Here is a 57,356-nt window from a genome sequence, read left to right on the forward strand (position 1 = left end):
CTTCGTCTACTACATGGAGGACGTCCTCGACCTCTACCACGAACCATACGACGAGAACCGTCCAGTCATCTGCTTCGACGAATCCAGCAAAGCACTCCGTGGCCACGAGAGCGACCCGCTCCCGGCGGAGTGATTAGCGCAATGGATGAATACGCATCACAGGCTCCAGCTCAAAGCGCTTCTCACCACGAGTGGATTTCCCGATTAAACAAGCCTCCGAGCGTCGCTGAGAACTAGATCGCCACGTTCCTTCTGGATATTCAGGTGTTGCAGTGACCACTCACACCGGGAGCGGTCGCACGCGTCGGTCACCGGTACAAACGCAACGGGAAAGAACGGATTCACCTCGCCACCGAACCACTAACTGGCTGGGTGAACGTCGAGATCACTGAGCGGCGACGTACCACCGAATTCATCGATCGGATGGTCGAACTCGCAGACGACCACTACCCGGATGCCGACTGCATCCGGGTGGTGGTCGATCAGCTCAACACGCACAATCCTGCCGGCTTCTATCGATTCTTCCCGCCAGATCAAGCCCAGGCGTACCTTGACCGGTTTGAGTTCCACTACACTCCCAAGAAGGGCAGTTGGTTGAACATGGCTGAGATCGAGCTGGGCGTCCTCAAACGCCAGTGTCTCGACCGCCGCATCTATCACGCAGCGACCCTCCGGTCGGAGGTCGCTGCGTGGCAGGAGCATCGGAACGCGGTTGACCGACTCATCGATTGGCAGTTCACCACCGACGACGCACGAATCAAGCTACGGCGACTCTACCCGGTTGAAATTGACGAGGACCAGCAAGTTCAGAGTTGAAGCTTCAGTCAGCCTGTTCGCCGGGCGTTTGGCCCGATTCGAGCGGTGTTCTGAGATAACCAGGCCGGGAGAGGGCAATCACCCGAAATCCGGCCTCACTCAGACCGCGTCCAACACTCAGTCCCTGCATGTATCCGCCGGGACACCCATGCAGCACGATAATCGGATATCCCTTGCCACGCCAACCGATTTCGACAGGTCCGCGTGACGTTGAGGTGATTCTGCTAGCGTCAGTCTTCACATCCCGGCCTTGTTGTTGTGACATCGTATTAACCCGTTCGACACGTTCCACGATTATATACATACGGTGCGCGGGGGGTAGATCACAATTCATGAGACGACTCCGGCCCCCTCGCACGAACCTGTCTCGCGACTATCGAAGCTAAGGACAGAAAGACCTGTACAGCGACGAAAGAAAGATGGTATCCGGTATTCATATCTATTTATGACTGGGCTGATCGGAACCCGCAGTGGCCTGTTTAGAGTGGATACTGTTCCGTTCGAGGGGAGTGAACGAATCATCGACTGCGGTCGAGTTAGTCAGATCTGTGACTCTGACGAAGTTTCTGGGACTCTCGTCGCGGCTGAGGAAGGCCTGTACCGGTTGACTGATACGGGCCAGACCTGGGAGGCAATGGGTGTGCCGGAAACCAATGTCTGGGCAGTATTCGTCGCATCCAGTGGCCAGATCTATGCCGGGACTGACCCTGCTCGACTTTTCCGGTCGAGCGATGGTGGGGACACCTGGATAGAATTGGAAGGTCTCCGCCATCAGACCACTACGGACATATGGCGGTCAGCATTTACTGACACGGCACATGTCCGGACAGTGACCGGTCATCCTGACACACCCGATAGACTATTCGCTGGTATTGAGGTGGGGGGTCTCTACCGGAGTGAAGACGGCGGTGACCGGTGGTCCAAGTGTGAAATCCGTGACGAAGCGGGTGTCGTACAGGATGACATCCATGAAATCAGATGCCTCACACCTGACGAATACATCGTCGCCTGCGGCCGACTCTCTCTTCACGACCCGAACCACGCCGCGGCCGAGGGCGGACTCTATCACACTACGGACGCCGGGACCACGTGGCAGCGTCTCGATCGGGATATCGGTCCATCATATTACCGAAGCCTGTTCCTGCACGACGACGAGTTGTTGACGTGTGGGTCGACCACGGTCCCGCCCGAATGGTCGGGCATGTTGGATGCGGACGCAACGATGTTCGCCTCGACTGATACCGGGAACACGTTCAATCCGGTTCCATATCCAGGCGGACCAGACGAGATGATCCTGGCCTACACCTCGGACGAAAGTCACGTGTACGCTGGAACAGGTGTCGGCGACAACGGACGGATTCTCCGTCGAACGTCCGACCAAACCTGGGAGACTGTAGGTCACGTACCCGATGACGTGTTGTCCCTCACCGTGTACTGATCCACCGCAAGTTGGATTCTGTCGGAAGAGAAGGCCGCTGGCAGGGCGCGTCACGAGCCATTCCGGCGAAAAGACTATCTAACCAATTAGCGAACATGATGCTGTAGAGAACTGGTGAAACAACCGAGTTTATAACAGATGACAGAAGATTCTGGTTCGGACGAAGCAGCGATTGGACAGGTGCTGATGACTGTCGCGGAGGCGTTCCGCGAACTCGACGCGAGCGGTCTAGAGAAGGTGTACGCAGACGACGCCGATTGGATGAACGCGTTCGGAACCACACAACACGGTCGTGATGCAATCGTCCAGTATCACGAACAGCTGTTCGATGACCCGCATTTCTCCCAGGGAGAAGTGGTCGGCGAACCTGAAGCATCAATTCGATCCGTCAGCGATGACGTCGCTGTAGCCAAAACGTATGTCGAGCGTAAGGGACAAGAAACCCAATCGGGCGATGAGCTACCGCGCCGGCACAATCACTCGCACAAGGTCCTCGCCCGTCAGGACGATGGATGGGTGATTGTCTCTGAAATGTACATGGACGAACGACAGAGCCAGCCACTCAGCGAGCAATAATCAGGCAACTCAGAGAAAACAAAAAAAAAACCAATAGATTTTCATAAAATCCATCTGGGTTTCGGGACTCTTCTTGGAACTGAATTGCACGAGAATTTCGTGGAGATTGAACATACTAACGAGTTCTGCGCTTTCTTTCACTGGCGACCGCATGCATCTGGTTAGCAGCCGTGTTCGTCCCATCACCCACACTCACGATCATCCTGTTCGGACTATCATGGATACCATCAGGGATCAACAGTGTACTCACAGCGACGCTGAAGTTGTTTTTGCATGGGAGTACTGGCTTTTGCCTTGGCTTTGAAGAGGATTGTACTAGAGGATTCAGAGGTTTCAGCGCAGGGTTTTGAATGGGTTGTAGACAGGGGTACGACTATACACCATATAGCGGATAGGTGGAACAGGAAAACCCTGGGGAGGTGAGAGATTCGGTGGTGGGTGAAGAGGGGTTGGCTGGGTTATCCCATCCGGTCTAAGGCATCTCGACGCTCCTCAACCGGTGCCTGGTCGTATTTCATCGTGGTCTGTTCGCTTTTGTGTCGTAACTGTTCTTGGGCTGCTCCGAGGTCTTCCTGGTGGGTCATGTAGGTGCCGACGGAGTGCCTGATCGCGTACCAGCTCATTGAACGGTCCACGTTATTATCCGGGGTGCTGTACGGGATCTCTGCGATCTCACAGAGCTGCTCGATCAGGTATTTCAGCGATGAGGTGCCGTACGGGTTTCCAAACCGTGTCAACCATAATGCATCGCTGTCATCGTACTTCTCGTACTGCTTCCGTTCCTCAAGCCACCGGGCCAGGTAGTTCACTGTTTCTTCGCGTAATGCAGGCGTCCAGTTATCCCGATTCTTGGATGAATCTCCTTTCGGGATCCGCAACATCTGATTCTCAATGTCTACCCAGCCGACGACCGCACGCTCGACCTCGCACGGGCGTAACCCGCAGTCAAGCGATACGGCAACCATTGACGGGATCTTCCAGCCGTTCGCGCGCTTCCAGTCCTCCGGCGTTACCTCAGTTTTCGGTTTCTCGAACCGCTGAGCGAGATACGCGATCCACTGGTCGCGTTCCTCCGGTGTGACGTTTTGATAGCCGGGGATGCTGCCGTACTCAAGCGAGGCTTCACGGATCAGGGTTCGCTCGCGCCGGGTCAGGTAGTTCTGAGGCTTGGTCGGCTGGTAGGAGAACGATTTCTCAGCGTCCCAGAGCTCGCCACCGCGCTCGTGCTTCTTCCATTTGAACAGCTTCTTCAACGCCTTCACGCAGTTGGCCTTGTGCGTGTTCGATCCGTCGCTGTAGGCTAAGTGATCTACGTACGCGTCCGCGTGATCCTGCGTGATCTTGGTAGTGTAGCCGTCGCCGGTGTGCTCGGTCCAGACCCAGCGATAGAACTTGTCGAGCCGGTACGCGTCTTTCTCGATCGTGGAGCTGCTGTATCCCTCGGCGGTTTCAGGGTCTTTCCCGATATGGAGCAGCCATTTGATGAGCTGTTCGCGGTGGTCGCGGTAATCAACGCGCTGGCGTTCGTTCAGGAGTTTTTCGGTGGTTGATGGGACTAATCGGACGTCGTCGATGTGTTGATTGGTCATCTGTACCTCCCCGGGTTAGGAATATATAGCTTCTTTCGGCTAGACATTTTTAAAACCCCTGTACAGCGCGGGGGTACCCGATTATGATAACTTAATCGTCCAATATGCGGTGTCATGGTGTTTTGCCAACACCGCGGAAAACGAGGGGTAGAGCCCCCTGAGGAGTGCTCCGTCTGGGATTTGAACCCAGGTCATCGGCTCGAAAGGCCGAAATGATTGGCCGGACTACACCAACGGAGCGAATCAGCACTCCTGGCTTGCCGGGGGCTAGTAAAAAGCGTTCCGTTCCCGCCCGGGAGTGACAGCCGACGACGCACCCTGTGCCAATGACGCCGGCTTCTCAACCCTTTTGCGCCCCCGATGTGACTCCTTCCACATGAAGTACGTCAGATTCCGTGACCCCGCGGGTGCCGTCCGCCGGGGCGAACTCGACGACGGCCGGATCCATTTCGCGAACGACAGCTACGACTTCGAGAGCGAGGCGATCGACGTCCTCGCGCCCTGTGCCCCCTCGAAGATCGTCTGCATCGGCCGGAACTACGCCGACCACGCCGCCGAGATGGGTTCCGATCTCCCCGACCGGCCGCTGCTCTTCCTCAAGGGCCCGAACGCCGTCGCGGGCCACGGCGACGTCGTCGAGCCACCGGCCGGTAAAGAGCGAATCGACTACGAGGCGGAGTTGGGTGTCGTTATCGGAGAGCAGTGTCGCCACGTTCCCGAGAGCGAGGCGATGGACGTCGTGGAGGGCTTTACCTGCGTCGACGACGTCTCGAACCGCGACGACCAGGACGACGAACAGAACTGGATTCGCGGGAAGGCGTTCGACGGCGCGGCCCCGATCGGCCCCGTCGTCGCGACCCCCGAGGAGGTCCCCGAGGACGCGGCGGTCCGCTCGCGGGTCAACGGCGAGCTCCGCCAGGACGGCTCGCTCGAGCAGCTCATCTTCTCGGTGCCCGAACTGATCGCCGAGATCACGACCTACCTCACCCTCGAGCCGGGCGACGTCATCGCCACCGGCACTCCCGAGGGCGTCGGCGCGCTCTCCGACGGCGACGAGGTCGCGATCAAGGTCGAGGGCGTCGGGACCCTCGAGCACTCGGTCCGGCTCCGGTAGGGAACGCTTTTCGCCGCGCCGACCCAGTTCCGACCGTGCCCCTCCGCTGTGGCCCCGTCACCGTCGAACGCCTCGGTCCGACGACCGTCCGGCTCGCGGCCCGAACGGGTGTCGTCGTCTATCTCGATCCGGCGGGCGACGTCGGCGAGCCCCGCGATGGCGACCTCGTCCTCGTCACCGAACGGCCCGATCCCGACGCGATCGCCCGGATCGCCCGCGAGGACGCGCTCGTGGCCATCCCCGAGGGAATCGACCCGAGTGGGCTCGACCGGCCGGTCGAGCGCGTCGCTCCCGGCGAGAGCTTCCTTGTCGGTCCGCTCGACCTCCATACGACGCCCGCCGGCGGAGCTGACGGTCGGGCCACGGGCTGTGGCTACGCGCTGACGATGGACGGCGTGACGGCGTTCTGGCCCGGGCGAACCGCGGTCTTCGACTCCCACCGCACTATGAGCGTCGACCTTCTCCTCGCCCCGGTCGGGCTCGAGGGCGCGATGGACCGCCGCGCGGCGGCCGACCTCGCCGAAACGCTCGACCTTGACCTCGTCGTGCCCGTCGGCTCCGAGTCCGCCGTGGACGTCGAGTCGTTCGTCGTCGACGTCGCGACTCGAGGGATTCCGATCGCCCTGGAGCCGCCGGCTGAGAGCTGAATCAGTTCTCGAGATCGAGCTCGACGAGCGAGAGGCCCCGATCGAGGTGACAGACCTCGTGGGGGGGATCACCCAGGACGGCCCCGATCCGGTGGTCGTCGTCCATCGAGACGCCATCGGGGACGCAGTGTTCGTGGCTCGGACACTCGACGTACGGACAGGGGCCCGCCAGGCTCGCTCTGCTGCCGGCGTAGGCCCCCTTCGAGGGGACGTTCGCCGTCACTGAGACGGGTTCGACCTCGACGGCACGAACCCCGCCGTCGTGGATGGCACACTCGAGCGTCTGGGCGTTCTCGCGGATCCCGGTGATCCGGTAGCGGGTGTCGCTCTCGAGGTTGAGACACTGACTGCGGTACGGACAGCCCGCACAGCCCTCGGCCTCGCCCTCGTAGACGAACTCGGCCCCCGGCTCGGCGAGGCGGGTCCCGATCAGGGTGACGGTCGACATACGTCCACTACCGGCCGGGCGTGGTTAAGGCTCACGTCCCGTGAGTTCGTCGAGCTTCGCGAAGTACTCCTCCCGGGGCACCTGGTAGAGCCCCCGGTAGTCGATCCCGCCGTCGGCGAAGCGACGCGCGACGCCCACGGCGTACGCGAGGGCCTCCTCCCGCCTCTCGAACCTGCCCTCCTCGCCCGTGACCTCCGGTTCGAGGGTGAGGGTGACGTGCCAGTCCGCGCCGGGCGACGTGGGGGCGACGCCGGGCCGGCGATCGCGCCTACCCCGGGTGAGATACAGCGTCGGGAGACAGGCGGCGGGGAACGCCTCGGCGTCGAAGACGTCGGCTCGGTAGACGATCACCGTCCGCTCGTCCTCCTCGCTCCAGACCGTCCAGCCGGGCGGGAGATCGGCGAGGTCGGTGTGGTCGGTCACGACCGCCGGTAGGTTCCCCCGCCGTATAGCCCCGTTGGGGTGCGCGCGAGCGACGGGGCGCCGTAGCGGACGGGTCGCTTAAATACCTGGCGGGGCGTTCGCGGCTCCCGACGAATAGAGTCAACCGACGGAAGTCTGAAAAATACACCTGCTAAATAACTGTCGGGGCTATCTTTAAGTGGTTGGGATCCTCTCTCATTAAATACTATCGGTATCCGTCCGACGGACCGATGCGCCGTCCTCGATGGCTCGTTGCCCAGGTGCCGACCGGTCGACCGGCCCACGACCATGACACGAACGCACACCGCCCGACGCCACCCCGCCCTCCGACGCGCCGAGCCAGGAGGGGCCGGTACGGACCCCACCGACCGAACGGAACCGACTACGGCCAGACCAGTGATACAATGACCGGTGACACCGAAACGCTGGAGACGCTCAGTACCGACTACCAGGAGTCGATGCCCGCGGACCTGCGGGAGACCCACTCCTTCGACTGGTACCTCCAGGAAGCCTACGACGACCCGAAGATCACCCGCAACGCCCACCAGCGGGTCGCGGACATGTTCGACTTCTACGGGACGACCTACGACGAGACCGAGGGGGTCGTCGAGTACCGACTCGCGAGCGAAGACCCCTTGGACGACGGCGAGAACACCTTCTACGGCCGGATCGTCCACCAGTCGATCCACGAGTTCGTCAACAAGGTCAAATCCGGCGCCCGCCGGCTCGGCCCCGAACGCCGGATCAAACTCCTGCTGGGTCCTGTCGGCTCCGGGAAGTCCCACTTCGACCGCCAGGTCCGGCGCTACTTCGAGGACTACACCCTCCGGGACGACGGGAGAATGTACACCTTCCGGTGGACGGACCTCACGGACGTCATCGCCGACCAGGACCCCACCGACGACGTCGTTCGGTCGCCGATGAACCAGGACCCGCTCGTACTCCTTCCCCTAGAGCAGCGCCGGTCGGTGATCGAGGACATAAACGAGCGCCTCGACGCCCCCTACACGATCCGCAACGAGCAGAGCCTGGATCCCGAAAGCGAGTTCTACATGGACAGGCTGCTCGCTCACTACGACGACGACCTCCAGGCAGTATTGGAAAACCACGTCGAGGTCGTCCGACTGGTCGCAGACGAGAACAAGCGCCAGGCCGTCGAGACCTTCGAGCCCAAAGACAAGAAAAACCAGGACGAGACCGAGCTGACGGGCGACGTCAACTACAGCAAGATCGCGGTCTACGGCGAGAGCGATCCTCGAGCCTTCGACTACTCCGGCGCGTTCTGTAACGCGAATCGCGGCATCTTTAGCGGCGAGGAACTGCTCAAGCTCCAGCGGGAGTTCCTCTATGACTTCCTGCACGCCACCCAGGAGGCGACGATCAAGCCCAAGAACAACCCCCGGATCGACATCGACCAGGTGATCGTCGGCCGGACGAACATGCCCGAGTACAAGGACAAGAAGGGCGACGAGAAGATGGAGGCCTTCAACGACAGGACGAAACGGATCGACTTCCCCTACGTCCTGGCCTACGAGGAGGAAGCGCGGATCTACGGGAAGATGCTCGAGAATGCCGACGTCCCCGACATCGACGTCGAGCCCCACACCCTGGAGATGGCCGGCCTCTTCGGGGTCCTGACCCGGATCGAGGAGCCCGACACCGAGACGGTCGACCTGCTCTCGAAGGCCAAGGCGTACAACGGCGAGATCGACGAGGGAGAGGACGTCGACGTCAAGAAGCTCCGCGAGGAAGCCGCCACGAGCGCCGAGATCGGCGAGGGGATGGAGGGGATTTCACCGAGATTCATCGGCGACGAGATCGCCGAGGCGATCATGGACTCGAAACACCGACAGCGGGGCTTTCTCTCGCCGCTTACCGTCTTCAACTTCTTCGAGGAGAACTTAGAGCACCACGGCTCGATTGCCGCGGACGCCTTCGAACGCTACTACCGCTACCTCGAGGTCGTCCGCGAGGAGTACAGAGAGCGCGCGATCGAGGACGTCCGCCACGCACTTGCCTACGACCTAGAGGAGATCCAGCGCCAGGGCGAGAAGTACATGGACCACGTGATGGCCTACATCGACGACGACACCGTCGCCGACGACTTCACGGGGCGCGAACAGGAGCCCGACGAGACGTTCCTCCGAAGCGTCGAGGAGAAACTCGACATCCCCGAGGACCGAAAGGACGACTTCCGCCAGGAGGTCTCCAACTGGGTTTCCCGACGCGCTCGCGGTGGCGAGGCGTTCGATCCCCAGGACAACGAGCGCCTGCGTCGCGCCTTGGAGCGGAAGCTCTGGGAGGACAAGAAACACAACATCAACTTCTCCGCGCTCGTCTCGGCCAACGAGTTCGACGACGACGAGCGCTCGGCCTGGATCGCCGGCCTGATCGACCAGGGTTACAGCGAGGCCGGCGCGAAGGAGGTCCTGGAGTTCGCGGGCGCGGAGGTCGCCAGATCGGAGATCGAGGACTGACGATGAGCGAGGGATCCGAGTACGTTCGTGCGGCAGACCGCGCCCTACGGGAGACCTACGAGGAGCCGATGGCCCTCCCGGAGTACGTCGACCGGCTCGTGGAGAACCCGACGATCGGCGCCCACGCCGCGAAGTACCTGCTCGCGGCGATCGAGGCCGCCGGAACCCGAACGGTCGTCGAGGAGGGCGAGGAGACCCGCCGCTATCGCTTCTTCGACGACCCCCACAACGACGGCGAGCACGCGATCCTGGGCAACACCGAGGTCCTCAACGGGTTCGTCGACGATCTCCGGTCGATCGCCGCCGGCAGAGGAAAGGACGAGAAGATCGTCTGGTTCGAGGGACCCACGGCCACCGGAAAGTCCGAGCTGAAGCGGTGTCTCGTCAACGGGCTCCGGGAGTTCTCGAAGACGCCCGAGGGACGGCGGTACACCGTCGAGTGGAACGTCCAGTCGGCCGGCGCCGACGACCGCGGGCTCTCCTACGGCGGCGACCCGACCGTCGGCGACGACGAACACTGGTACGAGAGCCCGGTCCAGACCCACCCGCTGTCGGTGTTCCCCGAGGAGGTTCGCGAGGACCTCGTAAGCGAGGTCAACGACGGGATAGACGACCACGTTCCCCTCGAGGTCGCCGGCCGGCTCGACCCCTTCTCGCGGGAGGCCTACGAGTTCCTGGAGGAACGCTACCGCAGGCAGGGCCGCGACGAACTGTTCTCGGCGATCGTAGACGAGAGCCACCTGCGGGTGAAAAACTACGTCGTCGACGTCGGCCGGGGCGTTGGCGTCCTCCACAGCGAGGACGAGGGCACGCCCAAAGAGCGACTGGTCGGCTCCTGGATGCACGGAATGCTCCAGGAACTGGACTCGCGGGGTCGAAAGAACCCACAGGCCTTCTCCTACGACGGGGTGCTCTCGCAGGGCAACGGCGTACTCACGATCGTCGAGGACGCCGCCCAGCACGCCGACCTCCTCCGGAAGCTGTTGAACGTCCCCGACGAGCGGTCGGTGAAGTTGGACAAGGGGATCGGAATGGATCTGGACACACAGTTGGTGATCATCTCGAACCCCGACCTCGAGGCCCAACTCAACCAGCACGCCGACAGAAACGGGATGGACCCGCTGAAGGCGCTCAAACGCCGGCTGGACAAACACGACTTTGGCTACCTCACCAACCTCTCGCTGGAGACCGAACTCGTCCGCCGGGAGCTGACCGGCCAGACCGAGATCTGGGAGGTCGCCGGCGACGAGGAGCGAACGGAGCGGATCCGCGAGGCCGTGACGGTCTCGGTCAAAGACGGTGCAGGCGAGGTGCGACGGCGGGAGTTCGCACCCCACGCGATCGAGGCCGCGGCCCTCTTTGCCGTCGTCTCCCGCCTCGACGAGGAGGACCTCCCGGCGGGCCTCGACCTCGTCGACAAGGCGATGATCTACGACAAGGGCTACCTCCAGGAGGGCGACACCCGAACCGACAAGGCGGAGTTCGAGTTCGACGACGCGTCCGCCGACGGCGAGCAGGGGATCCCCGTCACGTACACGCGAGACGTGCTCGCGGACCTGCTCCATGCCGAGGGCGAGCGCCATCACGCGGACCTCGCCGTCGAGGACGTCGTCATGCCCCGGGACGTGTTGAACGCGATGGCCGAGGGACTCTCGACGGCGCCGGTGTTCTCGACGGGCGAGCGCTCGGAGTTCGAGAACCGCGTGGTTCCGGTCAAGAACCACGTCTTCGACCGCCAGGAAGAAGACGTGATCGAGGCGATCATGTTCGACAACCGGGTTGACAGAGAGACCGTCGCCGACTACGTCGAACAGGTCTACGCCTGGGAGACGGGCGAACCGCTCTACAACGACCGCGGCGAGGAGGTCGAGCCCGACCCCCTAGAGATGAAGCTGTTCGAGGTCGAAGGGCTCGGACGGTTCTCCGAATCCGCCTACGACGGCAACCGTCCCGACGAGAGCGTCCGAACGTTCCGGCGGCAGAAGGTGATCACGACCCTGAACCGCCACGCCTGGGAGTCCCGAAACGAGGAGTTCGCCGCCGCCGACGTCGATCTCACTGCGATCCCGGTCATCCGGTCGGTCCTCGAGAGCCACGACTGGGACGACGTCCGTCGGACCTTCGAGGACGTCGATCCCCGTCAGTGGGACGACCCGCCCCAGGGGACCGAGACCGCGGCGGTCAAAGCGGCCACGCTCGAGGCCATGACCTCTGAGTTCGGCTACAGCGAGGCCTCCGCTGAGTTGACCAGCAGACACGTCATGGGACAGGTGAGCTACAGATGGGACTAAGAGAGGATTTAGAGCGGTTTCGCGAGGTCGGCGAGGCCCGACGGGAGGACTTGGCGGAGTTCATCAGCTACGGCGACCTTGGGAGCAGCCGGCCCGACGAGGTCAGGATTCCCGTCAAGATCGTCGATCTCCCGGCGTTCGAGTACGACCGTCGGGACAGGGGCGGCGTCGGCCAGGGCGACGCCGAGGTCGGCCAGCCGGTCGGTCAGCCCCGGCCACAGCCGGGCGACGACGGCGAGGAGAGCGACCCCGGCGACGAGGGGGGCGACCACGAGTACTACGAGATGGACCCCGAGGAGTTCGCCCAGGAGTTAGACGAGGAGCTGGGCCTCGACCTCGATCCCAAGGGGAAGACGGTCGTCGAGGAGACGGAGGGCCCCTTTACGGACATGACCCGGTCGGGACCCGACAGCACGCTCGACTTCGAGCGGATGTTCAAGGAGGGGCTCAAACGGAAGCTCGCGACCGACTTCGACGAGGAGTTTTTGCGCGAAGTGTGCAAGGTCTCCGGGATCACTCCTCGCGAGGTCTTCGAGTGGGCCAGAGGCGAGAGCCTGCCGGTCTCCTTTGCCTGGGTCGAGGAGGCCCACGCGGAGGTCGAAGACGAGCGGGGTGCCTGGGGCTCCATCGAGGAACTCGAAGCGGAGATCGACCGCGAGCCGATCCAGGCGAAGATCCGGCGGGAAGGGATCGGTCACGTCCCGTTCCGCCGGGAGGACGAACGCTACCGGTACCCCGAGATCGTAGAGGAGAGAGAGAAGAACGTCGTCGTCGTCAACATCCGGGACGTCTCGGGGTCGATGCGCGAGAAGAAACGCGAGCTGGTCGAGCGGACGTTCACCCCGCTGGACTGGTATCTCACCGGCAAGTACGACACCGCCGAGTTCGTCTACATCGCCCACGACGCCGACGCCTGGCAGGTCTCGCGCGAGGAGTTCTTCGGGATCCGCTCGGGCGGCGGGACGAGGATCTCCAGTGCGTACGAACTCGCCGCCACCCTCTTGGAGGAGTACCCCTGGAGCGACTGGAACCGGTACGTCTTCGCGGCGGGCGACTCGGAGAACTCGAGCAACGACACCGGCGAGCGGGTGATCCCGCTGATGGAGGAGATCCCGGCGAACCTCCACGCCTACGTCGAGACCCAGCCCTCGGGCAACGCGATCAACGCGACCCACGCAGAGGAGTTGGAACGCCACTTCGGCCGCGACGCCGAGGACGTCGCGATCGCCTACGTCAACGGCGCCGAGGACGTGACCGACGCGATCTACGAGATCCTCAGTACGGAAGGTGACAGTGATGAGTGACCCACATCCCCTCTCCTCGAGCACGAACGGCGATCGCTTCCGGAAGCAGGCGATCGCCGGCGACCTAGAAGCGCCCGTCGAGCACGCCCGCCAGTTGGCCGAGAAGCTCGGCCTCGAGCCGTATCCGGTCAACTACTGGATCGTCGACTACGACGAGATGAACGAGCTGATCGCCTACGGCGGGTTCCAGACGCGATACCCCCACTGGCGGTGGGGAATGACCTACGACAAGCAGCGCAAGCAGGGACAGTACGGCGGCGGGAAGGCCTTCGAGATCGTCAACAACGACAACCCCTCACACGCCTTCCTCCAGGAGTCGAACACGGTCGCAGACCAGAAGGCGGTGATCACCCACGTCGAGGCCCACGCCGACTTCTTCGGGAACAACGACTGGTTCGGGCTGTTTACCGGCGGGCGGGCCGACGATTCGGTAGACGCCGCCGCGATGTTAGAGCGCCACGCCAGAACGATCGAGGAGTACATGGCCGATCCCGAGATCGACCGCGCGGAGGTCGAGAAGTGGATCGACCACACGCTCACCTTAGAGGACAACATCGACCAGCATCAGGTCTTCTCCCGGCGGCGCGAGAGCGAGGACGCTCCGACAGGGCTCGACGACGACCTCGGGGAGAAACTCGACGAGCTGGGGATCTCCGCGGAGGTCAGAGGCGAGGTGTTCGACGAGGAGTGGATCGAACGGATCGAAGGTGACGAGGAAGCCCCGAGCTTCCCCGCCGAACCTGAACGGGACCTGCTCGCGTTCGTCCGCGAACACGGCAAGCGCTACGATGAGGACGCGGGAAAGGCAGTGGAGATGGCGGAGTGGCAACGCGACGTCCTCGACATGATGCGCGCGGAAGCCTACTACTTCGCCGCCCAGAAGATGACGAAGATCATGAACGAGGGGTGGGCGGCCTACTGGGAGTCGCTCATGATGACCGGGGAGGCCTTCGCCGGCGACGACGAGTTCGTCGACTACGCAGACCACATGGCGAAGGTGCTCGGCTCGGGCGGGCTCAACCCCTACAGCCTCGGGAAACAGCTCTGGGAGTACGTCGAGAACACCGCCAACCGCCGGGAAGTCATAGAGGCCCTGCTCCGGGTCGAGGGGGTGAGCTGGCGCAACCTCACGGACGTGGTCGACTTCGATGACGTCCGGGACCGGCTCGAACCCCCCGAAGCGCTCGCCTCGATCTCGGGCGACTCCCTCGAGGACCTCGCGGAACTCCCCGAGACGTGGATCGACGGGGAGGCCCTCGACGCGGCTCGGGCGGGCGAGATCGACGTCGAGGCCTACCCCTGGAAACTGCTCACCTACGAGGGGCTCGCGCGCCGGCACTACTCGCTGGTCGAGCCCCAGTTCCGGGGTTTTCTCGCGGAGGTGAGCCAGGACGAGTTAGAGCGGATCGGGCGATACCTGTTCGACGACGCCCGCTACGGGTCCGTCGAGGAGGCGTTGGCGGACCTCGACTACGCCGCGGGCTGGAACCGGATGTACGACGTCAGAGAGAGTCACAACGACGTCACTTTCGTCGACGAGTTCCTCACGAGCGAGTTCGTCGCCGAGAACGACTACTTCGCCTACGAGTACTCGGAGGCCTCCGGCGGCTTTCACGTCTCGAGTACGGACGCCGCCGACGTCAAGAAGAAGTTACTGCTCCAGTTTACCAACTTCGGGAAGCCGACGATCGCGGTCTACGACGGCAACTACGGCAACGCAAACGAGTTGCTGCTCGGCCACCAGTACAACGGGGTCGGTCTCGACATGGACGCCGCCGGCGAGACCCTGAAACGACTGTTCGAGCTCTGGGGCCGGCCGGTGAACCTGCTGACGATCGCCACGGAGGTCGACGACCACGATGTCGAGGTCGCTCGCCGGCGGAATCGCGAACCCGATCGCGAAGAACGGGGCAAACGCCTGCGCTACGACGGCGAGGAGCTGACCGTCGAGGACGCCCCCTGGGAGGACGTCTCTCACCTCGCAGCCGACGACGTCGATTACGACACGAAACCCGAGGAGTGGCTCGCGTAGCTGGGGCGGGAAAACCGCACGACTGCGGCCGATCGTTCATCCGAGAACGGTCGAAACCCTTTTGGGTTAGTTGGCCGGAATCTCAGTCAGGATGGATGGGGAGCCTTGCGGTTCCGACGAGTCCGCGGTCCCTCCACCGGCGATCGATCTGCCGGCGGTACTTGCGGGACTCGACGCCGAAGCCGAACGCCGGGACGCCGTCGCCGCGGTCCGGGAGGCCGTCGACGAGGAGCCGGCAGCCTGCGCACCGACGATCCCGAAGCTCCGGGACCTCCTGGGCGAGGGGACGGCCGAGGAAGCAGCGGTCGCGTACTGCCTCGCCGAGATCGCCGAGGCGTCGCCGACCGACGTCGCGCCCTCGGCCGGCGACATCGCGGCGTTCGTCGCCGGAGAGCATCCGAGTCCGGCAGCGACGGAGGGGTTTCGGGCGCTCGCCGCCGTCGCGGACGCACGGCCGGACGCCGTCGAGGACCACGACGACCGCCTCGTCCGAGCGATCGAGGCAGGGCCCGACCCCGATCGGGGCTCGCCTAGGCTATGGGAGGCCATCGAACGACTGGAGCGGGCGATCCCCTCGATCGCGACCGCGACCCCCGACGACGGCCGAGAGAACGGCGCGCTGGGGGGTTCCGGCTACGAGGGACGTCCCGTGGCGGTCGTCACCGAGGAGCCGGAGTCCTAGAGCGCGATCGGGCGGTCCGAGGAGACGCAGTCGACCCCCCGACACCCGAGTAGCCGTGCGCTCTGCCGACCGGGGACCGACCAGGCGTGGACCTCGAGGTCGACCCGGTTCGCGCGATCGACCAGCCGCGTGAACAGACAGCGCCGGGCGTGAGCGCCGACGACCTCACAGCCGAGTTCGACGGCGGTCGTCACCGGTCTCCGGCGGTCGCGACTCACGAGCAGCCCCGTCGCCTGGTCGGGATCGAGGTCGTGGAGTTCCCGGAGTTCGGGGAGCAGAAAGGAGGTACAGACGATCCGGTTGTCGGCGTCGGCGGCCTCGAGTTCCCGGAGGACGTCGTCGGCGATCCCCAGGTCCTTCAGCTCGAGGTTGACGTCGGCCGAGGGGGGGAGCGCCTCGAGCATCTCAGCGAGCGTGGGGATCCCCTCTGCGGAGTCGAGGACGGTCCGCGTGCGGAGCCGTTCGAGGTCGGTATCGGCGACCCGGCCGGGTTCGCCGGTCACCCGCTCTAGGTCGTCGTCGTGGACGACGACGAGTTCGCCCGAGCCACACCGCCGGACGTCGAACTCGACGACGTCTGCGCGGGCAGCTGCGGCCCGGACCGCGGCGATCGTGTTCTCGGGGGCGACCCCGGCGAACCCGCGATGGGCGATCAGACGCATTGCCGGAGTGGAGGCCGGCATCGGCTTCAATCCCCCGCCTCCGCCCGGGATGTCGCCGTGGCGACCGACAGCGTTTTTCGCGCGCCGGCTCTTTCAGGTCCCGTGAACGTACGGGGGATCGTCGCCGGCGAGGTCTCGACGCGGACGGTAGGGACCGAGTACGGCGACCGCGAGCTCGCGGAGGTGCCGATCCGCCCGGCCGACGACGCGAGCGGGGCGGGCGCCGACGCCGTGGACCAACCCACTCGAGTCACCTGCTGGGGGAAGTGGACCGAATCGGCGGAACTGCTCGAGCCCGGGATGGAACTGGTCGTCACCGACGCCGAGCGAACGGAGTTTCGCGGGGAGGAGGGGTTTTCGACGACGGGCGACTCCTACGTTGTCGTTGAGCCCTCCTTTCTGGTCAACGTCACCGACATCAGGAGCTGGACCGAGTGTCCCCGACTGTACTACCTGAACAAGCTCTCGGGGATCCCGCCGAACTATCCGGTGACGAAGGGGACCCTCGTCCACGAGGTGTTCGGCGACCTCCTCCGCGGGCGGGCGGTCGAGGAGTCGATCGAGGCCCGCGTCGAGGAGCGCGGCCTCGAGCTCGGGATGTTGGGTGAATCCGCCGAGAGCGTCCGGGAGGACGTCAGGAAGAACGCGGCGGCGATCGAGGGCTGGCTCGAGCAGGGCCGGCTGGGAAAGACCGACGGCGGTCGGGAGACGGCCGACGTGAGCGCCGAGCGGTTCGCGCCCGACGAGAGCGAGTGGCGCTCCGAGCGGCTGCTGATCAGCGCGACGTTTGGCATCCGGGGGCGGGCCGACGCGATCCGCGGGGGCGCACCGGTCGAACTCAAAACCGGAAAGAACCTCCGCAAGGAGCCCCGGTTCAAGGATAAGGTCCAGGCGGCGTGTTACGCGCTGTTGCTCGAGGAGGAGGGCGGGGAGGTAGACACCGGGACCCTGCTCTACACGAAGAACTCCGCGCTCGAACGCGACGAGGAGACCGGCGATCTGACGCCCGCAAAGGAGTTCTCGATGGGGAGCGGACTGTTGAAGTACGTCGTCAGGCTGCGAAACGAGATCGCGGCGATGGAGTTCGATCGCGGAGTGCCGACGGGGTACGAGGGCAACGCCAGCTGCGAGTACTGCTTCGAACAGGACACCTGCATGGTCGTCTCGGGCCGGCTCGACCAGGAGTCGAAGGCCGGACAGATCGGAGCGGCGCTTCCCGAGGAGGAACGAGAGTACTTCGAGCGCTTCTACCGGGCGATCGAGGCCGAGCGCCGCGAGGTCCACCGCGAGTACGCCAAACTCTGGGAGCAGAGCCCCGAGGAACGGGCCGACGACGACCGGGCGCTGATCGACCTCGAGTTCGAGGAGATGCGGCCCCTAAAGGGCGGGCGCTGGGAGATTCACGCCCGCCGGCGCTCGGACGAAAGCTCGAAGATCCGGGAGGGCGACCTCGTGCTCGCGAGCGACGGCCGCCCGGTCCGCGGAGAGGCCGAACTCGCCCGGATCGAACGCCTGGAGAGCGAGGACGGCGGCGAGGTCGTGCTGACGGCCGACGAGCCCGTCGAGGCGACCCGGCTCGACGTCTACCCCTCCGAGTTCACCACCGACCGCCAGCTCTCGGCGCTCCACGACGCCCTCCTGAAGGGAAGCGAGCGCCGCAAGGACGTGCTCTTCGGGCGCGAGGAGCCCGTCTTTCGCGAGGTCGAGGAGACGTTCATCGAGAACAACGCGGCCCAGGACGAGGCCGTCCGGAAAGCGGTCGGCTGTGCGGACCTCGCGTTGATCCACGGCCCGCCCGGAACCGGGAAGACGTACACCATCGCCCGGGCGATCCGCGCGATGGTCGACCGCGGCGACCGCGTCATCCTGTCGGCCTTTACGAACCGGGCGGTCGACAACGCACTCGAGGCCCTTCGCGACCAGGGATTCACCGACTTCGTCCGGATGGGCACCGAGAGCGGCGTCCGCGAGGACATGCTCCCCTTCCGGCTCGAACGCTCGGGCGACCCCGAGGAACGCGCCCGCGAGTTGCGGGAGGCGCCCGTCGTGGCGGCGACGACGGCGACCTGCGGTTCACGAGTGATGAAGGAGACCGAGTTCGACGTCGCCCTCGTCGACGAGGCCGCCCAACTCACCGAGCCCGGCACCTTCGCCGCGGCGAACCTCGCCGACCGGTTCGTGCTCGTGGGCGACCACGAACAGCTCCCGCCGGTGGTGCGGGCGGAGACGGGGGAGAGCGAGACGGGAGCGGCGGGAGGCGAGGAGGCGGACCTCTCGCGGTCGCTGTTCGAGCGGCTCGTCTCGGCGTATCCGGGGGCAGGCGTCATGTTAGACCGCCAGTACCGGATGAACCAGCGGATCCAGGCGTTCGCCTCCCGGGAGTTCTACGACGGTGAGCTCCGGCCCGCGACGCCCGAGGTCGCCGGGCGAACGCTCGACGACATAGCGGGAGCGAGCCGCGAGGCGTTGCCCGACGAACTCGGGGATCCAGTCGCGTTCGTCGACGTCGCGGGCGACGCCGCCCGCCACACCGACGGCAAGGAGGCCGCCCGGATCGCTGACCTCGTAGAGTGCTACGAGGCCGCGGGCGTCCCGCGGGCGGAGATCGGCGTCATCGCGCCGTTTCGCGCCCAGGTCGGCGAGATCAGGGGTCGGGTTCCCGACGACGTGACCGTCGACACCGTCGACCGCTTCCAGGGCTCGAGCGAGGAGGTCATCATCGTCTCGTTCGTCGCGACCGGCGACCTGGAGGGGCCGATCTTCGAGGACTACCGCCGGATCAACGTCGCGCTCACCCGACCCAAACGCGCGCTCGTCCTCGTCGGCGACTCGCGGGCCCTCGAGTCCGATCCGGTCTACGGCCGGATGCTCGAGTGGGCCCGGACCTGACGGGAGATCGCGGGCCGTTTATACGTCCGCGCTCGCAAGTCCGGCCATGAGCCAGGAGCCGGACCTCCCCGTGAAGCCGGTCGATCTGCTCGTCCTGGTCGTCGTCTCCGTGCTGGGCGGGGCGCTGATCGCGAGCTGGGCGATGGAGCCCCGGCTCACGCCGAACTTCGTCGTGGCGATCTCCTCGGGGACCGTGATGCTGGCCTTTTTCCTGTTCATCCCCGTGATGGGCGTCCGGACGTTCCTCGAGGAACGGAAGGGCGGAAACGAGGGGTCGTAGCTCCGTCGGCGGGGTGGAGCCGGCGGTAGTGCGGGCTTTACTTCGGTGGGCGTCGTGGAGGGCGGGACCATGCTGGACCGACTGGCAGACGCCCGTTCGGCGGGGAGCCTCGCCGTCCGGGTCGTCGTGGCGGTCGCCGTCGTCTCGATCGCGACCGGCGTCGCCGCGATCCTCACGGATCCGGCGCTGACGGCGGCGGGGCCGGCCGCCGAGATACAGGCGATCGCGGAGTTTTCCGCTACGGTCGTCGGCTTCGCGCTTCTCGTCGTGGCCTGGGGGATGCGACGGGGGTACAGGGTCGCGTACGTCGCCGCGGCGGCGCTGGTCGCACTCGAGGCGGTCCACGGGGTCGTCCAGTTGCGGCTGCTCTCGATCCCGCTCGTCGTGCTCTCGGTCGGCGGGCTTGCGGTCCTCGTGGCGACCAGCGAGCGGTTCACCCGCTCTGCCGGCCTCACGCTCTCGGCGACGCAGTTCGGTGCGGTCGTCGCCGTCGTCGGCGTCGGCTGTTACGGTACCGCCGGCGCCTACGCGCTCCGGGGCGGGTTCGACGGCGTGGGAGGCGTCGTCGACGCCGTCTACTTCACGGTCGTCACCGCGACGACGGTCGGCTACGGCGACGTCCATCCGACCTCGCTGGGCGCGCGGCTGTTTGCGGCCTCGCTGGTCGTCCTCGGGCCGGCGGCGGTCGCCGTCGCCGCCGGTAGCCTGTTCGGGCCGGCCGTCGAGGCGCGCCTCGCGATGGCCGGCCGACGGGTGAGGGCCCACCGCGACGGGATCGAGCGGGTCGCCGTGGTCGGCTTCGAGGGACCCGCACGGGCGATCGCCGAGCGGCTCGCCGAGCGGGCGGCGGTGACGATCGTCGCCGAGAACCAACGTCTCGAGGGACTGCCGGCGGACGTCGAGGTCCACGCGGGCGAGCCGACCGACGAGGCCCTCCTCGAGCGGGCCGGCGTCGCCTCGTGTGGTGGGGTCGTGATCGCCGATGGCTCTCCCGACGCCGTCCGTGCCACGCGGGAGACGACAGCCGCCCCGATCGTCGCGGTCGCGGCCGACCCCGAACCCGCGGTCGCGGAGGGTGCGGACGTCGTGATCGACCCCCGGTCGGCCGTGGCCGACGCCGCCGTGGCGGCGGTCCTCGAATCGTCCGCTCAGTCGGCGTCCGCGGCCTCCCAGAGCGGATAGAGCTCGTCCTCGATCGGCTCCGCGACGGGTTCGCCGTCGAGGATGAGCGCCGGATCGCCCGCCTCGACGGTCCCGATCGCCGCCGCGTCGATCCCGGCAGACTCGAGGGCGGCGAGTGCCTCGTCGACCGACCCGGCGGAAACGGTCGCGAGCAGGGCCCCCGAGCCGAAGATCCGGAGGGGGTCGACGCCCGCGGCCCCACAGAGCGTCTCTGTCTCCGGGCGGATCGGTATCGCCTCGCGATCGACCTCGAGACGGACCCCCGATGCGCGGGCGACCTCCGACAGCCCGGCCGCGACGCCGCCCTCGGTGGGATCGTGCATCGCGCTCGCCGCCTCGCGGAGACGGCGACCGTCGGGGACGACGCTGACCTCCTCGAAGGAGGCGAGGGCCCGTTCCCGGACGTCGTCGGGAACGGCGAGTTCCTTCCCGAAGTCGGCCGCGAGGATCGCCGTCCCCTCGATCGCCGCCGCCTTCGTCACGAGGACCCGATCGCCGGGCTCGGCGCCGCCGGTCGGGACGAACCGGTCCGTCGGTCCCATCGCGGTCAGGGAGAGCAGCGGGCGCTCCAGAGCGTCGACGTACTCGCTGTGGCCGCCGACGATCGCGGCGCCGACCTCGCGGGCGGCGGCGTCGAGCTCCGCCGAGACCGTCTCGAGGACCTCGCGTTCGGCACCGCCGGGGAGCATGATCACGACGGTCAGCCACCGCGGGTCGGCCCCGGAGGCGGCGACGTCGTTGCAGGCGACGTGGACGCCGAGGCGGCCGACCTCGGAGGCCGCAAGCGAGATCGGGTCCGAGCTGACGACCAGCGTCCCCCCCTCGCAGGCGATCGCCGCGGCGTCCTCGCCGTCGGCGGGTCCCTGGAGAACCGCGGGGTCGTCGGCGCCCGTTCGATCGAAGACGTGCTCGAGGAGCTCCGGGCTCACCTTGCCGGGCATGGTTCGAACTGGGCGGATGCGGGGTTTGTAGCTGACGGTGGGGCGTCGGTGGCGGACCGACGCCACGGACGACGTCGAACGCTTCTTGGCACGCGGCGCCCTCGAACCGGACATGGAGCGGGTCACGCTGGGCAACGAGGAGTTCGAGGGGCGAAACGACGCCTATCTCCTCGACGACGAGGGGGTCGCGCTGGTCGACACCGGGATCGCCACGGCCGAGACCGAATCAGAGTTGCGCGAGGGCCTCGCCGAGTACGGCCACGAGTTCGCCGACATCGAGACGATCGTCCTGACCCATTGGCACCCCGACCACGCCGGCCTGGCCGGTGCGATCCAGGCCGAAAGCGGCGCGCGCGTCCTCGTCCACGCTTCCGACGCCCCGCTCGTCCGCCGGGACGACGAGGCCCTCGCGGAGTTCGACTCGTTGCGGCGAGAAGCTTTCGAGGCGTGGGGAATGCCCACCGACGAGCGCGAGTCCCTCCTCGCCTTTCTCGACGGGAGCGAGGCGATCGCGGGCGAGCCCGCGACCGTCGAGGAGATCGCCGACGGCGACCGTCTCGCGGTCGGCGGGCGAACGCTGGAGACGGTCCACGCACCCGGTCACACCGCCGGCCTCTGTCTGTTCGAGTTCGAGACCGCCGACGGCCGGGAGGCGTTCGTCGGCGACGCCGTCCTCCCCGTCTACACGCCAAATGTCGGTGGGGCCGACGTCCGCGTCGAGCGCCCGCTCGCGAACTACCTCGATACCCTTCGGACCGTCGTCGAACGCGATTACGACCGGCTCTGGCCCGGCCACCGCGACCCGATCGACGATCCCGCAGGTCGGGCGCGGACGATCGCCGAACATCACCGCGAGCGAACCAGTCGGGTCCTCGACGTTCTCCGGGAACACGGCCCTGCCGACGCCTGGACGGTGGGCGCCCACCTCTTCGGCGACCTGGAGGGGATCCACGTCATGCACGGACCCGGGGAGGCCTTCGCCCACCTCGACCACCTCCGCCACGAGGGGATCGTCCGGGAGGTCGAAGGGAAGTACGAGACGACCGGGAAGGAGGCCGATCTCGAGTCGCTCGTTCCGGTGCCCGAGTGACCGGGTTTCGCCGGCGATTCAGCTCTCGCCGGCCGTTCCCGACAGCCCTGCCAGCGACTCCTCGCCGATCTCCTCGAGGACGTGCTCGTGAAACGCCTGTAACGCCGCGCTCTCGTCCTCGGCGAGGACGACGTCGCTGGCCGAAAGCGTCGCGAGCCCGAACGCCCGCGGGGTCGGCGAATCGACGAGTACCTGCGAGACCGCGAGTTCCCCGGCATCGATCGCGCCGACGATCGACTCGATCTCGCTCACGGCGAGTTTGTCCTCCAGAATTTCGCGGTAGGTCTCCTCGATGACCGCGAACTCCTCTAAGTCCTCGGCGAAGCCCAGCAGCATCTCGCTTGCGACCTGCTGTTCGCTCGCGGACTTCTCGTAGCCCTTGTAGCGTTTGAGGATCATCAGCGCCCGGGTCGCGTTGATCCGGAAGTATCGCTGGAGGAGGTCGGTGCCCGCGAGCGCCCCCCGGAGCTTTTCGCGGACCTCCGAGGGATCGAGATCGGCGAGGATCGTCTCGAGTTCGATCTTCCTGTTGAGCGGCATCGAGAGCACGAAGCCGTTGTCGGCGACGGCGACTTTCACGTTCGCGGTCGCCCGGTCGGCACACTCGGCGGCCAGCAGCCGCGAGAGGCCGTCGTTGACCCGCCGGCCGTACGCCGAGTGGACGTAGTAGCGGCGCTCGTACTCCCCGCGGTCGCGTTCGACCTCGATCGCGAGCCGGCGGTCGGTCGAGACGCTTTCGACCCCGGCGTACCGACACTGGTAGTCGAACAGCCGCGCGAGCGCGCGGACCGCGTGGTCGTCGATCGGGAGTTTCCGGAGCCAGGCCCGGACCGCGGCGGGCCCACCCTCTTCGTACCGTTCGGCGAGGTCGCCCTGAAACGCGAGGATCTCCCGGCCGAGATCGGTCGAGAGCGGGAGGCGCTCGGAGTACCAGGTGGGAACCGTCGGCCGGCTCGCGGTCCGATCGACGTACACCTTCGACCCGCGCCGGTAGCGGTACTCGAAGCGTTCCCCGCCGAGGACGAAGACGTCGCCCTTCTCCAGGGTGTCGAGGTAGTCCTCGTCGAGCTGGCCGACCCACTCGTCGGCGGCGCGGGTCTTGACGTCGCAGCTAAAGGAGTCGGGGATCGTCCCGATGTTGGTCATGTAGATCACCCGGGCGAGCCGGCCGCGTTTGCCGATCAACGGTTCGCCGACCGGGTACTCGGGGTAGTGGTGCTCGCCGTCGGGCGGGTCGTTCTCGTCCCGCCAGACCTTCGCGTAGACGTTCTTGTCCTCGAGACCCGCATAATCGGCGGTGAGGTAGGCCATCAGCGACTCGTACTCGCTTTCGGTGTAGTTCCGGTAGGGGTAGGCCCGCCGGAGAATTTTTCGTACTTCGGTCTCGGGTCTGATCTCGGCGATCGCCATCCCGTAGACGTGCTGGGCGGCGACGTCGTGGGCGCGCTCGGGGATCGAGACGCTGTCGACGAACCCCTCCTCGGCCTTCTTCAGCATGACCGCACACTCGACGAGTTCGTCCCGGTCGAGGGCGATCACCCGGCCGGTGACCGTCTGTCCGACGCGGTGGCCCGCCCGGCCGACCCGCTGGAGGAGGGCCGCGACCGACTTCGGCGAGCCAACTTGAACGACGAGATCGACGTGGGGCATGTCGATCCCCAGTTCGAGCGAGGTCGAGGAGGTGACGACGTCGAGACTGCCCTCCTTCAGCCGCTCCTCGACGCCCTGGCGGACCTCCTTCGAGAGGCTGCCGTGGTGACACGCCGAGTTCTCCTCGTCGTAGGCCCCGAAACGCTCGCGGAGGTTCTGGAGCACCCGCTCGGCGCCCGATCGCGTGTTGGTGAAGACGAGCGTGTTCGTGTGCTCGCCGATGTGGTCGTGGAGCATATCGTAAAAACGCTCCTGGACGACCTCGCGGGAGGTGTTGATCAAGTCGTCGGCGGGGCTCTCGAGTCGGAGGTCGAACTCGCGGGCGAAGCGGGCGTCCACGATCTCGTACTCCCGTGGCTCGCTGCTCGTTTCGCCCCTCGTTTTCCCGTCCTCAGCCTCCTCGAACTCACAGCCCACGAGGAACTCCGCGACCCCCTCCAGGGGTTCGATCGTCGCCGAACAGCCGATTCTGGTGATCTCGTTTCTGGCGAGTGCCTCGAGGCGCTCTAGACTTACCGCGAGATGGGTGCCCCGTTTGTTGGCGGCCAGCGAGTGGATCTCGTCGACGATGACGTACTCCACACTCTCGAGTTTCTCGCGGAACTTCGGCGAGTTGAGCAGGATGGCGAGCGTCTCGGGGGTGGTGTTGAGGATGTGGGGCGTCTCCGCCAACATCTTCTGGCGCTCGCTGTCCGGGGTGTCGCCGTGACGGATCGCGTGGCGGATCTCGCCGGTCGACTCGCCGCGTTCGTCGGCGACCGCCTCGATCCCCTCCAGGGGGACCGTGAGGTTCCGGTGGATGTCGTTCGCGAGCGATTTGAGCGGTGAAACGTAGAGACAGTACACCGAGTTCTCGAGACCCTCGTCGGAGTCGCGGTCGCGCCGGTAGAGTTCGTCGATGATCGCGGTAAACGAGGCCAGCGTCTTCCCCGAGCCGGTCGGCGCCGCGACGAGCGTGTTCGTCCCCTCGTCGATCAGCGGGATCGCTCCCTCCTGGGGCGGGGTGAAAAAGCCCTCGTTCTCGGGGACGAACTCGCCGAACTCGCGGTGCCACCACTCCCGGACTGCGGGCTCCAAGCGCTCTAAGACCTCCCGGTCGGCGACGGCGTCGGGGTCGTACGGCCGATCGCCCGACGCGGAGTCGTCCATTGGCGGATCCAGGGAACGGGCGGACAAGAGGGTTTGGCCAGCGGATCGGAAGTGGAGACGGTGGATGGGCACCACCCTTTTGCGCCGGCCAGCCCCACTGTCGCCCATGAAGGTCACCTTCCTCGGGACCGGGAGCGCGATGCCGACGGGCGAGCGGTTCCAGACCGGAATCCTGGTACAGGAGGAGGGCCGGACGCTGCTGGTCGACTGCGGGTCGGGCGTGCTCCACCGCCTCCAGCAGTCGGGCGTCGGCTACGAGTCGGTCTCGACGGTGCTTCTCACCCACCACCATCTCGATCACGTCGCCGACTTGCTCCCGCTGATGAAAGCGCGGTGGCTCGCCGGCGAGGAACGCTTGGAAGTGGTCGGCCCCCAGGGCACCAAGGCCCTGGTCGACGGCCTTCTCTCGGTCCACGAGTACATGCAGGACAAACTCGAGCTCCAGGTCCGCGAGGTCGTTCCCGGCGAGTTCGAGGTCGCCGGCTTCGACGTCGCGGCCTACGAGACCCGCCACTCCCTTCGCTGTCTGGCCTACCGGTTCGACGACCGGTTCACGTTCGGGGCCGACAGCGAGGCGTTCGCGGGACTGGTCAACTTCGCCGAGGGGTCGGCGATCCTCGCCCACGACTGTTCGTTCCCGGACGACGTGGACGTCTCGAACCACCCGACGCCCGAACGCCTGGGACGGGAGCTCTCGGGGGCCGAGCTCGGTCGGGTCTACCTTACCCACCTCTACCCGCACACCGACGGCCGCCACGAGGAGATGCTCGAGTCGATCGGCGCCCACTACGACGGCGACGTCCGGTTCGCCGAGGACCTGAAAACGGTCTCGATCGACTGATGGAGTCGGCTGTACCGATACGCCGGTGATCGCCGGACCCGGTCGTCCATCACCGGGAAATGACCACAATCGACCCGGTGACTCCGGCACTGAACCGCCGGAAGGAGCGGCCACAGCCGGGACGGCAGGACTGTTAGTAGCGCGATAACAACAAGTATATGGGCGTCCGTTTGTAGGATCCTACCAACAGATGCTCCCCTCTGCTCCGGTGGTCGGATGAGCACGCCCGAACGCATCGCAAGCGTCGTAACGAGCCACAGCAAGGCGGTGCTGGCCGTTCTGTTGCTGGCGACGGTCCTGATCGGCGCGGGCGCGCCGATGATCGACGACGACTCCTCGCTCAGTCAGTTCGAGACCGACTCGGCGGAAGCCCAGGCCGTCGAGTACGCAAACGAGAACTTCACGTCCGGCGAACAGGAGAACACGACGACGGTGCAGCTGATCGTCAGAGGCGAGAACGTCCTCACCCAGGAGTCGCTGCTCGACTCGCTTGCCCTCCAGCGGACGCTCCGGGACAACGAGTCGATCAACGCGACCCTCGACGAGGAACGGTCGACCTTCGGCGTCGGGAACGCCCTCGGCATCGCGGCGATCCAAACCGAGGCCGGCCAGGAACTCGCCGAACGTGCTCAAGAGCTCGAAAACGACAGCGCCGAACTCGAGGAGCGCGGCCAGGAACTCGAGGAACGTGGCCAGCAGCTCGAAAACGACACGGCCGAACTCGAAGAGCGCGGCCAGGAACTCGAGGAACGCGGCCAGCAGCTCGAAAACGACACGGCCGAACTCGAAGAGCGCGGCCAGGAACTCGAGGAACGCGGCCAGCAGCTCGAAAACGACACGGCCGAACTCGAAAACGACAGCCAGGCGCTCCAGGAAGAGCGCGAGCGCGTCGAGGCCCAACTCGCCGCCCAGGAGGCGGCGCTAAACGAGACCGCTCGGCTCCAGGCCGCCTACGAGCAGGCCGAAAGCGACGGGGAGCGCGCGGCGATCGAGACCGAGATCGACGAACTGTGGGCCGAGACGACCGCCGACCTCGAACCCCAGCAGGCCGAGCGATTCGAGGCCGCCGCGGGCGAGGTCCGGTCCCTGACGAGCGACCGGGTCGAAAACGAAACCGCCCTCGCGGGCGCCTACGCGGCCGGAACCGGCGTCACCGACGACCCCGGGACCCGGGCCGAACTCGAGGCGGCACTGAACGAGACCGCCCAGCTCCAGCGTTCGATCGAGGCGACCGACGACGAGGCCGAACGGGCCGCGTTAGAGGAGGAGATCGGTGCGGTCTGGACGAACGCGACCGCGGACCTCGGTCCGGCCGGGACCGCGACGTTCGTCGTGAGCGCGACGGAGGTCCGGACGACGACGTCCGACCTCGTCGCCATCGAATCCGAACTCGCAAGCGCCTACGAGGCGGGGACCGCCGGCGTGCTGGCCGACGAGCTCGCGGGCCTCGAGGAGCGCAGTCAGGAACTCGAGGAGCGCGGCCAGGAACTCGAGGAACGCGGCCAAGAGCTCGCAGAGGAGCAAGCGGAACTCGAAAACGACAGCGCTGCACTCGAGGAACGCGGCCAGGAGCTTCAAGACGAACGGGCGGCGCTCGAGAACGACAGTGCCGAACTCGAGGAACGCGGCCAGGAACTCCAGGACGAACAAGCCGCGCTCGAAAACGACAGCGCCGAACTCGAGGAACGCGGGCAGGAGCTTCGGGACGAACGGGAAGCCCTCCAGGAGGGGGGGACGCCGACGCTCGACGAACAGATCGAGGCGGTCGAGGGCCTCTCCGAGTCGGAGTTCGAGGAGAACCTCACCACGGTCCTCTCGGAGGGCGAGGGCGGGAGTCCGGCCCTCGACTTGATGCCGACCGACTACGAGCCCGGCACCACCTCGGCGGACGCCCGGATGATCTTCGTCACCCAGGTGAGCGAGGCGGACGGAGCCCAGGGGGGGATGGGCGGCGGTGACAGCGACGCGATGGACGCCCAGCTCGAGATGCGCGAGCTCGCGGACGGCCAGGAGGGCAACGAGTACGCCGTCTTCGGCGCCGGGATCATCAACGAGGAGATCAACAACTCGATGGGCGACAGCTTGGCGATCGTCGGCCCGCTTGCCCTGTTGTTCGTCGTCGTCGCGCTCGTGATCGCCTACCGGGATCCGATCGACATCGTACTGGGTGTCGGCGGGATCCTCGCGGTGTTGATCTGGACGTTCGGCTTCATGGGCTGGGCCGGGATCTCGTTCAACCAGATGATGATCGCCGTCCCCGTACTCCTGATCGGGCTCTCGATCGACTACGCGATCCACGTCTTCATGCGCCACCGCGAACAGCGCGAGGAGGGCGTCGAGGACGAGAGCGGCGTCCGCGGCTCGATGAGAATCGCTCTTGGAGGCGTCGGCGTCGCCCTGGTCTGGGTGACCGCGACGACTGTCATCGGCTTCCTCTCGAACCTCGTCAGCCCGATCGGCCCGATCCAGGAGTTCGGCATCGTCAGCGCGTTCGGGATCCTCGCGGCGCTGATCGTCTTCGGCGCGCTCGTCCCGGCCGCGAAAGTCGAGATCGACGCCCTGCTCGAATCCCGCGGGTTCGACCGGCGCAAGCGTGCGTTCGGGACCGGCGGTGGCGCCTTCAGCCGGGTGTTGACCGTCGGCGCGACCGCCGCACGGAAGGCGCCCCTGGCCGTCATCGTCGCCGTCCTCCTGCTGTCGGCCGGCGGGGTCTACGGCGCGACCCAGGTCGACACCAGCTTCCAGCAGGAGGACTTCCTCGCGGAGAGCCCGCCCGAGTGGACCGAGAACCTCGGCCCGCTCGCGCCCGGCGAGTACGAGGCCAAAGACGACCTCGAGTTCGTCAACGAGAACTTCCAGCGCGAGGACTCACAGAGCCAGATCCTGATACGCGGGCCGGTGACCGACGACGGGACGTTAGCGGAGATCGATCGAGCGACGGCCGACGCCGCCGACAGCGACATCGCCTACGTCGGACCGACCGGCGAGGCCGACGTCACGAGCCCGCTGTCGGTGATGGAGACCGCCGCAAGCGAGAACGAGTCGTTCAACGAGTCCTTTAGCGCCGCCGACACCGACGGCGACGGCGTCCCCGACGAGAACGTCGAGGCGCTGTACGACCAGCTGTTCGAGGTCGACGAGACCGCCGCGAGCAACGTCGTCTACCGGACCGACGACGGCGAGTACGAGGCCGTCCGGATGATCGTCGGCGTCCAGGGCGACGCCGCCTTCGGGGACGTCACGAGCGAGACCCGGGCGATCGCCGACGGCATCGACGGCGAGTGGGAGGTCATCGCGACCGGCAACCCGATCGTCAGCTACCTCGTCGAACAGGACCTGCTCGATACGGTCTTAGAGAGTCTGACGATCACGCTTGTCGCCGTCTTCGTCTTCCTCACCGTCGCCTACTGGCTGACCGGCAACGGGGCGACGCTGGGGGCCATCACCTTGCTCCCGGTCGCCTTTTCGGTGAGCTGGATCCTCGGCACGATGTACCTCATCGGGATGCCCTTCAACGTCCTGACGGGGATGATCACGAGCCTCACGGTCGGGCTCGGGGTCGCCTACAGCATCCACGTCAGCGCCCGCTACACCCTCGAGCTCGAGCGCACGGGCAACGTCTGGTCGGCGATGCGGACGACCGTGACCGGGACGGGCGGGGCCCTGCTGGGCAGCGCGGCGACGACCGTCGGCGGCTTCGGCGTGCTCGCCTTCGCAATCCTGCCCGCGCTCCAGCAGTTCGGGATCATCACCGCGCTGACGATCACGTACGCCTTCCTCGCGAGCGTCGTGGTGCTCCCGAGCCTGCTGGTGGTCTGGACGCGGTACTTCGGACCGGACGTCGCCTTCGACGCCGACGCGGAAGCGACCGCCGCGGCCGCCGACGGCGGGGAACGAGCGGAGGCCGAGGACTGATGGCCGGGGAGAGCGAGGCGGTCGGCGCCTTCGAGCGCCTCGGGCTGACCAGCTACGAGGCGAAGGTGTTCATCGCGCTCCAGCGTCTGGGCTCGGGTACCGCCCGCGACGTCGCCCGGGTCGCGGACGTCCCCCGATCGCAGGTCTACAGCGTCGCCGAGAGTTTGGAGGACAGGGGGCTGCTCGAGGTCCAGCAGTCGACCCCGATCCGCTACCGGCCGGTCGGCATCGATGAGGCCAGAGAGACCCTCCGGGCCCGCTTCGAGAGCGAGCAAGAACGGGCCTTCGAGTACGTCGAGGGGGTCCGCGAGGAGTCCGACACCGAGGAGCGCCAGGAGGACATCTGGACGGTTCGGGGGCGCGACCGGATCGACGACCGGGTCCTCGACGTCCTCTCGGGGGCCGACGAACGGGTCGTCTTCGGGGTCCGTAGAGCCGACCAGCTGGCCGGAGAGATCGGGGGGGTTCTCGAGGAGTTGGCCGCCGAGGGCGTCGAGGTGACGGTGATCAGCCGGTCGTCGGCGATCCGTGATCGGGTCGAGGAGTTCGACGGCGTCGCGACGATCCCGCCGGCCGACGACCGCGCCGACGACGAGGTCTCGGGGCGGATCGTGATCGTCGACGACGACAGCGTCCTGTTGAGCGTCGTCGATGCGGACGGCGGCGAGACCGCGATCTGGAGTGCGGGCTCGCTGTTCGCCTCGGTGTTGATCCGGCTGGTCGAGGCCAACACCGAGGCGCCGATGGGGTAGGTAACTCGAGCCCGCGAGTGCCCGCCGGCGGCTTTTGGACGGCGGGCGCCTATCGCGGACGATGGCACCCGAACTCTCGATCGAGGCCGACTGGAACCGCCTCTCCATCGGCGGCGAGTGGACCGACTCGGCGGGCGACGACGAGATACCGGTCCTCGACCCCTCGACCCGCGAGGAGGTCGCGCGGGTACCGGCGGCGACCGAGGCGGACGTCGACGCCGCCTACGAGGCCGCCGCCGACGCCCAGGCCGAGTGGGCCGAGGCGCCGCCGGCCGAACGCGAGCGGGTCGCCCGGAACTTCGCCGAGGCCCTCCAGGCGTACGAGGACGAGATCGTCGATCTGCTGGCTCACGAGGCCGGCGGCTCGCGGGTCATGGGCGAGACGTCGGTCGAGATCGCGACCGACCAGGCGACCCAGGCCGCGACGTTGCCCCGCCAGATGGGTGGCGAGTTCGCGGCGTCGAACGTCCCCGGCAAGGAGAACCTCGTCCGTCGGGAGCCCCAGGGCGTCGTCACCGTCATCTCGCCGTGGAACTTCCCGCTGAACCTCTCGGGGCGGGCGATCGCGCCCGCGATCGCGACGGGCAACGCCGTCGTCCTCAAGCCCGCCTCGAACACGCCGATCACGGGCGGACTTCTGATGGCGAAACTGTACGAGGAGGCGGGACTGCCCGATGGCCTCATAAACGTCGTCACCGGCAGCGGCTCCGAGATCGGCGACGCAGTGGTCGACCATCCAGAGAGCGACGTCGTCTCCTTTACCGGATCGACGCCCGTCGGGCGAGGCGTCGCCGCGAAAGCCGGCGAGAACCTCTCGGTCGCCGCGATGGAACTCGGGGGCAACAACGCCCACATCGTCACCGACGACGCCGACCTCGAGGCCGCCGTCGATTCGGCCGTCTTCGGCTCGTTCGTCCACCAGGGCCAGGTCTGCATCTCGATCAACCGCCACCTCGTCCACGAGTCCGTTTACGACGAGTACGTCTCCCGGCTCACGGAGCGCGCCGAGTCCCTCCCTGTGGGAAGCGCCCACGACGCCGAGACCGTCGTCGCGCCGATCATCGACGAGGGCCAGCGCGACGAGATGCTCGGCTACGTCGAGGAGACCGTCGAGGCGGGCGCGACCCTCGAGACCGGCGGCGAGACCGTCGAGATGGAGGGCGTCGAGGACTCGCTGCTCGTCGCGCCGACCGTGCTCTCGGGCGTCGAAAACGGGATGGCCGCCGCCTGCAACGAACACTTCGGGCCGATCGCGCCGGTGATCCCCTTTTCGGACGTCGACGAGGCGATCTCGCTCCACGACGCCGTCGAACACGGCCTCTCGGGGTCGGTCCACGCCGGCGACGTCGGCACCGGCCTGGAGATCGCCGAACGCATGGACACGGGCAACGTCCACGTCAACGACCAGCCGATCAACGACGAGGCCCACGTCCCCTTCAGCGGGACGAAAGCCTCCGGCGTCGGCACCTACAACGCCACCGAGATCATGGACGAGCTGACCGAGACGAAGTGGATCTCCCTCCAGCACGAGAAGCGGGAGTACCCCTTCTGAGGCTCACCCGACTCTCCGCCGGCTACTCCAGCCGATAGCGCAACAGCGCGGCCACGCCACCGAGGTTCGAGAGCTGTTGGCCCGGCGGGAACTCGCTGGAAAACACCGTCACTTCGCCGCCTTTCTGCTCGGTGGTCTCGACCAGCCGGTCGGCGTCTACCCCCCAGTCACCCTCCGAGCTTCGTTCCTTGCGGAGTCGTTCGTCGACGATCAGCAGGCGCTCGATCGCGCCGAACTCGGCGGCCTGCTGGACCTGCTGGGGACCGTAGGCCGCCTTCGCCCCGCTCGCGATCCGCTCGGTGAGGTCGTCGATGTACGCCGCTTCGCTCTCGATTCGGGTGTCGCGCTGGACGTCGGCGACCGCACCCCGTTTGAGGACCTCGTGGACGCCCCGGTCGCCGACCCCCGAGGTGTCGACGGTCGTCACCAGTTCGGCGATCTCGGGGTCGTTCTCCTCGAGGTAGGAGAGGGCGTCCTGTTTGGTGAATCCCGGCCCCGCGAGAATGATCGCGTCTACATCCATCCGCCGGAGGACGTCGGCGAGTTCCGAGAAGAGCTCCGAGCGCTCGCGGGCGCCGTCGCCCCACGCGGCCTTTCCGGTGGGACCGGTGATCGCTGCTCGCTCCTCGGTGCCGTACTGGGCGACGGTGTGGACGTGGGCCTCGCCCTCCTCGACGGTGGCGATGGCGACGTCGGGGTTTTCGGTCGCCTCGCTCGCTTCCTCCAAACGCTCCCACTGGTCGGGTTTGAACCGCTTCTCGATCGAGAGCTCGTCGCGTTCCTCGACGTTCAGGGTGTGGTGGGCGCCCAGCTGGTCCTCCCGGGAGCAGGCGACGATCTCGCCGCCGACCCGGAGCCGGTTGGCGAACTTGTGGAACTCGACGGTATCGACGGCGATGGCGATCCACATGGGCTCGCGCTCGCCCCCCGTGTCCCGCATCTGGTCGTCGTTTCGTTGAATTCGCCGGGTCGTATCGCCTGCGACCCGGTCGCCGGGCTCGACGACGTACTGCAGATGCCAGAGGTCGTCGATGCTCTCGGGGACGACCGTCACCCGCTCGCGGCCGCCCTCGATCCGCTCGCGGTCTCGTACCTGCATAGCGGTAGTTCTCCGGGTGACCGTAAGTGCGTGACGGACCGCGTTCGCGACGCGGGCGCCGAAAACCGGCTTTCCCGATCAGTCGTCGTCGGAGGGCTCGAGGGCGGCCTCGCGCTCGAGGTAGTCGTCATCGAAGGAGAGCGGCCAGGAGTTGGGAAGGTGCTCGCCGAAGGCGAAGCTCAACATGACCACTACGAAGGCCAGCCCCGCGATCACGGTGAGCGTCGTGAACGCGATCGTGAGGTCGATCCCGAGGAAGACGGGGATCGCCGACTGGAGTGTTGTCATCTGTCCGTTGTCACCTGACCCGACTTAGCCGGGGACGGGCCATCAGTATTTCCTTTCACGGGCCTGTATGCGTGTGAATATCGCACACGAGGGGGCGGGAACGATCGCAGCGAAGGCCGGACCCGGTCAGTCCTCGACGATCCGGCTCCCGCCCGGCGGGAGGAAGTGCTGGATCCGGTCGGGGCTCGCGACCTTGCGGACGAACGACTCGTCTTCGAAGCGTTCGCGGAACTCCCGGTAGATCCGCTTCCCGCAGTCGGCCTGGGCGAACCGGCCCGGTTCGACCTCGATCGTCGTCTCCGCTTTCCCCTCGATCGCCTCGGGGGGACCGCCGACCACGCGGGTGTACGGTTCACACTGGATTCCGACGCAGACCCCGACCGGCGTGTCGTCGAGGTAGCGCCGGTCGCCCCTGACCGCGAACCCGCCCTTCTCCAAGTACTCGCCGCTCTCGGGGGTCTTCGAGATCTGGTCTGCGTCGACGACGTAGACGTCGCCGGCGAATCGGCCGTCCTTCCAGACCGACGAGTACGACACCGCGAACTGGGCGGCCTGCTCGATGCTCGAGTCGGGGATGTCGACATCGCGGGCGGCCTCGCTCGGGTCGGTCGCCTTCAGCACCGTCACGGGCCCGCCGTGGGCCTGAGTGTGGAGCACTTTGTCGCCGGGATCGACGTACTTCTTGACGATCTCCTCGTTTTGATCCGCACTGCGCCCCCCGATCACGAGGAAGTCGTCGCTCGTGTGGAACCACCGGAACCGGTCGTACCAGCCCTCGTTCTCCCGGATCGGGAGCGACGGCATCGAGAGCCAGTCGCGCTCTTCGTCCTCCTCGTCGTCGGCCTCCTCCTCGTCGGGTTCCTCCCATTCCTCGCGGCGACGCTTCGCCGCCGCCAGATCCTCGCGGGTGTCCTCGATCGCCGCGAGCGCGCCCTCCTTTTTCTCGGCGACGCGCTTTGCCTCGGTGTAGAGGCGGTCGGCGTTGTGCTCGACGCCCTCGCTCGCGTCGAGTTCGATCCGCTCGTCCTCGAGTTCGACCGTGACGGTCCCGGCCTCGCCGTCGACGCTTTCGACCGCTTCGGCCGCGTCGATCCCCCGCTCTCTGCCCTCGGCGAAGCGCGCTTCGATCTCCTCCCAGGGGGTGTCCTCCTCGCGGGCCCGTCGGACCGTCGTCAGGATCTCGTCGACGAGGCCGTAGCGGGCGTACAGCAGCTCCGCGCGCTCGCGCTCGGCTTCGGCCTGCTCCTCGAAGCCCTCGATCGCGCCCTGCTGCTGGTCGATGATCCGCTCGTGTTTGGCGATCTCCTCCTCGAAGTCGGGGCGGGTATCGGTCGGATCGGGTTCCGCCTCGTCGCCGAGCTCGAGCCGGTGGAAGTAGTCGTCGAGCGCGGAGAGAAACGAGTCGTAGGCCTCGGCGGGCAGCCCCTCACGTTCGTGTTCTTCGAGGGGAAAGGGGGTGGCGTCGACGACCCGCTCGGGAGACTCCTCGTCACCGTCGCTCGTCCCTTCGTCGCTGGCGTCTTCGCCGCCGTCGTCCTCGAAGTAGAGGCGCGGATCGACGTTGCCCGTCCGGAGGTCGATCGCCAGCCGATCGATCGCGCCGTAGAGGGCGTCGTACTCGGCGTCGCCCGCGTCGGCGATGTCCATGGTCTTCTCGACGCCCGCGCGGGTACAGAGCTCCTCGGCGTAGAGGCCGCCGAAGTTGAGCTGGGTCGCGAGCGTCCGGACGACGTCGGTGTCGGAGTCGTCCATCCGGGCGTCGAAGCCCTCCCGCGAGACCGTAAGCGGGTTGAGCCGCGAGTCGGGGAACTCGTAGCGAGAGCCGGGGACGACGGTCCGGGACTCCAGGCGGACGGTCTCCAGACAGTCGATCACTTCGTACTCGCCGTCGGTGACCGCGACGTTGCCCTGGCCGAACAGTTCGACGATGATTCTCGTTACCCCGTCGTCGCGCTCGAAGACGAACTCGAGGATGCGATCGAACTCGAACTGTTCGACGCCGGCGAAGTCCGCACCCGACAGCCGGTTGCGAAGCATCATCGCGAACTGGGGCGGTCGGCCGGGGGCGTCGGGCACCCGCTCGGGGGCGACCGTGTGGGCGCGCTTTACCTCCCCGACCTCGACGATGAGTTCGACCCGCCCGCGGTCGAAATCGCGAAGCTTCAGCCGAAGCAAATCGTCGCCGTAGAGGTAGGCCTTGTCGACCTTCGCGCCCTCGTGGGCGCCCAGCTCCCGGACGAGGGCCGCGAGGTCGACGCTGGTGAGCTCCCGCTTCGGATCCATACTCACACTGTCCGGTCCGGCCAAAAAGGCGTGTCGTTCCCGCTTACTCCCCGACGGCCATCAACTCGACTGTGTAGCCGAAGGGATCGGTGACGTAGTAGGAGGTGTAGCTCCCGACCGGCTCTCGCTCGCGCTCGGCCGTCGAGTCGATCCCTATGCCGGCCTCCTCGAGCCGGCTCCGGACCGCCTCCGGGGAGTCGTCGATCCTGAGCGCCAGATGGCGGTAGGCTCCGGGCCCCGGGAACTCCTCGACCGGATTGACGTAGAGTCGGGGGCCGTCCCCGGCGTCCCCGAGGTGGATCGCGAACAGTCCGGGGTCGTCCCGGACCGCGGCGTGCGGGTCGCCGAATCCCGTCTCGAAGCCGAGGCGGTCGACGTAGAACTCGATGACTTCGTCCAGGCGCTCTGCTGGGAATCCGAGGTTGGCGTGGTCGATGGCGCTCGCGTGCATGAGGGTGAGTCCCTCGCCGAATCACAAGAGCCCCCGCCCGGCGGCAGGGATGGCCGCCTCCGAAGCGATCCGTCAGTTACCCCGGCCGTTTCCGGGACCGCCGCCGTTGCCCGCGCCGTTTCCGTTGCCCGAGTTGCCGGAGCCACCCGCCGCGTCCACGAGTGCACCGAGATCGAGGTGGCCCGCCCCGTGGTACTTCTCCCCGGCCTCTTGTTGGACCGCGGTCTCCCGGAGCAGGTCCTCGACCTCCTCGACGCTGGCATCGGGTTGCAGCGACCGAACCAGCGCGACGGCACCCGAAACCTGCGGGGCGGCCATCGAGGTGCCGGCCTTCCAGCCGTAGCCGGCTTCGACCTCGCCGTCGTCGCCGACGACGTTGACCGTCGAGAGCACGAGGTCCCGGGCCGCGTTCTCGTCGTCGCTTTCCTGATCGAGGTCGCCGCCGGCAGCGCTGATGTCGATCGCGCTCTCGCCGTAGTTCGTGTAGAAGGCGGGATCGGTCGTCGGCTCCTCGAGGTGGCCCGGCGCGAGTGCGTTGTGGGCCATGTTCGGGCCGTCGCCCCAGAGAAAGCCGATGGGGCCGGTCGCGGAGACGCCGAAGACGCCGTCGATCTCGGTCGGGATCGTGAAGGTCTCCTCCGGATCGAGATCGAGGCCCGCGTTGCCCGCGGAGTTGACGACGACCATGCCCTGGCTGCGGGCGTACTGGACCGCAGCGGTGTAGACGGCGACGTACTGCTGGACGACCGACTCCGGGAGGCCGGCGATCGTCTCCGCCGGAATCCCGAGGCTCAGGTTCGCCGCGTCACAGCCCCTGTCGGCGGCCGCGACGATGGCGGCGATGACGTCCCCGCCGGCGCCCTCCTGGCCGGAGAACACGCGCAGGGCGACGATGTCGGTCTCGGGTGCCGTTCCCGTCACGCCGCCAGCGTCGCCGACGCCCTCGTTGGTCGCGGCGACGGTGCCGGCGACGTGGGTCCCGTGATTGCCCGCGCCGTTCGGCCGCCAGTCGTCGGGATCGGTCGTGAAGTTCTCCGAGCGCTCTTCGTCGACGACGTCCGCGAGGTCGGGGTGTCCGTCGTAGACCCCGCTGTCGATGACCGCGATCGAGGTCCCTTCGCCGCGGGTCCGCTCGTGAACGTACCCGCCGCCTCCGGGGTGTTCGTCGATGTCGGCGACGTTCTGGGCGCGCTTGTCCCACTGGAGGTCGCCGTTGGTCGGCTCCTCGCTCGCGAAGCCGGGCTGGCCGCCCTTGTCCCGTTCGGCGACCGGGCCGTGCTGGGCCACCGCGATGTCGGGCAGGGTCGCGCTCGCGCCGCCGACCGTTCCGGGATCCCCGCGAGCGACCAGCAGGTCGATCTGGGAGACGTCGTGGATAATCTCGACGTCTTCGGGGACCTCGCTTTCGTCGACCTCCGTCAGGTCGATGAAGAATCGTCCCTCCTCGCCGGAGTTCGCAGACGCCGATCCGACGCCAACCGTGAGTCCGCCGGCCGTCGCGCCCGTGAGCTGCAGGAATCGTCGTCGGCTATGGTTTCCCATGGAAATAGCCGATAGCTACTAATTGATAAACATTCCGCCAAACGACATAGTTGGTATTTACTGGTCGATAATGGATACTTTATCTTTCAGGCCTCTTTTATGCAGTTCGCCGACCGGCCGGCGACCGATCCCCGTAGCTACTAATGGCCGGCGTTCGGAGACGGGATATGGACAATCGTCGCGCGCGCCTCCGTCGAAGACTTGCGGAATCGCCCCCGACGGCCCGTCCGGACGCCGGCACCGGAGCCGGGTTCGGGGAATCGGCGCCGCGGGTGGTCCCGTGGTAGACGTCGCGGTCTCGGCGGGACGGGTCCTCCTCGCGCTCGTCCTGGTCGCCCTCAACGGGTTCTTCGTGGCCTCGGAGTTCGCCTACGTCCGCATCCGGGCGACCAGCGTCGAGCAACTCGTCGAGGAGGGCCGGCCGGGGTCGGGCGCCCTTGAGGCGGCCCTCGAGAACCTCGACGACTACCTCGCGGTGACCCAGCTGGGAATCACCATCTCCTCGCTGGGGCTGGGTTGGATCGGCGAGCCCGCCGTGGCGGCGTTAGTCGAGCCCGTGCTCGGTCCCCTCCTGCCCGAGGGGCTCCTCCATCTCGTCGCGTTCGCGATCGGCTTCGGCACGATCACCTTTCTGCACGTCGTCTTCGGCGAACTCGCCCCGAAGACGATCGCCATCGCACGGGCCGAGCGGGTGGCCCTGCTGGTCGCCGTGCCGATGAAGTTCTGTTACTACCTCTTTCTCCCCGGGATCGTCGTCTTCAACGGGACGGCGAACTTCTTCACCCGGCTGATCGGCGTTCCGCCGGCCTCCGAGACCGACGAGGTGCTCTCCGAGAGGGAGATCCTCTCCGTGCTCGCCCACGCCGGCACCGAGGGCCACGTCGACGCCGAGGAAGTCGAGATGATCGAGCGGGTGTTCGAACTCGACGACGCCTCGATCCGGGAGGTGATGGTCCCTCGTCCCGACGTCGTGGCCGTTCCGGCCGACCTCCCGCTGTCGGGGCTGCGCGAGACGGTCATGACTGCCGAACACACCCGGTATCCGGTCGTCGATCCCGACGACGACGACCAGGTGGTCGGCTTCGTCGACGTCAAGGACGTGCTCCGGGCCCTAGATGAGGACGCCGAGGCGACCGCGGGGGATCTCGCCCGCGAGATGCCCGTCGTCCCCGAGACGGCCCGCGTCGGCGACCTGCTCGCCCAGTTCCAGCGCGAACAACGCCAGATGGCGGCGGTGATCGACGAGTGGGGCGCCCTGGAGGGGATCGCAACCGTCGAGGACGTCGTCGAGGCGGTCGTCGGCGACATCAGAGACGACTTCGACGCCGATGGCGAGCCCTCGATCGACCGGCGGGAAGACGGGAGCTATGCCATCGACGGCGGCGTCGCGCTCTCGACGGTCAACGAGGAGCTCGAGGCCGGCTTCGAGGACGAGGAGGTCGGCACCGTCGGCGGGCTCGTCCTCTCCCGGCTCGGCCGGGCGCCGGAGGTCGGCGACCGGGTGGCGATCGAGGGCTACGAACTCCGGGTCGAGGCCGTCGACGGCGCCCGGATCGAGCGGGTCGTCGTCCGCGAGACCGATGGCGAGCCCGCCGACGGAGCGGATGCTGGCGAGGCCGGCGACCCGGTCGCAGGGAGAGACGCCGACGGCGAGTGAGACGGGTTCAGGCCACAGAGGTAAGCCCCTGGAGGGAGAACCCCCGGCCATGAACCCGATGGACGGGCCGATCCTCGTCCCGACCGACGGGAGCGAGCCGGCCGACGCCGCACTCGAGCACGCCATCGACATCGCCGCGGACACGGGCGCGACCGTCCATGCGCTCTACGTCGCGGACACGAACGAGCCGAGCCTCGTCCGGGTCGGAGCCGAAGTCGAGGACGTCCTCGAGGAGGAAGGCCAGGAGGTCATCGAGGCGGCCAGAGCGCGCGCGGCCGGACGCGGCGTCGACGTCGACGACCGCGTGATCCAGGGCCAGCCCCGCAACGTCATCCTCGAGTACGCCGCGACGGAGGGCGTCTCGATGGTCGTCATGGGCGCCCACGGGCGCGACGGGATCGGCGAGTACCTCCTGGGGAGTACGACCGAGCGGGTCGCGAACGCCTGCGAGGTCCCCGTGCTGACGGTGCGTACGGGCGAGGGAACCCGCCGGACCTATCCCTACGAGGCGGTCCTCGTGCCGACCGACGGCAGCGAGCACGCCCGGGCCGCCCTCGAGCTCGGCGCCGCCGTCGCCGCCCGCCACGGGGCGTCGTTGCACCTGCTCTCGATCGTCGACGAGCTTCCGGAGACGATCGACGCGGGTACGGTCGCCCTCTCGGAGGACGTCGAGCGAACCTACGAGGAACATCTAGGGGAGGCCGCCGAGATCGCCCGCGAGGCCGGCGTCGAGGACGTCGTCACCGCCGTCGAGTCGGGCTCGGTCCCCCGCGAGGTCGTCGCCTACGCCGAGGACGGGATCGACCTCGTCGCGATGGGGACCCACGGCCGGTCGGGGCTCGATCGCTACCTGCTCGGGAGCTTCACGGACCGGGTCGTCCGGACCTCCCCCGCCCCGGTGTTGACGACGCGGGTCCGCGAGGAGTGATCCCTCCCCGACTGCGAAAGCCGAACCGTTAACGGGACCGCGCGGGACCGTGCCGTCGATGTCCGTCGCGGAGTTCAACGTCGCCCTGTTCGCGATCGGGGGGTTGATCGTCTCGTTGAGCCTCGTCGCCGGGCTGGTCCACGAGAAGGTGTACGTCCTCTCGGAGCCGATGGCCGCGGTCGGCCTCGGCGTCGTGATCGGTCCGCTCGGCCTGGGTGTCTTCGAGCTCTCGACGTTCGGCGATCCGTTCCCCATCGTCGAGCAGTTCGCGCGTCTCACCGTCGGCCTCGCGGTCATGGGTGCGGCGCTCAGGCTCCCTCCGGGGTATATTCGCGAGCACGTCCCCGCGATGGCGGCGATCCTCCTCCCGGGGATGGTTGCCATGTGGCTCGTCAGCAGCGCGCTCGCCTCCCTGTTTCTGGCGGTCTCGCTCCCGGTCGCGGCGCTGATCGGCGCGATCGTCACCCCGACCGATCCGGTGCTCGCGGGCACCATCGTCACCGGCGGCACCGCAGAGCGGTTCATCCCCGAGCCGATCCGGGACGTCCTCACCGCCGAGTCGGGCGCCAACGACGGGCTGGCCTACCCGCTGGTCTTCGCCCCGATCCTGTTCGTCGAACACGCGCCGGGTCGGGCGCTCCGGGAGTGGCTCGTCGGAACGGTGCTCTGGGAGGTCGGCAGCGCCGTTGTCATCGGCGCCGCCGTCGGCGCGGCCGCCGGCTGGATCGAACGCGAGTCCCGAAAGCGTGCCTTCCTCGAGCGGGCCTCGGTACTGACCGTCACCGTCGCGCTCACCTTCGCCGTCCTCGGGGGTGCGAAACTGGTCGGCAGCGAGGGGATCCTCGCCGCGTTCGTCGCCGGCCTCCTGTTCAACCGGTTCGTCGACGCGGGCGACCGGGCAGACGAACAGCAGGTCCAGGAGACGGTCCTCCGGCTGTTTACGTTCCCCGTCTTCGTGCTCTTCGGCACTGTCCTCCCCGTCGAGGCGTGGGTCGCGCTCGGGCCGGCCGGCGTCGGTCTCGTCGCCGGCGTGCTCTGCTGTCGGCGGCTCCCGATGGTCGTCGTCTTCCGGCGGTTCGTCCCCTCGATCGAGGGGCGGGGCGCCGACCTCTTTGCGGCCTGGTTCGGCCCGGTCGGCATCGCCGCCCTCTACTATGCGACGGTCGCCCACCGGACGGTCGGAGACGGAACGATCTGGCCCGCCGCGACGCTCGTGATCGCGGGCTCGGTCCTGGTCCACGGACTCACCGCCACCCCGCTCACCCGGATCTACGGCCGATCGCTCGGGCGCGACCGCGGCAACGAGCGGTCCGACGGCGGACGCCCCGACCTCGGCGGCGAATGACCCGTCCCCGACACCACCCCGGAACCGCATCGGGACCACAACCGTTTTGCTCGCCGGGGTGAACGCCCGGATATGTCCTCGCTCGGGGAGGTCCTCGTCGTCGCGACCCTCGCGGGCTCGGCGACCGGGCTCGGCGCGCTCCCGACGCTCGTCGCCGGCCAGGTCGGCCACCGGGTCTACGACAGCGCGCTCGGGCTCGCCGCGGGCATCATGGTCGGGGCGGCCGTCTTCGCGCTCGTCGTCCCCAGCCTCGATCTCGGCTCGACCTGGGAGGTCGTCGTCGGCATCCTCGGCGGCGGGGCCTTCCTGCTCGGAGCCAACGCCGCCCTTCCCCACCTCCACGCCGGGTTCCGGGGCGATCGCCTCGAGGGAACCGCCGCCCTCGAGGGCTCGCCCTCGCGGCTCCCGGACTCGGGCGACCAGCTCCGCCGGGCGACGCTGGTGGGTTCGGCGGTGACGATCCACAACGTCCCCGAGGGACTCGCCGTCGGAATCGCCTTCGCGAGCGGCGAGGCGGGCCTCGGGCTGGCCGTCGCGGCCGCCATCGCCGTCAACAACGTCCCCGACGGGTTCGCGATGGCCGTTCCCGCGGTCCGGGCGGGCGTCTCCCGGCCGAAGACGATCCTCTACACCACGCTCTCGGGCGGGCTTCCCGAACCGATCGCGGCCGCGGCCGGCTTCGCACTCGTGAGCGTCGTCGCCGACCTCTTTCCCGTCGCGGCCGGCCTCGCCGCGGGCGCGATGATCGCGGTCGTCTTTCGGGAGCTGATCCCCTCGAGCCACGGCCACGGCCACGACGACGCCGCGACGGCGGCGTTCGTCTCCGGCTTCGCGATCATGCTGATCGTCGACACCGTACTCGCGGTCTGACTCTCATTACTCTGTCGAACGGAACGCCCGGACCGTGTCCCGACCGACCTCCGCGGACTCGATCTCTTCGAGCCCCAGGTCGGTAAACGTCGCCCGCCAGTCGCGGTGGTAGAGCGGGAACGACTCCCTGACGTAAGTGACGTCCTCGTCGGCCTCGATCTCGGCCGTCAGAACGAGTTCATCAGCGATCCGGGCGACCTCCGTGAAGACCCAGTCGTCGTCGGGATGGATGTGCTGGAGGGTCTCGACGGAGAACACCGCGTCGAAGCGGTCGTCGTCGAAGCCGCCGACGACGTCTTCGATCGGCTCGAACCGGAAACTGCCGTCGGCCGCGAGGTCGGGGTACTCCTCGCGCATGACGTCGCCGGCCGTCTCGTTGATCTCGACCCCCCAGAGGTCCCGGAAGCCCGCGTCGTGGAGGTGTGCGAGGTGACGCCCGGAGCTACAGCCGAGCTCGAGGACGGAGGCGTCCGAACCGACCCTCTCCTCGATCCGCTCGCGGATCGCCTCGCTGACCTCGTCGGCGCCGTAGTAGGCGTAGTAGTCCGGCGAGTATTCCCCTGAGCGCTCTATCCACTCCGTGCGGACCTCCTCAGCGTCCATCGGCCACCCCTCGCGGTCCGTCGGGACTGCCGTGGCTCCGCACACGCGAGCACCGATCGCGATCCGATCTTGCCCGGATCGAGCGACGGTCCCGTTCGGCCGGGCCGGCGAGAGGGTGAGACATCTCGTGTATCCCTCTTCGCCCGGACGTAAGGCTTCCCCGATCTCATGGACCGAGCATCAGCGGTCCGATCAGGACGCCCATCAGGTGGACCCGCCGCGCTCGGAGGCGAACGGGGACCATCCCGACCGCCGCCGCGACCAGAAAGACGCCGACGCCCAGTGGACCCGTGAACAGATAAGAGATGAGACAGAGCACGGCGAGGACCGCGGTCGAGATCCGCCAGTAGGTCATCCGCCCGACGACGGCGAGGTAGACGTCGCCCACGACGAGCACGAGGACGAAGCCGACCAGGCCCGCGAGGACGACGACCCCGACGAGAACCGGGAGGTTCAGCGGCGCGCCGGCGCTCTCGAAGGCGACCATCACGCCCGTCCGGGGCTGGCCGATGGCGACCAGCGCGAACAGCGCGAAGATGGTGTTGGCGGTGTCGACGCCGCTGGTCGCGACGATGTAGCTGCGGTCGTCGGTCCCACTTGGGATCACGAGCAGGACGGCGACCGCGGCGATCGCCGCCGAGATCCCGGGGATGTAGCCGACGATCGCGCCCGCGAGCGCGCCGGCCAGCGCCGTGACCCCGAGCAGCGGCCGGCCCATGGTGACCGTCCGGTCGTCCTGGGGCGGAACGCCCCCGCCACGGATCGCGTCGATCAGCACCGGCGCGCCGAACAACCCGGCGAAGAGGGGCGCGAGCATCCCGCCGCCGTCGAGGGGCGCCGCCGGCTCGAGGTCGAGCGTCGCCATCCCGAGGCCGGCAGCGAGGCTAAAGGAGAGGACGGCGCCGAGGCGGGCCCGCCAGCCGTACTCGCTCACGACGAGACAGATCGCGACCACGCCCAGCACCAGCGTGAGGTTCGCCCGAACCGTCGGGTAGACCGCCGTAACTGCCATCGTCACCGGCACCGCGAGCGGAACCGCGACCAGGACGGCGAGGACGCTGCCTAGCGCCGACAGTCGGATCGCCTCGTACCCTCGCCCCTCTAGGACCAGCCGGTGGCCCGGCAGGGCGGTGACGGCCATCTCGGCGTCGGGGACGCCGAGCGCCAGCGCGGGGACCGCGTTCAGGAAGGTGTGAACGACCCCCGCGGCGAGCATCGCACAGCCGACCAGCAGCGGCGGTCCCGGCACCGACGGAGCGACCCCGGCGAGCAGGAGCGCGAAGTTGTTCGCGTGCAATCCCGGGACGAGCCCGCTTATCGTTCCCAGCGCCGCGCCGGCGAGCGCCCACGCGACCACCTCGCCCGCCAGCGCGAGTTCGACGGCGACCTCGGCTCCCGCATCCATCCCCCTGCCCTGGCACCGTCATCCGTTAAGAACCCCCGCTCGCGGGCGGACCGGCCGACAGTTGCGAGAGCGACCGCTGTCGGCCGGTGACTCCGAAAAATGGCGTCGCGTTCGTGAACCGAGGGGAACTCAGCCGAAGAGTTCGCCGAGACCCTCGCCGCCCGCGTCGTCGTCCTCGTCGTCGTCCTCCTCTTCCTCGGCTGCCTCCTCCTCGTCTGCTTGCTCGGCCTCGTCGGCCTCGGACTCGTCGGCCCCGCCGGCAGCCGCGCCGCCGGCAGCGCCCGCCGCTGCGGGGGCCGCCGCGGCCTGCTCGACCGCGTCCTCGATGTCGACGTCCTCCAGGGCGGCGACGAGCGCCTTCACGCGGGACTCGTCGACGTCGGCACCGGCGCCCTCAAGCACTGCGGTGACGTTCTCCTCGTTGATCTCTTCGCCCGTTTCGTTCAGGATGAGTGCTGCGTAAACGTATTCCATTGGTGTTGTCTCCGTTATCCGAACATCTCGCCGAGGCCGGCGCCGCCGGCGTCCTCGTCGTCGTCATCGTCGCCCTCGTCCTCGTCGTCGGCGGCGTCCTCGGTCTCCGCTTGGTCGTCGTCTGATTCGTCAGTGGTGTCCTCGCTCTCCTCGGGAGCGGGCGCCTCGACGCCCCGGAGCTCCTCGGGGAGGGCCTCCTCGTCGTCGATCGCCGCGGCAAGCGCCCGGAGCTGGGCGTCGGCTTTGGCCACGAGGTCGTCGGCGAGTTCCGGCGACTCGATGGCCGCCTGCAGGCCGAGGCTCTTGGCCTCGCCCGTCGCCTTCGCGATCAGCGTCGGCGCCGTCGCCGCGGTCGGGTAGCTCGCGTTGACCGCGAGGTTCCGTGCGCGGGCGGCGGCGGTCGTGACGTCTGCCTCGTAGGCCTCGACGTCGATGTCGAGGTCCTCGGGGTCGAAGAGCACGCCGTCGGCGTACACCGCCCGGAGGTCGAGACCGACCTCCTTGGGCTCGATGCCCAGTTCGTTGAGGACGTTCTCTAACTCCGGCGAGACCTCCTCGCCGGCTTCGAGGACCTGGGAGTCCTCCATCACCTGGATCGAGCCGTCCTCGATCCGGGCGTTGGCGCCGATGCCCTGGAGGTCGCCGACGAACGGGCCGGGGTCGACCCCGGTGTCACCCTCGGGGATGACGATGTCGTTGGGCGCGACCTCGCCCGCGCTGATCGGCGCGGGCGTCTTCGAGGCCTCTAACTCCTTGTAGAGCGCGAACGGGTTCTCGTCGGTTGCGATGACTCCGACCTGGCCCTCGATGTGGGCGAGCAGGTCGTCCAGGTCGGCGTCGGCCTCCTCGATCGCACGGCTCTGGAGCGTGTTCCGGCTGACCCGGAGCACGGCCGTTCCGTAGAGCTCCCGGCGCATCGCCTGGAGCTGTCGGCTCGGGATGCCGGTGATGCCGACGATCCCGACGCTGTCGTAGTCGGCGATCAGATCGGCGAGATCGGCGACCTCCTCGCGTTTCCACTCGGGGAGGTTCTCGGTCTTGCGTTCGGAGGTGGCACTCATTTCAGGCCACCTCCACGGCCGGGCCCATCGTGGTCTTTACGTACACCGAATCGATGTTGAGGGGACCCTTCTCCAGGTCGGCGTGGAGACGCCGGAGGATCACGTCGATGTTGTCGGCGATCTCCTCGGCACCCATGTCCTCGGCGCCGACGAGCGTGTGGAACGTTCGCCGGTCGCGCGAGCGGACCTGGACGGTGTTTTTCATGCGGTTGACCGTCTCGACGACGTCGTCGTCGACACCCAGCGGGTCCGGCATCTTCCCTCGCGGGCCGAGGACGGTCCCCAGGTGTCGTGCGACGTCCTGCATCATCGCCTCCTCGGCGATGAAGAAGTCCGTTTCGTCCGCGAGGTCTTTGGCCTCGTCGTCGTCCAGATCGGCCACGTCGTCGCCCGAGAGAACCCGGTCCGCCGCCTCCTCGGCGCGGACTCCGGTTTCCCCTTCAGCGATGACGATGATCCGCGTCTCCTGGCCGGTTCCGGACGGCAGGACGACGGACTCGTCGACACGGTTCGACGGTTCGTTCAGGTCTAAGTCGCGCAGGTTGATCGCGAGGTCGACCGTCTCGGTGAAGTTCCGATCGGGCGCGTCCTCGAGTGCGCGGGTTACTGCTGTTTCTATTTCCGAATCTGCCATCGTTCACCTCCGTAGTACGCGTCGTGCTCCTACGGGTCAGTGAAACAGGCATCCGCCTGTCTCCTCTGAGAGGAACGCCATGACGGACTTAAACCCGTCGAAGCGGAGATCCCACGGGATCGACTCCGGCAATACGGCAGCGTCGAGTGCGAATTAAACACTCTTTATAAATGGCACATGTGTTAGCGTGATGTGTTCCCACGACTGAAGTCGTGAGTTTCTCGCCCAATTCCTATACCAACACGACCGACTCACCTTCGTTTCTACCGTTCAGCAGGAAATACCGATTTCAAGCCGGGATGGGTGTCTTCTGTGACACTGTGCGGTGAGCTCAGTTGGGCTCTTCGAGTCTGATCTCGTCGTCGGTGACGGACTCGACTGTGTCGTTGTCCAGCTCGTAGGTTTCTTCGTCGGCATCACCCCAGCCGAGTTCCGCGGCGATCTCGTCGGTTAGATCCGGGTCCGGTTCGACGTAGGCGGTCGCGTTATCGGCGTCGACGACGGTCCCTACTTTGGATCCATCAGCAGCGATGACCGTTTTGCCCTCGGCGCTTTCATCGATGGGTGCCATGCAGTTTTCACCTACGAACGGCCCACACCAGAACGTGCTGCATGCACCTGCTATACATAGTCCACACCACATGACGCCGATCTTCAGTTTCCACCTCTCGATAGGGTCGGAGGAAACGATGTCCCGATCGATCGTACCGGCGGGCCACGATCGACGGTCCGATGACTTCCTTCGGCCCTGTTGAATCGCCATCGGGCGGTGGAATTCACTGCTTCACAGCTCGCCCGATGTCACACACGACACCCATCAGGACGATTTCTCCGAACTCGCGGAGGACAGAACGCAACTGGTCGGGATGACATGATGCTATTCCTGGGAACGCTCACCGTCACAACCATCACTCTTGGTGGATTCGTCGCCCTTGCTCACGTCTTCTAACCACTCTATCAACAAATCATGGGTCAGTTTCCTGTACGTAACATCGTAGCCGGATGTACTGCTATTACCCAGTAGGCGGTCAACGACGAGAAGGACTAGCGGCAGAGCCGTCCTCGATGCTCGGACCCCACTCGAGATAATCCTCTTCAGAGGTCCGAGGCACGAAAGGAGTAGACTCCGCCCGCAGTCGTGGCCGCGATCCACCCGAGAAGGACCACGACGGCGAACGCCGGTCGTTCGTAGAAGGCGGGTTCCGCCGGCGGCGCGGGGAGCATCCCCCCGTTCGCCCCCACAGGAAGGCCACCGAGGACGTTGCTGAACGCCCGTATCGGGTTCAACGCGGTAAACGGAGCGGCCCCAGTTGGGGTCGACTCCGGCCACCTGAACCCCCGGACGATGTAGGCGACGACCAGCGGCAGTTGCTCCCAGATTCGGAACGTGAACACGACGTACATCCCGAACGCCGCCACCGTCGCCCGGGTCGACGTCTCGGTGATCGCGGAAATAGTGACGGCGAGCACGACAAACACGGCCACGATATTGTGGGAGCACGTCCGCGACTTCGGACTCTCGCAGGCCGACAGGAGGGGGAGCGACTCGGGGGAGATGGGTTCTACCCCCCAATCGAGACGGGATTCTCACACACCGTCCCAGTCGTCTTCAAACGCGTTGTATCCGGCCGGTCCTTCGCCGGCCACCATCCGAAGGGGGTCGGGATCGCTTCCGTGGGTTTCGACCCAGTCGTTCATCGTGTCGCGTAGCTCACCCGCGATCCCGCTGTAGTCGTCGAGAACGTTCTCCTGCTCCCACGGATCGTTCTCCATGTCGAACAGTTGTTCCGCCGGTACGACGCCGTCCCACATGCCCGGGTGGTAGGTCCTGATGTACTTCCACCGGTCGGCTCTGACGGCGCGCTGTGCAGTGTAGAGCCCGTGATCGACCACGATGTGGTCGCGCCATTCGTTCGTGGTGTCGCTCACGAGTCCCCGAAGAGACCGGCCCTGCCACCGAGCGGGCCTGTCGAGTCCCTCGTAATCGGCGATCGTCGGTGCGATGTCGACGTTGGTCACGAGCTCGGCACGAGACGACCGGTCCACTGGCTCGTCCGAGGGCGGCTTCACGACCAACGGCACGTGCTGGGTGCCGTCGTGGGTGCTCCAGTGCTCTCGATAGACGCCGTGTTCGCCGAACTCCTCCCCGTGATCGCCCGTGAGGACGATCGTCGCGTCGTCGTACAGTCCACGGGATTCGAGTCGGGCGAGCAGTCTCCCGATCTGGTCGTCCGCGTATCGGATCTCCGCGTCGTAATGGGAGAGCATCTCGTTGAGGTCGTCCCGTCCCTCGATATCCATCTGTCCTGCCGATCGCCAGGCGTCCCACTCCTGGTGGTCGTCCAGGTCGTCCTCCGTCGGATAGGGGGGAAGGTCGACGGATCGGAACCGTTCGATCTCCTCGTCGGTACGGTTGTACGGTGCATGGGGGTCCCACATCTGCACGTAGAGGAACAGGTCATCACCGGCGTTCCGCTCGAGGGCGTCGAGCGCACGTTCGATGACGTACTCGCCCTCGATGGCCTGGAAGTTGTCCGTGGTCGGCGATCTTGGCTGATGATACTCGTTCCAGACGTGGTAGAACCACGGTGCCGGGTGTTGGGAGAACGACCCGACGCCTACAGCCGTTTGATCGCTCTCGTAGAACAGTTCCGGGAGCGTGTACCAGTCTTCGAGGTCGGCCACTTCGCCCGGACCACCCGCCCAGTCCACCGTCGTCGCCGGGTGGGCGATTCGCTGGGATGCTGGCCCGTGGGTTTCGATCCCGGTTTCGATCCCGTACCGTCCCGTGATGGTTCCGGCTCGAGAGGGGAGACAGGGAGAGTTCGCACAGTACGCACGCTCGAACACGACCCCATCGGATGCGAGTCGGTCGATGTTGGGGGTCGTCTCGGCCTCGTACCCGTAGGCCCCGACGTGGTCCGGTCGGAGCGAATCGATGTCTATGTGGATCGTAGTCACGGTGTGTGTATCAGCAGTGTCAACTTTAAATAACTCGTCTTAGCGCTGTCAAACACCTCCACATACCATATAACGCCGCTACCCTCGTCTGATGGGGATACACGGGTATGACAGGCTCCAGTCGTAACACGACGAACGGCAGCTACGGCTACGATGTCGCCGACCACTCCTACCGCGTGAACACCAAGAACGGTGTTCCCGTTGCGAGTGTCCTCGGAGATCTACAGGACGGTGCTTGAAGTATCACGTAGCCGTTACGATCCCGAGGCGGTACTCTCGTTTCCCCTCCCGGAGTCGTCCTCATCTTCGTCCTGACCGCTCTCGGACTTGGGGAGCACTCTGAACGGGCGCATCATGTCGTGATCCTCGTGTTCGATCATGTGACAGTGCCACATGTACTCGCCCGTCTGATCGGTGAACAGCCCATCGTGTGCCCCGAAGTGGACGGCGACGTGGACCACCTCCCTCGGGTGGACCGAGACCACGTCGTTCCACCCTCGCTCGTAGGGTTCGGGGCCCCCGAGAGCCTTGGGGTCGACCCCGTCCTCGGCGGGATCGTAGTCGTCGACCGGCTGTCGTCCGAGCACCTGGAAGTGGACGAGATGGAGGTGCATCGGATGGGACATCCCGGTGAGGTTGGCGAAGCTCCAGATCTCGGTGTCGCCGAGCGTGGGCTCCTCGGTCACGGGATCGTCCATCCCGAGGCCGGACTGCTCGTCCTCGGTCCCGAGCAAGAAGAGCTCCCGCCCGTAGTCGTCGACGTCCTGTGTGAGCGGGAGGTATCGCTGCTCGTCGACGCCGTCGAGGCCGATATCGGGGATCTCGGTCAGCGTCTCCGGAACCCGGCTGTCGTCCTCGACTTCCGACTCGCCGACCTCCACGAGCATGACCTCGGGGAGCGCGTCGGCGCCTTCGTTTCCGCCGGCCTCTCCGGTGAACATCGCCGGCGCGTCGTTGTGGACCAACAGCGTCTCGCCCGCGTACTCCGTGAAGTCGACGACGACGTCAGCGCGCTGGCCTGGCCCCATCTCGAGGCGGCCGTCGATCCCGACCGGCTCGGCGAACAGGCCGCCGTCGTTGCCGATCTGGACGAACGAGGGGCCCGCCTCGCCCGTTTCCCCCGAACTCTCGTTGTACTCGAGGAGCCGGAGATTATAGAAGCGGCTGTTGGCGCCGTTGAGGAGTCGAAAGCGGTACTTTCGGGGTTCGACGGACAGGCGGGGCCAGACCTTCCCGTTGACGACCGACGTGTCGCCGTAGAACTGCGGGACGATGCTGGGGTCGGGGGCGGCGTCGTCCTGGTCCGGGGCGGCCGTCGGGTAGAACAGCGAGCCGTCCGCCTCGAAGCGCCGGTCCTGGAAGACCAGCGGGACCTCGTACTCGCCGCTTGGCAGGCCGAGATCCCGTTCGTGGTCGTTCCGGAGGATGTAGAAGCCCGCGAGGCCGGCGTAGACGTTCAACCGCGTAATGCCCAGCGAGTGGTCGTGGTACCACAGCGTCGCCGGGGGCTGGTCGTTCTCGTAGTAGTAGTCACGCTTCTCGAACTCGGGGCCCGTTTCCTCGAACTCCCGGGTGGACCACGCCAGCGGGTTCCCGTCGCTCTCGGCCTCGACGTTCCCCCCGTGGAGGTGGGTCACGACCCGCGATCCCGGCATGTCGTAGGGAATCATCTCGGGGTGGATCGTCGCGTCCTCGGGCAGGAGGTGGTCGTCGGGCAGTTCGTTCGTCCACCTGACGTAGATCGGTTCACCCTGTTCGGCCTCGATCGTCGGACCGGGATACTGGCCGCCGTACCCCCAGACGGTCGTCGGCGGGAGGTCGGAGTGAAGCTGCTGTTCGACCTCGCTCAGTTCCACCTCGTAGTGGGGCTGGCCCTCCTTCGTCCCGGTCGGCTCGGCGACGCCCGGTCGGGGCACCTCGTCGACCCACTTCTCGAGGTCGGGCGAGGAGTGGTCGGCCGCCGTCGCCGCCGTGTTCGCGATCGGGGCCGCACAGCCCGCGAGCGCTGAGGCGCCCACGGCTCCGGCCGCGAGGAGGTATCCGCGCCGCGAGAGCTCCGTTCGCCGCGTTCGAGTGCGATCTCTCATGGATAGTGATACGAACCGTCCGTACATAACGGATCGAGCCGATTCCCACGCCGTAGGAATCGGGTTTCTGGCCCGGTATTAGGCGGGATCCGGTGGTTCACCGACCGTCTTCGGACTGCTCGTCGTCGAGGGACTGCCTGAGCCAGAAGCCGAACGGCGACAGCAGGACCAACAGCCCCATCATGACCATCCCGGCAACGCCGGTAGTCGAGGCGCTCGAGTCGGCGCTCGCCGCGTCGCCGGAGGACTCCTCGGCCGTGGCCCCCTCTCCGGCGACGATCACCGCCCCCTTCATCCCCATCGAGACGTGTGGCGTACACTTGTACGGGACGAACCCGCTCTCCTCGAACCGGTGCTCGAACGTCGCCCCCTCGGCGTCCTGGCGCTCGCTCCCGAACGCACCGTCCTCGCTCGAGACGTCGTGTGAGCCGCCGTTGCCCGACCACTCCCAGACGACCGTCGTCCCCGGCGACACCCGCACTGCGGGTGGATCGTAGCTGAAGCCGTCGCCGGCTCCAACCGTGATCGTCACGTCCTCGGATCCGGTCATGTCGGCCACCGATCCGTCGTAGTTGGGTGCGTCAGAGAGCCAGTTGTCGATTTCGTCGTCGACGGCGCCGACAGGGACAGTCACAGTCGGTACGAAGGCTGCACTCCCAGCGACGCCGAGGAACGTTCGTCGGCCCATCGATCCGTACTGCGTTTCGGGGCTCATACTTGGACCTTCATCGAGCATGCACCTCCCTTGGGCGATGATTCCCACTGATTGGGAACGATATATACGGGGGATTCGGTTTCCGATGGATCCACACGTTCCCTGGCTCTATCGACCGTATATACTGTCGAAATGGCTCCGTTGAATCACTAAACAGCAGCCGAATCGGTCCAGGGATCGCCGCTCCGTCGATCGGGACGGGATCAGCCCGCCGTTAGCGAGTAGGCGATGAGCGAGAAGCCCGCGAGCACGAACAGCCCCTCGACGAGGACGCCGAAGGCGAGCGAGACGTCGAGCAGTTCGTAAGCGAACCCGCCGAGGGCGCCTCCGACGGTGACGAGCGCGAAGCCGGCGGCGAGCAGCCCCAGTGGCCCACTCCGGGTGCGCCGGAACGCCTTATACGCGAAGTAGGTGACGGTTCCGCCCATCACGACCATGAGCGTCTTGACGACGATCAGGCCGACGGCGACGACCTCGGGGGAGGGTTCAATGACCATCTCAGGCCTCCCTGCTGACTTCCGACCACATCTCGGCGAGGCGTTCGTCAGGCGTCCGGGCCGGCCGCGAGACCGCCACCGCCAAGCGGCGGTCGTCGTCGACCGAAACCGTTACTTGCTCGAAATCGAGACGATACCGGGTGGTGTGGTGGCCGTCGGATCTGATTTCGGTCAACTCCTCGAGAAGCGTTGCCTCGACCATCGTCTCGAGCTTCCGGTAGGTCGTCGAGAGAGGGACGTTACACGCGTCGGATATCTCGCTTGCGGTCATGGGTTCCTCCAGGTTTCGAACGATCGCCCGACAGTCGTCGTCGTAGAGCGCGGCGAGGACCTCTTCGACCGTCGAACTCTCACCGGCCGGGTCCCGGACCATCTATCGGCCGTTTCGGACGCGCCGTTATAACTGGTGTGGCCTCGACTAGCGTCGCCGGTCGCCGGGGCCGCCTCGGGGCCATGGCTATCGGACGGGATTCACACCAGTCCCGTTTCGACGTCATAAGGCTACCGAGCAAGAAATACCGCCCGAGAGTATAGTTCATCAGACCACAACATAGTTCAAACGGCACTGTCTAGTTGCGGGCGTTTGAGAGGTGAGCAGGTCGGAGTAAGTGGTGGTCGTGACACTCGCAGACCTGCTCAGAGACGGCGTAGACGTGAATCGTAATGATGTTTCGGAGAACGAGTTTACCCCGACACCCGTCAGGGCGTTCGGGGTGGTCTGCTTTCGATGAAATCGGACGAATTTCCGCTGAGATCTCATCGTGAGCCCGACAGCAAAGACCGTCACGACCTGAAGAAGGAACTGACGCCAGTTCGTGGGGATCCCCCGAGTATACGTATCGTCCGTCAATAGACGAGTCACTGGACGTTCTCGAATCTACGCCAAATCGACGTCGCCGCTCGCGTGAGCGGTCACGTCGTACCCTCGATATCGGAACGTCACCCGTTCCGGGCGAGACGGGTCTCCATCACCGGTCGGCGCGAACAGGTCGTCTAACGCCTCGGGATTCACGGCTTCATAGAGCGGCGGCTCGAGCTCGGCCGGCTCGCGGTCGGCGATCGCCTCGAGCACGCGCATGCTCGGTGGTTTCGAATCGGACCCGGATCATGTTCCCAGCCCTGACTCTCTCATTATACTAATAACTGAACGTCAGAGTCGGCCATGTGGTTGAGCGCGGTCGCTGCACCAACTCCTGTCGTGACGCCGTCGTAGAAGTCCTCCTCGTCGTAGTCCATCAGCTCGATCGTCATCTGGCAGGCCTGGAGGTCGACCCCGCTCTCGATCGAGAGGTCGATCAGCTCCTCGATCGTCGCAGTCCCGTTGTCGTCGATCCGCCGCTGCATCATCCTCGTGGCCACCGTATCCATCCCGGGAAGCGCGGCGAGCGCGTTCGGGACCGGCATGTTCGGATTGCCGACGGCGCTCAGCTTGAGCTCTTTCGACTTCTCCTCGTGGAGGATGTCGAGCCCCCAGAACGTGTGGAAGACGACGACCTCCCAGCCGAAGGCGGCCGCCGTACTCGCGAGGATCAGCGGCGGGTACGCCATATCGAACGTCCCTTGGGTGGCGACGATCGTCAGCTTCTTCTCATCATCGCCCGCATCCGACTCCGCGAGCGACGCTTCCAGCACCTCGACGCGCTCACGGAGCGCCCGTAACTCCTCGGCGTCAATCTCGTCCTCGGATTCGGCGGCTGGTGCGTCGACGTTGTCAGCCGATGTCGGTGGTTCGTCCGTGCTCATTCTTCCGTTTTCTTCACGTAGTGGGTGTAGAGGTCGTCGTCCTCGACCTGTTCGAGGAGTTCGACGCCGGCGGTGCCGTCGGCCCATCCTCGAACATCGCTCATGCTGCCCGAATCCGTCGCGACGACCTCGAGAACGTCGCCGGCCTCGAGGTCGTCGATCGCCTGCTTGGTCTTCACGATCGGCATCGGGCAGGATTGGCCTTTCACATCGAGCGTCTCGGTGATCCGGTGATCCGAACTCATTGTTTACTGTGCCCCGTATTGGAGCTACCACACAATATCATGGCCTCACGTAAAAGGCCTACGGTTATTGTGCAATCTACACACAGAGGGAGTTAATCCATGTTCCGGTGAACTCGGTATAGTCCGCGTATATGGACGCAATAGCCATCTATATTGACTACTGGACGATCCTATATTGTGCTTTTAGGGGAATACTACGCAAACTCTTAAGTGCGAGCAGTCGGTACTGGGACGTGTACAACATGGACGACATGGATCTTCCAATGCCGGACGTGGAGGTCGAATCGATCAGTCCAAACGAGTTGAAGGGCCAGATAGACGCGGGCGAGAACGTGACGCTCCTCGATACCCGCATGGAATCGGAGTACGACGAGTGGAAGATCGACGGTGAGACCGTCGAGTCGGTCAACATCCCGTACTTCGAGTTCCTGGACAGCGAAATCGACGAGGACGTTCTTGTGCGGATTCCCGACGACCGAGAACTCACGATTCTCTGTGCAAAAGGGGGGTCGAGCGAATACGTCGCCGCGACGCTGACAGAGCGCGGCTACGACGTCGATCACCTCGAGGACGGAATGAACGGCTGGGCACGCATTTACGAGCGTGTCGAAGTCGCACGCTACGACGGGAGCGGGATGCTCTACCAGTACCAGCGCCCTTCCAGTGGCTGTCTCGGTTACCTGCTCGTTGACGGCAGTGAGGCGGCCGTGATCGATCCGCTGGGCGCGTTCACTGATCGGTATCTCGAGGACGCTGGGGAACTGGGTGCCGAACTGAAATACGCGTTCGACACACACGTCCACGCGGACCACATCTCCGGCATCCGCGATCTCGGTGCGGAAGGCGTTGAAGGGGTTATCCCCGAGGCGACGGTCGACCGCGGCCTCACGTATGCGGACGAGATGAGCCTCGCAGTGGACGGCGACGAGTTCGTCGTCGGCGACGCCACGGTCGAGACCGTCTCGACGCCCGGGCACACCTCGGGGATGACCTCCTACCTGCTCGACGACTCCCTGCTCGCGACGGGCGACACGCTGTTCCTCGAGAGCGTCGCCCGCCCCGACTTGGAGGGGGGCGACGAGGGTACCGGAGACGCGGCGCGCAAGCTCTACGAGTCGCTCCAGGAGCGCGTGCTGGCCCTGCCCGACGACACGCTCGTCGGCGGCGCTCATTTCGGCGACTCTGCCGAACCTGCCGACGACGGCACCTACACGGCACCGATCGGCCGGCTCGAGGCGGAGATGGACGCGCTGTCGATGGACGAAGACGCGTTCGTCGAGTTGATCCTCTCGGACATGCCGCCCCGTCCGGCCAACTACGAGGAGATCATCGCCACGAATCTCGGCCGCCAAGAGACCGACGACGCGGAGGCGTTCGAACTCGAGCTCGGCCCCAACAACTGCGCGGCCAGCCAGGACTCGCTGGCGGGTGACTGATCATCGTGCTCGAGATCACACTGCACGCCGAACTCCTCCAGGCGGTGCCCGCCGAGGCGTTTCCGAACGGGATCTCCCGGTACGCGATCGGGGGGTTGCTCGTCGGGCTCGGCGTGGTTGCCATCTACCTCGGGACGGGGATCGCCGCGGGCGCGAGCACGTTCCTCGAGTCGACGCTCTCCTACGTCTCCGACCAGTCCCGGTTCCAGCGATACCTCGGCTCGCGGGACTGGCGGGTCGTCTTTACACTGGGGATCGTCCTCGGCGGGGCGATCTATGCGGTGGTCTGGCA

Annotated in this window: 49 protein-coding genes, 1 tRNA gene and 2 pseudogenes (1 of these 52 running past the window's edge); 25 read left to right on the forward strand and 27 right to left on the reverse strand. The window is 66.6% G+C overall.

Annotated elements, in window-relative coordinates; translation table 11 throughout:
* Positions 1–300: 300 nt before the first annotated feature.
* The 4 genes and pseudogenes from LCF40_RS17045 to LCF40_RS17060 all read left to right on the forward strand — a co-directional run.
* Positions 301–816, forward strand: a pseudogene (locus LCF40_RS17045) (transposase); the annotation flags it as partial.
* A 445-nt stretch (positions 817–1,261) separates the two neighbouring features.
* The gene (locus LCF40_RS17050) at positions 1,262–2,254 is read left to right on the forward strand and encodes a WD40/YVTN/BNR-like repeat-containing protein (protein ID WP_224829408.1); all 993 of its coding nucleotides are present in this window, start codon (positions 1,262–1,264) and stop codon (positions 2,252–2,254) included.
* Positions 2,255–2,392: 138 nt separating this feature from the next.
* Positions 2,393–2,830, forward strand: coding sequence for a YybH family protein (locus LCF40_RS17055; protein ID WP_224829409.1), 438 nt, complete (start codon positions 2,393–2,395; stop codon positions 2,828–2,830).
* A 273-nt stretch (positions 2,831–3,103) separates the two neighbouring features.
* Positions 3,104–3,253, forward strand: coding sequence for a hypothetical protein (locus tag LCF40_RS17060; protein WP_224829410.1), 150 nt, complete (start codon positions 3,104–3,106; stop codon positions 3,251–3,253).
* Positions 3,254–3,288: 35 nt separating this feature from the next.
* On the opposite strand, the gene LCF40_RS17065 is transcribed toward LCF40_RS17060, so the two are convergent.
* Together LCF40_RS17065 and LCF40_RS17070 are read right to left on the reverse strand one after the other, a co-directional pair.
* Positions 3,289–4,419 (reverse strand): tyrosine-type recombinase/integrase, encoded by a 1,131-nt coding sequence (locus LCF40_RS17065; RefSeq protein WP_224829411.1) that lies wholly within the window; start codon positions 4,417–4,419, stop codon positions 3,289–3,291.
* 165 nt (positions 4,420–4,584) lie between these two features.
* Positions 4,585–4,659 (reverse strand) — tRNA-Glu (locus LCF40_RS17070).
* A 136-nt stretch (positions 4,660–4,795) separates the two neighbouring features.
* Here LCF40_RS17070 and LCF40_RS17075 point away from each other — a divergent pair.
* A complete protein-coding gene (locus tag LCF40_RS17075) occupies positions 4,796–5,533 on the forward strand; it encodes a fumarylacetoacetate hydrolase family protein (protein ID WP_224829412.1) in 738 nt (245 codons plus the stop codon).
* A 35-nt stretch (positions 5,534–5,568) separates the two neighbouring features.
* Complete coding sequence (locus LCF40_RS17080; protein WP_224829413.1) at positions 5,569–6,180, forward strand: MBL fold metallo-hydrolase; 612 nt, start codon at positions 5,569–5,571, stop codon at positions 6,178–6,180.
* A 1-nt stretch (position 6,181) separates the two neighbouring features.
* Here the strand turns inward: LCF40_RS17080 and LCF40_RS17085 are convergent, their stop codons facing one another.
* Together LCF40_RS17085 and LCF40_RS17090 are read right to left on the reverse strand one after the other, a co-directional pair.
* Positions 6,182–6,628 (reverse strand): UPF0179 family protein, encoded by a 447-nt coding sequence (locus LCF40_RS17085; RefSeq protein ID WP_224829414.1) that lies wholly within the window; start codon positions 6,626–6,628, stop codon positions 6,182–6,184.
* Between the two features lie 24 nt (positions 6,629–6,652).
* Positions 6,653–7,051, reverse strand: coding sequence for a DUF5820 family protein (locus tag LCF40_RS17090; RefSeq protein WP_224829415.1), 399 nt, complete (start codon positions 7,049–7,051; stop codon positions 6,653–6,655).
* A gap of 404 nt (positions 7,052–7,455) precedes the next feature.
* Between LCF40_RS17090 and LCF40_RS17095 the strand changes: the two genes are divergently transcribed.
* The 5 genes from LCF40_RS17095 to LCF40_RS17115 all read left to right on the forward strand — a co-directional run bounded on the left by LCF40_RS17095 (position 7,456) and on the right by LCF40_RS17115 (position 15,837).
* Positions 7,456–9,528, forward strand: coding sequence for a PrkA family serine protein kinase (locus LCF40_RS17095; protein WP_224829416.1), 2,073 nt, complete (start codon positions 7,456–7,458; stop codon positions 9,526–9,528).
* Positions 9,529–9,530: 2 nt separating this feature from the next.
* Positions 9,531–11,819, forward strand: coding sequence for a PrkA family serine protein kinase (locus tag LCF40_RS17100; RefSeq protein ID WP_114578582.1), 2,289 nt, complete (start codon positions 9,531–9,533; stop codon positions 11,817–11,819).
* The gene (locus LCF40_RS17105) at positions 11,810–13,123 is read left to right on the forward strand and encodes a YeaH/YhbH family protein (protein ID WP_224829417.1); all 1,314 of its coding nucleotides are present in this window, start codon (positions 11,810–11,812) and stop codon (positions 13,121–13,123) included. Before LCF40_RS17100 ends, LCF40_RS17105 begins: the two co-directional genes overlap by 10 nt.
* On the forward strand, positions 13,116–15,155 hold the full coding sequence (locus tag LCF40_RS17110) for a SpoVR family protein (RefSeq protein WP_224829418.1): 2,040 nt from the start codon (positions 13,116–13,118) through the stop codon (positions 15,153–15,155). The genes LCF40_RS17105 and LCF40_RS17110 overlap by 8 nt, the downstream gene beginning before the upstream one ends.
* Before the next feature lie 91 nt (positions 15,156–15,246).
* On the forward strand, positions 15,247–15,837 hold the full coding sequence (locus LCF40_RS17115; RefSeq protein WP_224829419.1) for a hypothetical protein: 591 nt from the start codon (positions 15,247–15,249) through the stop codon (positions 15,835–15,837).
* On the opposite strand, the gene LCF40_RS17120 is transcribed toward LCF40_RS17115, so the two are convergent.
* The gene (locus LCF40_RS17120) at positions 15,834–16,499 is read right to left on the reverse strand and encodes a glycerophosphodiester phosphodiesterase (RefSeq protein WP_224829420.1); all 666 of its coding nucleotides are present in this window, start codon (positions 16,497–16,499) and stop codon (positions 15,834–15,836) included. The two genes, LCF40_RS17115 and LCF40_RS17120, sit on opposite strands and share 4 nt — an antisense overlap.
* A 102-nt stretch (positions 16,500–16,601) precedes the next feature.
* Between LCF40_RS17120 and LCF40_RS17125 the strand changes: the two genes are divergently transcribed.
* The 3 genes from LCF40_RS17125 to LCF40_RS17135 all read left to right on the forward strand — a co-directional run bounded on the left by LCF40_RS17125 (position 16,602) and on the right by LCF40_RS17135 (position 20,850).
* A complete protein-coding gene (locus LCF40_RS17125) occupies positions 16,602–19,388 on the forward strand; it encodes an AAA domain-containing protein (protein WP_224829421.1) in 2,787 nt (928 codons plus the stop codon).
* Positions 19,389–19,434: 46 nt separating this feature from the next.
* The gene (locus LCF40_RS17130) at positions 19,435–19,668 is read left to right on the forward strand and encodes a hypothetical protein (RefSeq protein WP_114578576.1); all 234 of its coding nucleotides are present in this window, start codon (positions 19,435–19,437) and stop codon (positions 19,666–19,668) included.
* A 69-nt stretch (positions 19,669–19,737) separates the two neighbouring features.
* Positions 19,738–20,850 (forward strand): ion channel, encoded by a 1,113-nt coding sequence (locus LCF40_RS17135; protein ID WP_224829422.1) that lies wholly within the window; start codon positions 19,738–19,740, stop codon positions 20,848–20,850.
* Here the strand turns inward: LCF40_RS17135 and LCF40_RS17140 are convergent.
* Positions 20,817–21,791 carry an AIR synthase family protein gene (locus tag LCF40_RS17140; protein WP_224829423.1) on the reverse strand — a complete coding sequence of 325 codons (975 nt, stop codon included), beginning with the start codon at positions 21,789–21,791 and terminating at the stop codon, positions 20,817–20,819. The genes LCF40_RS17135 and LCF40_RS17140 overlap by 34 nt on opposite strands.
* A 112-nt stretch (positions 21,792–21,903) precedes the next feature.
* Between LCF40_RS17140 and LCF40_RS17145 the strand changes: the two genes are divergently transcribed.
* A complete protein-coding gene (locus LCF40_RS17145; protein ID WP_224829455.1) occupies positions 21,904–22,881 on the forward strand; it encodes an MBL fold metallo-hydrolase in 978 nt (325 codons plus the stop codon).
* A gap of 18 nt (positions 22,882–22,899) precedes the next feature.
* On the opposite strand, the gene LCF40_RS17150 is transcribed toward LCF40_RS17145, so the two are convergent.
* Entirely contained in the window at positions 22,900–25,680 is a 2,781-nt protein-coding gene (locus tag LCF40_RS17150; protein WP_224829424.1) for an ATP-dependent helicase, read from the reverse strand.
* A 106-nt stretch (positions 25,681–25,786) separates the two neighbouring features.
* Between LCF40_RS17150 and LCF40_RS17155 the strand changes: the two genes are divergently transcribed.
* The 4 genes from LCF40_RS17155 to LCF40_RS17170 all read left to right on the forward strand — a co-directional run bounded on the left by LCF40_RS17155 (position 25,787) and on the right by LCF40_RS17170 (position 32,740).
* On the forward strand, positions 25,787–26,521 hold the full coding sequence (locus LCF40_RS17155; RefSeq protein ID WP_114578573.1) for an MBL fold metallo-hydrolase: 735 nt from the start codon (positions 25,787–25,789) through the stop codon (positions 26,519–26,521).
* A gap of 216 nt (positions 26,522–26,737) precedes the next feature.
* A complete protein-coding gene (locus LCF40_RS17160; RefSeq protein ID WP_224829425.1) occupies positions 26,738–30,436 on the forward strand; it encodes an MMPL family transporter in 3,699 nt (1,232 codons plus the stop codon).
* Entirely contained in the window at positions 30,433–31,188 is a 756-nt protein-coding gene (locus tag LCF40_RS17165; RefSeq protein ID WP_224829456.1) for a TrmB family transcriptional regulator, read from the forward strand. Before LCF40_RS17160 ends, LCF40_RS17165 begins: the two co-directional genes overlap by 4 nt.
* Positions 31,189–31,249: 61 nt before the next feature.
* Positions 31,250–32,740 carry an aldehyde dehydrogenase family protein gene (locus LCF40_RS17170; RefSeq protein ID WP_224829426.1) on the forward strand — a complete coding sequence of 497 codons (1,491 nt, stop codon included), beginning with the start codon at positions 31,250–31,252 and terminating at the stop codon, positions 32,738–32,740.
* A gap of 22 nt (positions 32,741–32,762) precedes the next feature.
* Here LCF40_RS17170 and LCF40_RS17175 read toward each other — a convergent pair whose 3' ends face one another.
* The 5 genes from LCF40_RS17175 to LCF40_RS17195 form a co-directional block, all read right to left on the reverse strand.
* A complete protein-coding gene (locus tag LCF40_RS17175) occupies positions 32,763–33,839 on the reverse strand; it encodes an mRNA surveillance protein pelota (protein WP_224829427.1) in 1,077 nt (358 codons plus the stop codon).
* 78 nt (positions 33,840–33,917) lie between these two features.
* A complete protein-coding gene (locus tag LCF40_RS17180) occupies positions 33,918–34,127 on the reverse strand; it encodes a hypothetical protein (protein ID WP_224829428.1) in 210 nt (69 codons plus the stop codon).
* A 126-nt stretch (positions 34,128–34,253) separates the two neighbouring features.
* Positions 34,254–36,410, reverse strand: coding sequence for a ribosome rescue protein RqcH (rqcH, locus tag LCF40_RS17185; protein WP_224829429.1), 2,157 nt, complete (start codon positions 36,408–36,410; stop codon positions 34,254–34,256).
* A gap of 43 nt (positions 36,411–36,453) precedes the next feature.
* Positions 36,454–36,861 carry a VOC family protein gene (locus LCF40_RS17190; protein WP_224829430.1) on the reverse strand — a complete coding sequence of 136 codons (408 nt, stop codon included), beginning with the start codon at positions 36,859–36,861 and terminating at the stop codon, positions 36,454–36,456.
* Positions 36,862–36,933: 72 nt separating this feature from the next.
* Positions 36,934–38,403 carry a S8 family peptidase gene (locus LCF40_RS17195; protein WP_224829431.1) on the reverse strand — a complete coding sequence of 490 codons (1,470 nt, stop codon included), beginning with the start codon at positions 38,401–38,403 and terminating at the stop codon, positions 36,934–36,936.
* Positions 38,404–38,683: 280 nt separating this feature from the next.
* Here LCF40_RS17195 and LCF40_RS17200 point away from each other — a divergent pair, with 280 nt between their 5' ends.
* The 4 genes from LCF40_RS17200 (at position 38,684) to LCF40_RS17215 (ending at position 43,203) form a co-directional block, all read left to right on the forward strand.
* Entirely contained in the window at positions 38,684–40,060 is a 1,377-nt protein-coding gene (locus tag LCF40_RS17200; protein ID WP_224829432.1) for a hemolysin family protein, read from the forward strand.
* Positions 40,061–40,118: 58 nt separating this feature from the next.
* Entirely contained in the window at positions 40,119–40,988 is an 870-nt protein-coding gene (locus LCF40_RS17205) for a universal stress protein (RefSeq protein WP_224829457.1), read from the forward strand.
* Between the two features lie 58 nt (positions 40,989–41,046).
* A complete protein-coding gene (locus tag LCF40_RS17210) occupies positions 41,047–42,333 on the forward strand; it encodes a cation:proton antiporter domain-containing protein (protein ID WP_224829433.1) in 1,287 nt (428 codons plus the stop codon).
* A gap of 72 nt (positions 42,334–42,405) precedes the next feature.
* Entirely contained in the window at positions 42,406–43,203 is a 798-nt protein-coding gene (locus tag LCF40_RS17215; RefSeq protein ID WP_224829434.1) for a ZIP family metal transporter, read from the forward strand.
* A gap of 6 nt (positions 43,204–43,209) precedes the next feature.
* Here the strand turns inward: LCF40_RS17215 and LCF40_RS17220 are convergent, their stop codons facing one another.
* The 15 genes and pseudogenes from LCF40_RS17220 to LCF40_RS17295 all read right to left on the reverse strand — a co-directional run bounded on the left by LCF40_RS17220 (position 43,210) and on the right by LCF40_RS17295 (position 55,628).
* Complete coding sequence (locus LCF40_RS17220; protein ID WP_224829435.1) at positions 43,210–43,806, reverse strand: class I SAM-dependent methyltransferase; 597 nt, start codon at positions 43,804–43,806, stop codon at positions 43,210–43,212.
* A 166-nt stretch (positions 43,807–43,972) separates the two neighbouring features.
* Complete coding sequence (locus tag LCF40_RS17225) at positions 43,973–45,211, reverse strand: tripartite tricarboxylate transporter permease (protein WP_224829436.1); 1,239 nt, start codon at positions 45,209–45,211, stop codon at positions 43,973–43,975.
* Between the two features lie 129 nt (positions 45,212–45,340).
* Positions 45,341–45,685 carry a 50S ribosomal protein P1 gene (gene rpl12p, locus LCF40_RS17230; RefSeq protein ID WP_114576683.1) on the reverse strand — a complete coding sequence of 115 codons (345 nt, stop codon included), beginning with the start codon at positions 45,683–45,685 and terminating at the stop codon, positions 45,341–45,343.
* Between the two features lie 14 nt (positions 45,686–45,699).
* The gene (locus tag LCF40_RS17235; protein WP_224829437.1) at positions 45,700–46,746 is read right to left on the reverse strand and encodes a 50S ribosomal protein L10; all 1,047 of its coding nucleotides are present in this window, start codon (positions 46,744–46,746) and stop codon (positions 45,700–45,702) included.
* A gap of 1 nt (position 46,747) precedes the next feature.
* The gene (locus LCF40_RS17240) at positions 46,748–47,380 is read right to left on the reverse strand and encodes a 50S ribosomal protein L1 (RefSeq protein WP_114576681.1); all 633 of its coding nucleotides are present in this window, start codon (positions 47,378–47,380) and stop codon (positions 46,748–46,750) included.
* A gap of 331 nt (positions 47,381–47,711) precedes the next feature.
* Positions 47,712–47,951 (reverse strand): hypothetical protein, encoded by a 240-nt coding sequence (locus tag LCF40_RS17245; protein WP_114576680.1) that lies wholly within the window; start codon positions 47,949–47,951, stop codon positions 47,712–47,714.
* A 524-nt stretch (positions 47,952–48,475) separates the two neighbouring features.
* Positions 48,476–48,865, reverse strand: a complete 390-nt coding sequence (locus LCF40_RS17250) for an ABC transporter permease subunit (protein ID WP_224829438.1) — start codon at positions 48,863–48,865, stop codon at positions 48,476–48,478.
* Between the two features lie 102 nt (positions 48,866–48,967).
* Positions 48,968–50,341, reverse strand: a complete 1,374-nt coding sequence (locus LCF40_RS17255) for a sulfatase family protein (RefSeq protein WP_224829439.1) — start codon at positions 50,339–50,341, stop codon at positions 48,968–48,970.
* Between the two features lie 254 nt (positions 50,342–50,595).
* Complete coding sequence (locus LCF40_RS17260) at positions 50,596–52,428, reverse strand: multicopper oxidase family protein (RefSeq protein WP_224829440.1); 1,833 nt, start codon at positions 52,426–52,428, stop codon at positions 50,596–50,598.
* A 97-nt stretch (positions 52,429–52,525) separates the two neighbouring features.
* On the reverse strand, positions 52,526–53,143 hold the full coding sequence (locus tag LCF40_RS17265; RefSeq protein ID WP_157972345.1) for a halocyanin domain-containing protein: 618 nt from the start codon (positions 53,141–53,143) through the stop codon (positions 52,526–52,528).
* 203 nt (positions 53,144–53,346) lie between these two features.
* Complete coding sequence (locus LCF40_RS17270; RefSeq protein ID WP_114576675.1) at positions 53,347–53,640, reverse strand: DUF7521 family protein; 294 nt, start codon at positions 53,638–53,640, stop codon at positions 53,347–53,349.
* Position 53,641: 1 nt separating this feature from the next.
* Entirely contained in the window at positions 53,642–54,013 is a 372-nt protein-coding gene (locus tag LCF40_RS17275) for a transcriptional regulator (RefSeq protein ID WP_224829441.1), read from the reverse strand.
* A 504-nt stretch (positions 54,014–54,517) separates the two neighbouring features.
* Positions 54,518–54,724: pseudogene (locus tag LCF40_RS17285) on the reverse strand (HalOD1 output domain-containing protein); the annotation flags it as partial.
* A 47-nt stretch (positions 54,725–54,771) separates the two neighbouring features.
* Positions 54,772–55,383, reverse strand: coding sequence for a DsrE/DsrF/DrsH-like family protein (locus LCF40_RS17290; RefSeq protein WP_224829443.1), 612 nt, complete (start codon positions 55,381–55,383; stop codon positions 54,772–54,774).
* A complete protein-coding gene (locus tag LCF40_RS17295) occupies positions 55,380–55,628 on the reverse strand; it encodes a sulfurtransferase TusA family protein (protein WP_224829444.1) in 249 nt (82 codons plus the stop codon). The genes LCF40_RS17290 and LCF40_RS17295 overlap by 4 nt, the downstream gene beginning before the upstream one ends.
* Positions 55,629–55,870: 242 nt before the next feature.
* Between LCF40_RS17295 and LCF40_RS17300 the strand changes: the two genes are divergently transcribed.
* Positions 55,871–57,064, forward strand: a complete 1,194-nt coding sequence (locus tag LCF40_RS17300) for an MBL fold metallo-hydrolase (protein WP_224829445.1) — start codon at positions 55,871–55,873, stop codon at positions 57,062–57,064.
* Between the two features lie 5 nt (positions 57,065–57,069).
* Positions 57,070–57,356: the 5' portion of a YeeE/YedE family protein gene (locus LCF40_RS17305; protein WP_224829446.1), read on the forward strand. The gene runs 217 nt beyond the window's last position; 287 of the gene's 504 nt are visible here — the first part of the coding sequence; the start codon lies at positions 57,070–57,072; its stop codon lies off the right edge, out of view.

It is taken from the genome of Saliphagus infecundisoli (assembly GCF_020177375.1).
Taxonomy (GTDB): Archaea; Halobacteriota; Halobacteria; order Halobacteriales; family Natrialbaceae; genus Saliphagus; species Saliphagus infecundisoli.

Bases quoted from the DNA above. Each gene is read 5' to 3' on its own strand.
- LCF40_RS17050 (WP_224829408.1), top strand. From the start codon at position 1,262: ATGACTGGGCTGATCGGAACCCGCAGTGGCCTGTTTAGAGTGGATACT.
- LCF40_RS17055 (WP_224829409.1), top strand. From the start codon at position 2,393: ATGACAGAAGATTCTGGTTCGGACGAAGCAGCGATTGGACAGGTGCTG.
- LCF40_RS17060 (WP_224829410.1), top strand. From the start codon at position 3,104: ATGGGAGTACTGGCTTTTGCCTTGGCTTTGAAGAGGATTGTACTAGAG.
- LCF40_RS17065 (WP_224829411.1), bottom strand. From the start codon at position 4,419: ATGACCAATCAACACATCGACGACGTCCGATTAGTCCCATCAACCACC.
- LCF40_RS17075 (WP_224829412.1), top strand. From the start codon at position 4,796: ATGAAGTACGTCAGATTCCGTGACCCCGCGGGTGCCGTCCGCCGGGGC.
- LCF40_RS17085 (WP_224829414.1), bottom strand. From the start codon at position 6,628: ATGTCGACCGTCACCCTGATCGGGACCCGCCTCGCCGAGCCGGGGGCC.
- LCF40_RS17095 (WP_224829416.1), top strand. From the start codon at position 7,456: ATGACCGGTGACACCGAAACGCTGGAGACGCTCAGTACCGACTACCAG.
- LCF40_RS17100 (WP_114578582.1), top strand. From the start codon at position 9,531: ATGAGCGAGGGATCCGAGTACGTTCGTGCGGCAGACCGCGCCCTACGG.
- LCF40_RS17105 (WP_224829417.1), top strand. From the start codon at position 11,810: ATGGGACTAAGAGAGGATTTAGAGCGGTTTCGCGAGGTCGGCGAGGCC.
- LCF40_RS17110 (WP_224829418.1), top strand. From the start codon at position 13,116: ATGAGTGACCCACATCCCCTCTCCTCGAGCACGAACGGCGATCGCTTC.
- LCF40_RS17115 (WP_224829419.1), top strand. From the start codon at position 15,247: ATGGATGGGGAGCCTTGCGGTTCCGACGAGTCCGCGGTCCCTCCACCG.
- LCF40_RS17120 (WP_224829420.1), bottom strand. From the start codon at position 16,499: ATGCGTCTGATCGCCCATCGCGGGTTCGCCGGGGTCGCCCCCGAGAAC.
- LCF40_RS17130 (WP_114578576.1), top strand. From the start codon at position 19,435: ATGAGCCAGGAGCCGGACCTCCCCGTGAAGCCGGTCGATCTGCTCGTC.
- LCF40_RS17135 (WP_224829422.1), top strand. From the start codon at position 19,738: ATGCTGGACCGACTGGCAGACGCCCGTTCGGCGGGGAGCCTCGCCGTC.
- LCF40_RS17140 (WP_224829423.1), bottom strand. From the start codon at position 21,791: ATGCCCGGCAAGGTGAGCCCGGAGCTCCTCGAGCACGTCTTCGATCGA.
- LCF40_RS17145 (WP_224829455.1), top strand. From the start codon at position 21,904: ATGGAGCGGGTCACGCTGGGCAACGAGGAGTTCGAGGGGCGAAACGAC.
- LCF40_RS17150 (WP_224829424.1), bottom strand. From the start codon at position 25,680: ATGGACGACTCCGCGTCGGGCGATCGGCCGTACGACCCCGACGCCGTC.
- LCF40_RS17155 (WP_114578573.1), top strand. From the start codon at position 25,787: ATGAAGGTCACCTTCCTCGGGACCGGGAGCGCGATGCCGACGGGCGAG.
- LCF40_RS17160 (WP_224829425.1), top strand. From the start codon at position 26,738: ATGAGCACGCCCGAACGCATCGCAAGCGTCGTAACGAGCCACAGCAAG.
- LCF40_RS17170 (WP_224829426.1), top strand. From the start codon at position 31,250: ATGGCACCCGAACTCTCGATCGAGGCCGACTGGAACCGCCTCTCCATC.
- LCF40_RS17175 (WP_224829427.1), bottom strand. From the start codon at position 33,839: ATGCAGGTACGAGACCGCGAGCGGATCGAGGGCGGCCGCGAGCGGGTG.
- LCF40_RS17180 (WP_224829428.1), bottom strand. From the start codon at position 34,127: ATGACAACACTCCAGTCGGCGATCCCCGTCTTCCTCGGGATCGACCTC.
- rqcH (WP_224829429.1), bottom strand. From the start codon at position 36,410: ATGGATCCGAAGCGGGAGCTCACCAGCGTCGACCTCGCGGCCCTCGTC.
- LCF40_RS17190 (WP_224829430.1), bottom strand. From the start codon at position 36,861: ATGCACGCGAGCGCCATCGACCACGCCAACCTCGGATTCCCAGCAGAG.
- LCF40_RS17195 (WP_224829431.1), bottom strand. From the start codon at position 38,403: ATGGGAAACCATAGCCGACGACGATTCCTGCAGCTCACGGGCGCGACG.
- LCF40_RS17205 (WP_224829457.1), top strand. From the start codon at position 40,119: ATGGACGGGCCGATCCTCGTCCCGACCGACGGGAGCGAGCCGGCCGAC.
- LCF40_RS17210 (WP_224829433.1), top strand. From the start codon at position 41,047: ATGTCCGTCGCGGAGTTCAACGTCGCCCTGTTCGCGATCGGGGGGTTG.
- LCF40_RS17215 (WP_224829434.1), top strand. From the start codon at position 42,406: ATGTCCTCGCTCGGGGAGGTCCTCGTCGTCGCGACCCTCGCGGGCTCG.
- LCF40_RS17220 (WP_224829435.1), bottom strand. From the start codon at position 43,806: ATGGACGCTGAGGAGGTCCGCACGGAGTGGATAGAGCGCTCAGGGGAA.
- LCF40_RS17225 (WP_224829436.1), bottom strand. From the start codon at position 45,211: ATGGATGCGGGAGCCGAGGTCGCCGTCGAACTCGCGCTGGCGGGCGAG.
- rpl12p (WP_114576683.1), bottom strand. From the start codon at position 45,685: ATGGAATACGTTTACGCAGCACTCATCCTGAACGAAACGGGCGAAGAG.
- LCF40_RS17235 (WP_224829437.1), bottom strand. From the start codon at position 46,746: ATGAGTGCCACCTCCGAACGCAAGACCGAGAACCTCCCCGAGTGGAAA.
- LCF40_RS17240 (WP_114576681.1), bottom strand. From the start codon at position 47,380: ATGGCAGATTCGGAAATAGAAACAGCAGTAACCCGCGCACTCGAGGAC.
- LCF40_RS17245 (WP_114576680.1), bottom strand. From the start codon at position 47,951: ATGGCACCCATCGATGAAAGCGCCGAGGGCAAAACGGTCATCGCTGCT.
- LCF40_RS17260 (WP_224829440.1), bottom strand. From the start codon at position 52,428: ATGAGAGATCGCACTCGAACGCGGCGAACGGAGCTCTCGCGGCGCGGA.
- LCF40_RS17265 (WP_157972345.1), bottom strand. From the start codon at position 53,143: ATGAGCCCCGAAACGCAGTACGGATCGATGGGCCGACGAACGTTCCTC.
- LCF40_RS17270 (WP_114576675.1), bottom strand. From the start codon at position 53,640: ATGGTCATTGAACCCTCCCCCGAGGTCGTCGCCGTCGGCCTGATCGTC.
- LCF40_RS17275 (WP_224829441.1), bottom strand. From the start codon at position 54,013: ATGGTCCGGGACCCGGCCGGTGAGAGTTCGACGGTCGAAGAGGTCCTC.
- LCF40_RS17290 (WP_224829443.1), bottom strand. From the start codon at position 55,383: ATGAGCACGGACGAACCACCGACATCGGCTGACAACGTCGACGCACCA.
- LCF40_RS17295 (WP_224829444.1), bottom strand. From the start codon at position 55,628: ATGAGTTCGGATCACCGGATCACCGAGACGCTCGATGTGAAAGGCCAA.
- LCF40_RS17300 (WP_224829445.1), top strand. From the start codon at position 55,871: ATGGACGACATGGATCTTCCAATGCCGGACGTGGAGGTCGAATCGATC.